The 57,671-nt window shown below is 60.2% G+C and carries 43 protein-coding genes, 1 tRNA gene, 4 pseudogenes and 2 riboswitches (2 of these 50 running past the window's edge); of the genes and pseudogenes, 26 read left to right on the forward strand and 22 right to left on the reverse strand.

Features of this window, described 5'->3' with window-relative positions; all coding sequences use genetic code 11:
- The 5 genes and pseudogenes from KZJ38_RS01705 to KZJ38_RS01725 all read left to right on the forward strand — a co-directional run.
- On the forward strand, window positions 1-10 hold the 3' portion of the coding sequence (locus KZJ38_RS01705) for a ribonuclease activity regulator RraA (protein ID WP_219798510.1). 719 nt of this gene lie to the left of the window's left edge; 10 of the gene's 729 nt are visible here — the last part of the coding sequence; the start codon falls outside the window, past its left edge; the stop codon is at window positions 8-10.
- Window positions 11-228: 218 nt separating this feature from the next.
- Window positions 229-1,503 carry an MFS transporter gene (locus KZJ38_RS01710; protein ID WP_219800063.1) on the forward strand — a complete coding sequence of 425 codons (1,275 nt, stop codon included), beginning with the start codon at window positions 229-231 and terminating at the stop codon, window positions 1,501-1,503.
- A gap of 239 nt (window positions 1,504-1,742) precedes the next feature.
- Window positions 1,743-2,432: a glycosyltransferase family protein gene (locus KZJ38_RS01715; RefSeq protein WP_219798511.1), complete on the forward strand. Its 690-nt coding sequence runs from the start codon at window positions 1,743-1,745 to the stop codon at window positions 2,430-2,432.
- A 509-nt stretch (window positions 2,433-2,941) separates the two neighbouring features.
- A complete protein-coding gene (locus KZJ38_RS01720; RefSeq protein WP_219798512.1) occupies window positions 2,942-3,184 on the forward strand; it encodes a SymE family type I addiction module toxin in 243 nt (80 codons plus the stop codon).
- Window positions 3,185-3,287: 103 nt separating this feature from the next.
- A pseudogene (locus KZJ38_RS01725) lies at window positions 3,288-3,473 on the forward strand (type II toxin-antitoxin system VapB family antitoxin); the annotation flags it as partial.
- 124 nt (window positions 3,474-3,597) lie between these two features.
- On the opposite strand, the gene KZJ38_RS01730 reads toward KZJ38_RS01725, so the two are convergent.
- The 4 genes from KZJ38_RS01730 to KZJ38_RS01745 all read right to left on the reverse strand — a co-directional run bounded on the left by KZJ38_RS01730 (window position 3,598) and on the right by KZJ38_RS01745 (window position 7,434).
- Window positions 3,598-4,929 carry an SH3 domain-containing protein gene (locus KZJ38_RS01730; RefSeq protein WP_219798514.1) on the reverse strand — a complete coding sequence of 444 codons (1,332 nt, stop codon included), beginning with the start codon at window positions 4,927-4,929 and terminating at the stop codon, window positions 3,598-3,600.
- 154 nt (window positions 4,930-5,083) lie between these two features.
- Window positions 5,084-5,566: a DUF4411 family protein gene (locus KZJ38_RS01735; protein ID WP_219798515.1), complete on the reverse strand. Its 483-nt coding sequence runs from the start codon at window positions 5,564-5,566 to the stop codon at window positions 5,084-5,086.
- A complete protein-coding gene (locus KZJ38_RS01740) occupies window positions 5,553-6,764 on the reverse strand; it encodes an ImmA/IrrE family metallo-endopeptidase (RefSeq protein ID WP_246641607.1) in 1,212 nt (403 codons plus the stop codon). The genes KZJ38_RS01735 and KZJ38_RS01740 overlap by 14 nt, the downstream gene beginning before the upstream one ends.
- A 7-nt stretch (window positions 6,765-6,771) precedes the next feature.
- On the reverse strand, window positions 6,772-7,434 hold the full coding sequence (locus tag KZJ38_RS01745) for a tyrosine-type recombinase/integrase (protein ID WP_219798516.1): 663 nt from the start codon (window positions 7,432-7,434) through the stop codon (window positions 6,772-6,774).
- A 275-nt stretch (window positions 7,435-7,709) separates the two neighbouring features.
- Here KZJ38_RS01745 and KZJ38_RS01750 point away from each other — a divergent pair, with 275 nt between their 5' ends.
- Entirely contained in the window at window positions 7,710-8,051 is a 342-nt protein-coding gene (locus KZJ38_RS01750; RefSeq protein WP_219798517.1) for a DUF1330 domain-containing protein, read from the forward strand.
- A gap of 190 nt (window positions 8,052-8,241) precedes the next feature.
- On the opposite strand, the gene KZJ38_RS01755 is transcribed toward KZJ38_RS01750, so the two are convergent.
- Window positions 8,242-9,138: a LysR family transcriptional regulator gene (locus KZJ38_RS01755; protein WP_246641608.1), complete on the reverse strand. Its 897-nt coding sequence runs from the start codon at window positions 9,136-9,138 to the stop codon at window positions 8,242-8,244.
- A gap of 155 nt (window positions 9,139-9,293) precedes the next feature.
- Here KZJ38_RS01755 and KZJ38_RS01760 point away from each other — a divergent pair, with 155 nt between their 5' ends.
- From KZJ38_RS01760 to KZJ38_RS36335, 3 genes are all read left to right on the forward strand, one after another.
- Complete coding sequence (locus KZJ38_RS01760; RefSeq protein ID WP_219798518.1) at window positions 9,294-10,115, forward strand: enoyl-CoA hydratase/isomerase family protein; 822 nt, start codon at window positions 9,294-9,296, stop codon at window positions 10,113-10,115.
- A gap of 809 nt (window positions 10,116-10,924) precedes the next feature.
- Window positions 10,925-11,587 carry a response regulator transcription factor gene (locus KZJ38_RS01765; RefSeq protein WP_219798519.1) on the forward strand — a complete coding sequence of 221 codons (663 nt, stop codon included), beginning with the start codon at window positions 10,925-10,927 and terminating at the stop codon, window positions 11,585-11,587.
- Between the two features lie 141 nt (window positions 11,588-11,728).
- Window positions 11,729-12,826, forward strand: a complete 1,098-nt coding sequence (locus KZJ38_RS36335; protein ID WP_246641826.1) for an acyl-CoA dehydrogenase family protein — start codon at window positions 11,729-11,731, stop codon at window positions 12,824-12,826.
- Window positions 12,827-12,874: 48 nt separating this feature from the next.
- Here the strand turns inward: KZJ38_RS36335 and KZJ38_RS36975 are convergent.
- Window positions 12,875-12,925 (reverse strand): annotated as a pseudogene (locus KZJ38_RS36975) (hypothetical protein); the annotation flags it as partial.
- A gap of 218 nt (window positions 12,926-13,143) precedes the next feature.
- Window positions 13,144-13,629, reverse strand: coding sequence for a lysozyme inhibitor LprI family protein (locus KZJ38_RS01775; RefSeq protein ID WP_219798520.1), 486 nt, complete (start codon window positions 13,627-13,629; stop codon window positions 13,144-13,146).
- Window positions 13,630-13,903: 274 nt separating this feature from the next.
- Between KZJ38_RS01775 and KZJ38_RS01780 the strand changes: the two genes are divergently transcribed.
- Window positions 13,904-14,146, forward strand: coding sequence for a SymE family type I addiction module toxin (locus KZJ38_RS01780; RefSeq protein ID WP_219798512.1), 243 nt, complete (start codon window positions 13,904-13,906; stop codon window positions 14,144-14,146).
- Window positions 14,147-14,224: 78 nt separating this feature from the next.
- Window positions 14,225-14,317, forward strand: a complete 93-nt coding sequence (locus tag KZJ38_RS36345) for a DUF3892 domain-containing protein (protein ID WP_246641609.1) — start codon at window positions 14,225-14,227, stop codon at window positions 14,315-14,317.
- Between the two features lie 242 nt (window positions 14,318-14,559).
- Here KZJ38_RS36345 and KZJ38_RS01790 read toward each other — a convergent pair whose 3' ends face one another.
- From KZJ38_RS01790 to KZJ38_RS01805, 4 genes are read right to left on the reverse strand one after another with little or no spacing between them, the layout of a single operon-like run.
- A complete protein-coding gene (locus KZJ38_RS01790; RefSeq protein ID WP_219798521.1) occupies window positions 14,560-15,903 on the reverse strand; it encodes a hypothetical protein in 1,344 nt (447 codons plus the stop codon).
- Window positions 15,900-22,199 (reverse strand): AAA domain-containing protein, encoded by a 6,300-nt coding sequence (locus tag KZJ38_RS01795; RefSeq protein ID WP_219800068.1) that lies wholly within the window; start codon window positions 22,197-22,199, stop codon window positions 15,900-15,902. Before KZJ38_RS01795 ends, KZJ38_RS01790 begins: the two co-directional genes overlap by 4 nt.
- Window positions 22,200-22,216: 17 nt before the next feature.
- Window positions 22,217-22,861 (reverse strand): 4Fe-4S single cluster domain-containing protein, encoded by a 645-nt coding sequence (locus KZJ38_RS01800; RefSeq protein ID WP_219798522.1) that lies wholly within the window; start codon window positions 22,859-22,861, stop codon window positions 22,217-22,219.
- A gap of 4 nt (window positions 22,862-22,865) precedes the next feature.
- On the reverse strand, window positions 22,866-24,689 hold the full coding sequence (locus KZJ38_RS01805) for an AAA family ATPase (protein WP_219800069.1): 1,824 nt from the start codon (window positions 24,687-24,689) through the stop codon (window positions 22,866-22,868).
- 202 nt (window positions 24,690-24,891) lie between these two features.
- Between KZJ38_RS01805 and KZJ38_RS37065 the strand changes: the two are divergent.
- A pseudogene (locus KZJ38_RS37065) lies at window positions 24,892-24,990 on the forward strand (DUF4236 domain-containing protein); the annotation flags it as partial.
- Between the two features lie 117 nt (window positions 24,991-25,107).
- A complete protein-coding gene (locus tag KZJ38_RS01810) occupies window positions 25,108-26,055 on the forward strand; it encodes a hypothetical protein (RefSeq protein ID WP_246641612.1) in 948 nt (315 codons plus the stop codon).
- Between the two features lie 404 nt (window positions 26,056-26,459).
- Here the strand turns inward: KZJ38_RS01810 and KZJ38_RS01815 are convergent.
- Window positions 26,460-26,535 (reverse strand) — tRNA-Arg (locus tag KZJ38_RS01815).
- Window positions 26,536-26,901: 366 nt separating this feature from the next.
- Here KZJ38_RS01815 and KZJ38_RS01820 point away from each other — a divergent pair.
- Window positions 26,902-27,819 carry a c-type cytochrome gene (locus KZJ38_RS01820; RefSeq protein WP_219798524.1) on the forward strand — a complete coding sequence of 306 codons (918 nt, stop codon included), beginning with the start codon at window positions 26,902-26,904 and terminating at the stop codon, window positions 27,817-27,819.
- Between the two features lie 128 nt (window positions 27,820-27,947).
- On the opposite strand, the gene KZJ38_RS01825 is transcribed toward KZJ38_RS01820, so the two are convergent.
- Both KZJ38_RS01825 and KZJ38_RS01830 read right to left on the reverse strand, forming a co-directional pair.
- Window positions 27,948-28,457: a hypothetical protein gene (locus KZJ38_RS01825; protein ID WP_219798525.1), complete on the reverse strand. Its 510-nt coding sequence runs from the start codon at window positions 28,455-28,457 to the stop codon at window positions 27,948-27,950.
- Between the two features lie 307 nt (window positions 28,458-28,764).
- On the reverse strand, window positions 28,765-30,858 hold the full coding sequence (locus tag KZJ38_RS01830; protein WP_219798526.1) for a UvrD-helicase domain-containing protein: 2,094 nt from the start codon (window positions 30,856-30,858) through the stop codon (window positions 28,765-28,767).
- 432 nt (window positions 30,859-31,290) lie between these two features.
- Between KZJ38_RS01830 and KZJ38_RS01835 the strand changes: the two genes are divergently transcribed.
- From KZJ38_RS01835 to gcvP, 7 genes are all read left to right on the forward strand, one after another.
- Entirely contained in the window at window positions 31,291-31,776 is a 486-nt protein-coding gene (locus KZJ38_RS01835) for a hypothetical protein (protein ID WP_219798527.1), read from the forward strand.
- Window positions 31,766-32,344, forward strand: coding sequence for a hypothetical protein (locus tag KZJ38_RS01840; RefSeq protein WP_219798528.1), 579 nt, complete (start codon window positions 31,766-31,768; stop codon window positions 32,342-32,344). Before KZJ38_RS01835 ends, KZJ38_RS01840 begins: the two co-directional genes overlap by 11 nt.
- Before the next feature lie 81 nt (window positions 32,345-32,425).
- Window positions 32,426-33,481, forward strand: coding sequence for an oxidoreductase (locus tag KZJ38_RS01845; RefSeq protein WP_219798529.1), 1,056 nt, complete (start codon window positions 32,426-32,428; stop codon window positions 33,479-33,481).
- 160 nt (window positions 33,482-33,641) lie between these two features.
- Window positions 33,642-33,992: a hypothetical protein gene (locus KZJ38_RS01850; RefSeq protein ID WP_219798530.1), complete on the forward strand. Its 351-nt coding sequence runs from the start codon at window positions 33,642-33,644 to the stop codon at window positions 33,990-33,992.
- A 252-nt stretch (window positions 33,993-34,244) separates the two neighbouring features.
- A riboswitch (glycine riboswitch) is annotated at window positions 34,245-34,349 on the forward strand.
- Window positions 34,350-34,403: 54 nt separating this feature from the next.
- Window positions 34,404-34,522, forward strand: a riboswitch (glycine riboswitch).
- An 88-nt stretch (window positions 34,523-34,610) separates the two neighbouring features.
- Window positions 34,611-35,729 carry a glycine cleavage system aminomethyltransferase GcvT gene (gene gcvT / locus KZJ38_RS01855; RefSeq protein WP_219798531.1) on the forward strand — a complete coding sequence of 373 codons (1,119 nt, stop codon included), beginning with the start codon at window positions 34,611-34,613 and terminating at the stop codon, window positions 35,727-35,729.
- A 104-nt stretch (window positions 35,730-35,833) separates the two neighbouring features.
- Window positions 35,834-36,214 (forward strand): glycine cleavage system protein GcvH, encoded by a 381-nt coding sequence (gene gcvH, locus KZJ38_RS01860; protein ID WP_219798532.1) that lies wholly within the window; start codon window positions 35,834-35,836, stop codon window positions 36,212-36,214.
- A 78-nt stretch (window positions 36,215-36,292) separates the two neighbouring features.
- Window positions 36,293-39,223, forward strand: coding sequence for an aminomethyl-transferring glycine dehydrogenase (gcvP, locus tag KZJ38_RS01865; protein WP_219798533.1), 2,931 nt, complete (start codon window positions 36,293-36,295; stop codon window positions 39,221-39,223).
- Between the two features lie 108 nt (window positions 39,224-39,331).
- Here the strand turns inward: gcvP and KZJ38_RS01870 are convergent, their stop codons facing one another.
- From KZJ38_RS01870 to KZJ38_RS01900, 7 genes are all read right to left on the reverse strand, one after another.
- Entirely contained in the window at window positions 39,332-41,377 is a 2,046-nt protein-coding gene (locus KZJ38_RS01870; protein WP_219798534.1) for a class I SAM-dependent methyltransferase, read from the reverse strand.
- A complete protein-coding gene (locus KZJ38_RS01875; protein WP_219798535.1) occupies window positions 41,374-42,663 on the reverse strand; it encodes a class I SAM-dependent methyltransferase in 1,290 nt (429 codons plus the stop codon). Before KZJ38_RS01875 ends, KZJ38_RS01870 begins: the two co-directional genes overlap by 4 nt.
- Window positions 42,660-43,712: a pseudaminic acid synthase gene (gene pseI, locus KZJ38_RS01880; protein ID WP_219798536.1), complete on the reverse strand. Its 1,053-nt coding sequence runs from the start codon at window positions 43,710-43,712 to the stop codon at window positions 42,660-42,662. Before pseI ends, KZJ38_RS01875 begins: the two co-directional genes overlap by 4 nt.
- 85 nt (window positions 43,713-43,797) lie before the next feature.
- Complete coding sequence (pseF, locus tag KZJ38_RS01885; protein WP_219798537.1) at window positions 43,798-44,499, reverse strand: pseudaminic acid cytidylyltransferase; 702 nt, start codon at window positions 44,497-44,499, stop codon at window positions 43,798-43,800.
- A complete protein-coding gene (gene pseC / locus KZJ38_RS01890) occupies window positions 44,496-45,662 on the reverse strand; it encodes a UDP-4-amino-4,6-dideoxy-N-acetyl-beta-L-altrosamine transaminase (protein ID WP_219798538.1) in 1,167 nt (388 codons plus the stop codon). The genes pseF and pseC overlap by 4 nt, the downstream gene beginning before the upstream one ends.
- Window positions 45,659-46,654, reverse strand: coding sequence for a UDP-N-acetylglucosamine 4,6-dehydratase (inverting) (gene pseB / locus KZJ38_RS01895; protein WP_219798539.1), 996 nt, complete (start codon window positions 46,652-46,654; stop codon window positions 45,659-45,661). The genes pseC and pseB overlap by 4 nt, the downstream gene beginning before the upstream one ends.
- A 75-nt stretch (window positions 46,655-46,729) precedes the next feature.
- Entirely contained in the window at window positions 46,730-47,350 is a 621-nt protein-coding gene (locus tag KZJ38_RS01900) for a formyl transferase (RefSeq protein ID WP_219798540.1), read from the reverse strand.
- A gap of 69 nt (window positions 47,351-47,419) precedes the next feature.
- Here KZJ38_RS01900 and KZJ38_RS01905 point away from each other — a divergent pair, with 69 nt between their 5' ends.
- From KZJ38_RS01905 to cysC, 5 genes and pseudogenes are all read left to right on the forward strand, one after another.
- Window positions 47,420-47,953 carry a YdcF family protein gene (locus KZJ38_RS01905; RefSeq protein WP_246641613.1) on the forward strand — a complete coding sequence of 178 codons (534 nt, stop codon included), beginning with the start codon at window positions 47,420-47,422 and terminating at the stop codon, window positions 47,951-47,953.
- Window positions 47,954-48,231: 278 nt separating this feature from the next.
- Window positions 48,232-49,374, forward strand: a complete 1,143-nt coding sequence (locus KZJ38_RS01910; protein WP_219798542.1) for an alginate lyase family protein — start codon at window positions 48,232-48,234, stop codon at window positions 49,372-49,374.
- A gap of 146 nt (window positions 49,375-49,520) precedes the next feature.
- Window positions 49,521-50,909: an L-serine ammonia-lyase gene (locus KZJ38_RS01915; protein WP_219798543.1), complete on the forward strand. Its 1,389-nt coding sequence runs from the start codon at window positions 49,521-49,523 to the stop codon at window positions 50,907-50,909.
- 56 nt (window positions 50,910-50,965) lie between these two features.
- Window positions 50,966-52,678, forward strand: a complete 1,713-nt coding sequence (locus KZJ38_RS01920) for a thiamine pyrophosphate-binding protein (RefSeq protein ID WP_219798544.1) — start codon at window positions 50,966-50,968, stop codon at window positions 52,676-52,678.
- 322 nt (window positions 52,679-53,000) lie between these two features.
- A pseudogene (cysC, locus tag KZJ38_RS36350) lies at window positions 53,001-53,564 on the forward strand (adenylyl-sulfate kinase); the annotation flags it as partial.
- Window positions 53,565-54,983: 1,419 nt separating this feature from the next.
- Here the strand turns inward: cysC and KZJ38_RS01930 are convergent.
- A protein-coding gene (locus KZJ38_RS01930; RefSeq protein WP_219798546.1) for an O-linked N-acetylglucosamine transferase family protein crosses the window boundary here: on the reverse strand, window positions 54,984-57,671 show its 3' portion. 324 nt of this gene lie beyond the right edge of the window; only the last 2,688 of its 3,012 coding nucleotides appear in the window; its start codon lies beyond the right edge, outside the window; the stop codon is at window positions 54,984-54,986.

The following is a 57,671-nucleotide window of genomic DNA, read 5'->3' on the forward strand; positions in this document are numbered from 1 at the left end:
CGGTGCTTAAGGAGGGTTATTAGCTTTAACGGCCAGTCGTTGCGCGAATTGCGACGACTGGCGGTATCGGAACACGGAACACATCTGAGCGCATTGCAAAAACCAAATACGAAGCAATGAGCGAAGCAATGCGCGGAGGGGACACACATGACACAGGAAGTACGCGAGAACGCGGACGACTTCGCGCGTCTGCGCGGGGAAGAACGGCGCCACGCAACCGCCGCCGATATGAAAACGAGCTCGCGACTGTGGGGCATTTTCAGCGGGTCGATTGGTAATCTGATCGAGTATTACGACTGGTTCGTTTATGTCGGGCTCGAGATTTACTTTTCTAAAGAGTTCTTTCCGTCCGGGGACGCGACGGTATCGCTGTTAAGAACCGCGGCGGTCTTTGCGATCGGTTTTCTGGTTCGGCCGATTGGCGGCTGGGTGCTCGGCATTTACGCCGACAAGCACGGTCGACGCGCAGCGCTGCTGTTATCGGTTTCGATGATGTGTTTCGGCTCGCTGATGATCGGGCTCACGCCCGGGTATCAGACGATCGGGATTGCGGCGCCGGTGATTCTGCTGGTCGCGCGGATTCTGCAGGGCTTGAGCATCGGCGGCGAAGGCGGCAGCGCGGCCGCGTATCTGAGTGAGACTGCGCCGAAAGGCAGCCGCGGTTTCTATTCGAGTTTCCTCTATACGACCATTTCGCTCGGGCAACTGCTCGCGATGGGCACGCTCGTGCTGATGCAGCAGTTCTTTTTGACGGCCGAGCAACTGCAGAGTTGGGGCTGGCGAATTCCGTTTCTGATTGGCGCGTTGATTTCCGTGGTCGGGATTCTGCTGCGGCGGAATATGCAGGAGACGGAGTCGTTCGAGAAGCACGCGAAGAAGGCGAAAAAGGTCAGCGCGATTCGCGAAGCGCTGCGGCATAAGAAGGCTTGCTGGATGGTGTTTGGGCTGACGCTGGGTGGGTCGGTCGGGAACTATGCATTTGCGGCTTATATGCAGAAGTTTCTGGTGAATAGCGCGGGGATGGCTAAGGGCACGGCGAGTTTGATTTCGGTGTTGTCGTTGATTGGCTTTACCGTGCTGCAGCCGGTTTATGGTGCGTTGTCGGATCGGATTGGGCGCAAGCCGTTGCTGCTCACGTTCGGCATTCTCGGGACGTTCGGCACGGTGCCGCTGTTCACGTTCCTCAAGGGGACGCAAAGTCCTTATGTCGCGTTTGTGGTGGTGATGGCGGCGCTGGCGACGGTGGCGATGTATTCGTCGGTGAGCACGATTACCAAGGCTGAGCTGTTTCCGGTTGAAGTGCGGACGTTCGGGCTTGCGGTGCCGTATGCGATCAGCGTTTCTGTGTTCAGCGGGACGGTTGAGTACATCGCGCTGTGGACGCGCAAGGAAGGGCACGAGAACTGGTTCTTCTGGTACGTGTCGGCTTGTATCTGCGCGTCGTTGATTACCTATCTGTTGATGCCGGAGACGAAGAAGACTTCGTTGATTGATCGGGATTAAGGTGGGCAGAGGGCATCCAATTCGGGCGAAATGCAGGGAAATTCGGCGCTTACTCATCGAATCGGTTGCGCCGGGGGCCGATAGACTGCATCTACCTGTTAGTACGGCCACTGCGCGTCCGCAGAATGACGCACAGTGGCCGTGCTTTTGCCACACCGGGTCGATCGGCGACTGGATTGCAGCTAGCGCATCAACGCGACGTTGCAGGAGCGCCCGACCCAGTCGCCCATTCTTTGCCCATGAAGCCCATCCGATTAGTGTGTGGAACGCGAAGCACCCGGCAGCAATTCTCGACCGAGACCGCGCTGGGCCGCTCGCTGAAGCTGTACAACCATGATGCGCAGCACGCGCAGTTGCATCTGTTCGACACCAACAGTCGTGGGCTGTCCACGATCTATAACGAAGCGATTCGTTACGCTGAGCAGCAACCGGCGATTCTGGTGTTTATTCACGACGATATCTGGTTGCAGGATTTTTTCTGGCTTGAGCGGATACATGAGGCGGTTGCAAGGTTTGATGTGGTTGGGCTGGCCGGGAATACGCGGCGTGTGCCGCGGCAGCCGGCTTGGGCGTTTGTGTCGGCTGATTTCAAGTGGGATGAGCGTCGGTTTTTGAGCGGCACGGTGGGGCACGGCAAGGGGTTTCCTTGTGAGAACGTGTCTTCGTTCGGGCCGGCGGGGCAGGAGTGCAAGCTGCTCGATGGGCTGATGTTGATTGCGGATAGCGCGAAACTGGTTGAGACCGGGCTGCGCTTTGACGATCAATTCAAGTTTCACTTCTACGACATGGATTTTTGTCGTCAGGCGGAACTGAAAGGGCTAAGGATGGGGACGTGGCCGCTTTCGGTGGTGCATGAGAGCGGTGGGGCGTTTGGGACGCCGAGCTGGCGGGAAGGGTATGAGCGGTATTTGCGGAAGTATGGGGAGTAGGGACGCCCTTTGCTGAGCTCCTCTCGCCCGCTGGTTTGAGCGGTAAGTAAGTGGCGCCTATAGGCGCCACGTTTCTTTGATTTTCTTCTTCTACGCAGATAAGCCCGCTGTGGCTTGTGATTAGCGCGTAGGACTCCACTCTCTTATTGCCTTAGGTTGCGCGCGACTGGTCGAGACAAACATCGACGGGTTGACCGTCTTTTCTTTGGCAATGTCTCTGCTTGACTAGGTTCTCCTCTGCGCGGCTCTCGCCTTGATCTGCGGACAAGAGTTGTCTTAGTTGTTCTCGCGTCTTAGCGAAATAATCGGACCTGTTGCATCTCCTGTAGCTAGTTTGCATTGTCCAAAATTATCCGGGAAAATTGGTTGGATCACTAAGTAACACGAACGTAGTCCCACACCGGACGAACTTCGCAAAAAGAGAGGACAGGAAGGAGAAGAAGCGCGAGCCGAATGGGCGGCAACCCAAACGACTCGCTAACCACAACCAACTCACTGGAGAGTTGAACATGGCTAAACGCAATCATAAAACAGAGGACGGCAATTCGGTTCGCTACCTGACCGTGTCGAAGCTACGCCAGCCGTTTTATCGGCCTAAGGGATGGCCGTTTTGGAAGAACACCCCGGCGGATTATCCGCCTGCGCCCTGGATTCGTCTGTCGGGGCGCTGGCTGGAGGACGCGGGGTTTGAGATTTCCGGCAAGGTTCGCGTGGAAGTGCAGAAGGGGAAGTTGGTGATTACGCCGGCTTGATTTGAGGGGTGACGGCCGGGGAGCTACGTTCTCCGGTCTTCGATGAGATCAGGTGTTGCGGCGCAAGGCGGGCCTCTACTTGGCGCGATTTTACGGAGCTTCCATGCGTACCACTATTGCGCTCGACGATGATTTGATCGCAAAGGCTCAAGCCTATACAGGCTTAGAAGAGAAAACGGCAATCGTGCGAGAAGCACTTAAAGCCTTGATCGAGCGTGAAGCCGCTAGCCGCCTCGCGAAGCTCGGTGGCAGTCAGCCAAGGATCAAGGGTGCGCCGCGTCGCCGGCAGGGCGACAGTGATCTCTCGCTGCAAGGTTCTGGAACTAGATCCTCAACGGCGGAGCCGCCGACCTGAGCAATGAAGGCTCTCCATGTCTTCTCCGCAGGAACGGGCTCAGGTTGGTGACCAACCGCTAGCAAATCTTGCTCACGTATCGCGTGAAGACCCAGCCTTGAAGATTTGAGTATTCAGCGTCGCTGCTCCACGCCACCAGAGACCAAGCCTTCCTTTTTTCCAACAAAACGACAATTTGTCCAAGATCGAGATTGCCGAGGGTTGGCGATCCGCTGGACGGATGTGTATGAACTTCCAATTCTTGGCGTGACACGAATCGATACGGCTTCAGGTCACTTCGATTGTCGACATACGATGGAACGCTTTTTCGGACGTTCTTCTTCACCTCACGCGGAGAGATAGAATTTGACCGATTTTCGAGATAATTTTTGACGTAGTAGTCCGCGATCGGATTGAGAACGGCGAATATCGCAGCAATCAAAAGCGGATAAATTAGGGTTAGAAAGATTTCTTTCAGGCGAGAGCTTTTGATCGACGCCACTTCATTTGCGATCGCGGTCACGAGGGGTGTGAGGCGCTCGGTTGACTGCTCTGTGGCTCGGGCAATAACTCGGTCAACTATGGCTTGCACGTCCGAGATGGTCACGGTCGCAGAATTCGCTGAAACGAAATCGTCCGTTCGGCAAGGTGTTTCGGCTGCTACGGTTCTGGATGCTGAACCTTCCGGCAGATCGGGAACAGCGCCCACCAATTCTCTCGAGGTCAAGGCCTCCATTACTTCCCCGATCTCATCGAGCGGGTTTGAGGTATGCCAAGCCTTTACGATTTCACGAATCCCATTCATCTGCAGCCCGCTCGACAACTGCATCAGCGCGGGCTCCAACTTAATGGATTCAAGCGCTTTAAGGGAGCGTGTCCAGATTGGGTCCAGCTTAATAGCCTCAAGCGCTTTGAGGGAGCGTGTCCAGGCCGGGTCCAGCTTAAACGCCTCAAGCGCGCTGAAGGAGCGTGTCAAGGTCGGGTCCAGCTTAATGGCCTCAAGCGCTTTGAAGGATCGTGTCCATACCGGGTCCAGCTTAATGGCCTCAAGCGCTTTGAGGGAGCGTGTCCGTACCGGATCCAGCTTAATGGCCTCGAGCGCTTTGAGGGAGCGTGTCCATGCCGGGTCCAGCTTAATGGCCTCGAGCGCTTTGAGGGAGCGTGTCCATGCCGGGTCCAGCTTAATGGCCTCGAGCGCTTTGAGGGAGCGTGCCCATGCCGGGTCCAACTTAATGGCCTCAAGCGCTTTCCATGCCGGATCCAGCTTAATAGCCTCAAGCGCCTTGAAGGAGCGTGTTAGCGCGGGATCCAGCTTCACGCCTTGGAGCACATTCGCGGCTCTCGTTATCGAAGAATCTAGTTGCGGTGTGCCAAACGGCGTTATGTTCGCGAACCCCGGTTCTTCTTCCATAACATCATTTCCATGAAATTTAGTTGCAGAACCGTTTAGATTGACCGCGTAACGCGCGAGTGACAGCACCCGACCCGTTTCGGTCCTTGGGCGGACTCTACGGCTTTACGGTCTGACGAACGATTCGACGACTGTCGTTCCTACGCTGCCATACTCAACCGTACACCGCTTGAGACCGCTTGATGTAGTCAAGAAAATCAAGGCATGGCCATTGAACACCATCCATACCGCAGACAGCCGGAATCTTACATTTCGCGATATCCAACGGTAGGGCCAGCTGACGAGCTTCGTTGCTGATAAGCTCGCGACCATTCACTTTCGCAGCTGCGATTATCAGCAAATCATTTTCGTCGACACCCTTAGGACTATACCGATCGTCGACAATACCCATCAAAGCCTTTATCCGCATTGCTTCTGCCAATACCCCGCCAGAAATTTCCAGTCTACAAGCCCCTTGGTCCTTTATCCAAGCCAGGCACTCAGGGGCTTTATGTCCAACCTCTTCCATCGCAACGACCGCCATCGCAAGGCGTTGGCTAGCGACCTCATTCGCCATCCAAGCCCAAAGACGAGGAAATTGATCAATCGGATAATTGTCCCACGCGTAAATCATTGAAGACGCATCAAATGCCTGCATAGAATCGCTCCAGCTTGTGCAGGTCGTTTATTTTTAAACCGTCTAGATAGCTACTTGCACGAGCTAGCGATATGTTTCGCGCACTCAACGAATCTAATACCGCACGGACGAAATACTCACCAAAGATATGCTTCGGTTCGCGATGGCGGTACAAGCGACTCCCGCCATCATCCTGTTCGACTCTCTGCGTTTTACTCCACTGCCTATACGCTTCGTACTGTCGACGCGGGAGACGACCGTCATCCAGTAGTCGACGCAGGATAACCTCGCCACTAACACCCCAGCTTCTTCTCCACGGCGCCAGCCACCTATCATATTCGCTTGCTTCGGCAGGTCGAATGCCGTCGTCAACCTGAGCCAACAGCCAATCAGGCACTAACAAATGGCCGGCGAAAGCATTCGCCTCTCTTTCCTGCCCTTGATACGAACTCATATCCTGCTCATCGTCGATCGAGCTGTCGCGGTGCAAGATAATGTGCCCGAGTTCGTGCATCAATGTGAACGACTGACGCGACTCCCAGTCCTGCTTTTTTACAACGATAACCGGGCAACTTTCGTCGTAAATGCTGAACCCAAGGATAGGACTATCCTTGGCGATCTGCCATTTACCTCCATAACCGTTGCTCTTAAAAACCAACACCCCCCGACTCTCAACAGCATGACGGTACGAGTCAAAAGTGTTGATGTCCCCCAGCTCTAGCCAGTCACGAACAATACGAGCCGCTAATTGGATATCATCCTTCGGGATATCCGGTGGCACGAACTCCGGTAATTGCGCACTATCGAGATCTTCGCGCAAACTCACGTAAACGTCGCGCTGCCGCTCAACGCGCTCTATCAACGCTTTCATTTTTCCCGATAGCTCGGGCTTCTGACCAGCAAGGGTCCGGAATGCAGGGCTATGAATCAGCTCATCATTGACTGGGCCGGGCTCTAGGAAAAATAAAACCCCTCGCCCAAAATACGTCGCGATTTTGCTTAGTTGGTTGAACGTCAGTCCACCTTGCCCGTTCAAGACGGCGTCTATCGTGGCTGCGCCGATTCCAACCTCGGTCGCGAGTTCGCCCGGTGTTATCCGCCTATCGGCGCAACACCAAGCGATGCGTTCCGGATTGATGAATTCGATGCGTTCCATAAGCAGATTATACCGATCGTCTCCCGAACTCCGCTGATAGCTGTCCGCTGCTGAATTACCCATGAAAACCCTACAACGACGAGACGCTGAACGGCGGCGCGCCTCGTTTCGCAGAGAGATGGGCGTACCGCTCTGCGACAGTAATTGACGAATGATCTAATAGGTCACGAACAATATAGAGAGAAACACCGTCCATCACCAGCCACGACGCGAACGTATGCCAGGTCGTGAATACGGAAATTTTCGATACCGCAACGAGCGCGCGCCGCTTTGAGGCCCTTTGCAGGGTTGTCACATGAGTACCGCTTTCGCTTGCGAAAACCCATGGCGACGATGGACTATGCTCATCCGCCTCTGCCTGTTGGTCGCGCAATGCTAGAAGCGCCAGTTTATTCAGCGGCACCAACCGTTGCCGCGCCGACCTTGTGTGCACGGCATCCAAACGAAAACACCTTCTATCGAAATCCACGCGCGACCAGTCGAGCTTTAGAAGCTCGCTCTTCCTGCAGCCTGTGTATAACGCTAGACGAAGGAAGTTCGCCAAGTGGAGACGGGTAGCGTGCACCGAAGCGGACGCAATCAATACGCGAGCCTGCACGCGGGATATCCAGCGCACTCGCGGCTCGCCGCTGGCTAACTCGAGTTGCTGCAGAGGGTTCACCAACTCAGGCTTGTCGTGCTCCAGCCGTACGAAATTTATAGCAGCAGAAAATAGCTTGAGTTTACGCTTCACCGTGGACTCCTGTACGCACGCCGTAGCCGAACAGCTCGACGTTCTTTGGGCAAAGCTTTCGGAATGGAGAAATGGCAAGTACAAGCCTGATGCGACGAACATCGCTCAGCTCACCGAGCTAGCAGGCCTGCCTGTGTTCGAGACGCTTTTGGCAATCGAAGATCGATCAATTGCGGCGCAGTAGCGCGTATTCGATTCAATTTTTCGGCCTCCTTGTTGTACCGATAACAATGCTCCAAAAGCCTGGCCCCCTCCGACTGCGAGCCAATGAAAAAATGAAGACATACCTGATCAATCATCTGCGTATTCCAGGCGACGTTCCCAATTCGGACGCGTTAGAGTACCTCGAACAGGTCGAAGCGACTGTTAGTCCATTTGGCGGCAAATGGCTTGCACAAGGGCCGGTCGACGTGCTGGAAGGAGGATGGCCCGGCGCAGCCGTTCTGATGGAATTTCCGAACCGCGACGCGGCATTGGCGTGGTACAACTCGGCGGCCTACCAGGCGATCCGTCCTCTTCGAGTGAAGAGCGCCATCTCCGACCTCGTGCTCATTGACGAACTGCCTGGTGATTTCACCCTGAAAAATTTTGTTGCCCAATTGCGCGCAGCCTGCTGACGACCAGCGCCGTTTTTAGTCATGACGGCGCTGCCTTGTGGCCTTGGATGTAGATTGCAGTGCGCATGTCCGAGACAGCGCTTCAGACGTGCCTTTTAACGATTCGAACAGGTTGTTGTTCCTGCTTAAGCAAAGCGACGGGCAACTTGGTCCAATCCCGAACTTCGATCAGTATTCCGGTCGAGACCGCTCAGCCTTCGAGTCGCTGCCTCAACCGCGGGCTCGCAAAATCAAGAAACGCCCTCAACTTGAGCGGCACTTGTTTTTGGCTCGGATAGATCAAACTGACGGGCGTCTTGGGCAATTCATACTCTTCAAGGAGTGTCACAAGCGACCCGGACTTCATCTGTTGATCGATCTGATACGACAACACGCGCGCGATGCCTGCACCCTGCTCTGCGGCGGCGACCGCTCCTTCAATTGAATTGACCATGAGCCGCCATGTCACGGAAACGGTTTGCAGGCCGTCACGGTTCCTGAATTCCCAGCTTGTGCCAGGCGTCACGTCTTCATATCCCACGCAGTCAAACAACGCCAGATCCGCGGGTTCGATTGGCGTGCTCCGGTTTGCCAGATAGCTGGGGCTCGCACAGAGCACCTGTCGGATCAGTCCGACTCTTATGGCAATCATGCCGCTGTCAGGCAGCTCTCCAGTACGAAGGGCCACGTCGACGTGCTCCTCGATGAGATTCACTTTCCTGTCGGTCAATTGCACCCGTACGCGAATGTCGGAATAAGCACGTATAAATTCGGCGATGACAGGTAGGCCGTGAATGCGCCCCATCACCAGGGGCACGCTAATCACCAGTTCGCCCCTAGGCGCGAGATATTCGCCCGCGGCTTTGCGCTCGACCTCCGCGACGTCTTCCATAATGCTACGGCATGAAGCGACATAAGACTGGCCAGCGTCTGTAAGCACGAGCCGACGGTTGCCGCGCAGAAGCAGCCGAATCCCCAGGTGTTTTTCTAGTTCCGATATCCGGCGGCTGACGGTCGCCAGTGGGATGCCGAGCTGGCGGCTCGCCGCGGACAGACTGCCCCGGTCGACGGCCGCCACCAAAATCGTCATTGCCTCGAACCGGTCCAAGCCTTTCTCCTGTGGAAGGACGCCTCTCAAATTTACAGTCTATTCGACAAATTTGTAGTGGACTAAATTCTGTTGCATGTGTGGCGCATCTGCCATCGAGCTGGGGCGGGAAGACATGCCTCCCCTAGGTTCATCCCCTTCTTGCCGAGGCATCCATGAATTTCGCCACCCTCGCGGTGCACCGCGAAGGCCCTGTCCTGTTCGCAAGCATCACGGCTCAGCCGATGAATCTTCTCGGTCCCGAACTGGTTCGGGACCTCGTTTCTTTCATTTCCCAGGCGGAGGCCGATGAATCGGTTCGCGTGATCGTGTTTCAGAGCGCAGACCCGGACTTCTTCATTGCCCACGTCGATGTTGGCCGCATCAAAGCGTATCGGGACGAGGCGGCGAAACTGACCGGAGAGGCCTCCATTGCGGTTCTGTTTCGCTACCTGAGTGCAAGCCGGCTAATCAGCATCGCGCAGGTCGAAGGCCGCGTGCGGGGGGCGGGCAGCGAATTCGTACTCGCATGCGACATGTGCTTCGCCGCAAAGGAGACGGCAATCTTCGCCCAGATGGAGCCGGCATTCGGCGTGGTACCGGGCGGTGGCGGTGCACAGCACCTCGTGCGCCTCATGGGGCGGGCGCGCGCGCTTGAGGTCATGCTGAGCGCCGACGACTACCCCGCTGAGCTTGCCGAACGCTACGGCTGGATCAATCGCGCTTTGCCCGCTGAAGAACTGGACGAATTCGTCAGATCAATTGCACATCGCATCAGCCGGTTTCCCAGCGCAGGCCATGTTGCCATCAAACACCGCGTTAATTCGATTGCGCTCGCGCCGATCGAGGACTTTCGCCGCGACTCGGATCTGTTTGGCGAAGGCGTACGCGAGCCCGCTGTACAGAAACGCATCCAGGCCGCGATAAAGGCTGGCTTTCAGACCCGCGACGCGGAACTCGATCTTTCCCTGCTGCTGGGCCAACTCATCGACGATTGAGGTCGCACCAAGCATTTTGCCGGCCCTATCGTTCACCTGGGTTATGCGTGTCCAAGCTTGACCCGGTTCGAAGACCTTCCACTGCTTGAGCCGCTTTTCCGGAGATGGCCGGCAGTAGTGAATGGAAGGATGAGCACGGCCACGGACTGTCGCGGGTTGACGGAGCGTTTGATCGTTTCGGCGCGTCTTCGCGCCGAGATGATTGGCGCTCGTACCAGAACCAACAAATATCGGCAAAACCGCGACGCATGTCGGGCATGCGCAATCTCACCGCACTGAGGTGGACATTAAGGATAAGTGCGCTGCACGTACTCGAAACGGGTGTATTTGATTAATACGTATACGTTTTTGTTCTCCACAACCAACCAGATTTGGCGAGACGCCTTGAACGGCTGACGGCTTGGCGTTGCCGTGCTCCACAAGCATCCAGGATAGAAAAAATTCGCTTTCCCGTCATGTGCACAACGACATCTCAAAGAAAGAAGTCTCCGGCCGGCGCAAGTTCCTGGCTCCCTGGCCTATGCATCGAAAACAACGATCGAATTCGATACTGTAAAGAGTGGGGCGAGCAGTCGGCACGTCCGGAGCTTTCCGGCGCGATCGTCATACGCTATTTCTCGATACTTTGCTTTGCTTAGGTGTCTGCCATTGACATGTCTTAAGGATAATTAAATTTTCCTAAAGAATTTTAGGTTTATTTTTTTATCCATGGTCCTGACTAAAGATCCGGGCGCTAAGCAGTCATTTGACGTTGATCAACAACGGGCATGCATGCGCAATCGCGAAGCGGTAGTTTTGGGAGAGAGCAAATGAAAGACGCGCGATTCAACGAGTATCCCGTCATCGACTTTGATGGGATTGTCTACGTGATCGATGACGACGTACGGATGCACGATGCAGTGACTGCGTTGCTGCACTCAGCTGGTTTGGACGTCCGAACCTTTTCCCGCGCTCACGATTTTTTCTCAGACAAGCGACCTGACGTCGCGGCGTGCGTGATCCTCGACGTCCGTCTGCAAGGGCAGAGTGGCTTCAGCGTGCGAGAGCAAATGATGGCCCAGTGCATTCATATACCGGTCATATTCATGACCGCCTATGCGGACGTCGCCATGTCGGTTCGCGCGATGAGATCGGGTGCGAGCCACTTCCTTGAAAAACCGTTTCGCGACCAGGACATGCTCGATGCTGTCGTCGAGGCACTCGCACAGGATAAGAAAAGACGTTGCAAGGAGCGATCCATCGCAAATGTTCAGCGTTGCTTCGAAACCTTGACACCGCGCGAACGACGGGTCATGGAACTTGTCGCGGCGGGCTTGTTGAACAAACAGATTGCCGCTGAGATGGCCCTCAGCGAGATGACCGTGAAGATTCATCGGAGCCGAGCGATGAAGAAGATGGAGTCACGCTCAGTGGCCGACTTTGTATTAAAAGCGAACGCTCTTCGACAGGCTTCCAACGGATCCCAGCGATAGTGGAAGCGGCCACGGCCCATTAAATCAAAGTACCAGATTGTATATGGCAGGCTGGTATTGACCGACAGCAGCCCTTCGTGCATTAGCCAGAGAGTGTTTCTGAACGCGGCACGCGTAACGCGGCTAACTTCATGCGAACCCATGACCGACAAAACAAGTAAGACCGAACCTGCCGCGCGGTATCGTTCAGAGTACGACGATGAAGGCACGCCATCGATAGAGCTGTCTGGAGACACGATGGATCTGCTCGACGCGGATTTATTCGACATGCTTCTTCCGGGAAAGCAGCGCGGCACACCGTTGTCGCTCGAGGCCTACAAGGAAAAGATGGTCGCACTCGGGCAGTGCAACGGCAATACAGCCTGGGCCGTCGGATGGTGCAATGCAGCTGCCTGGATAGCGCTGAAGTGTTTTCCCGACGCGATCGGCAGCGAGATCCCCGGCGAGGACCGATATGCCGTCGTATCGATGGCTCTGTATCCGGAGACTGCGCAGGCAATACAGCACACAGACGGCGTAGTGATAGAGGAAGGCGTGTGGAAGCCCGTCGTCTGGAATTGGCGTGCCCAATTGAGCATCTTGTTTTTACCCAGCGTCCGCGATGCAAAAGGCAAGGAAAAATCGCTTGTCGCGCTTATTCCCATTTCGGACCTCATGCTGGTCAGCGGGCAGGATACGTTCGGGTTTGAGAAATTCCCGGATCCGAAGATTGCTCTCCGGAATGTGTACGTTCCGAAAAACCGCGTTGTTTCGATCGAAGCGTTGATGCAAGACACGACGAAGATGGGGAAGTATGGCACTCACTGGCGCTATAGAATGTCCGCGTCGGCCTTGCTGACACTGCATGCTGTCTTTCCTCTTCACGGCATGGCTGCAGCGGCAAGAGCGTTCATTCAGGATCAGAAAACAGTGCCGCACGGATCGGATGCCATTCTGCGTGGGACATCGGACCAAATCGATATGGCCGCGGCCATACTTTCACGGTCGATCAAAAAAATCGAGTTACATGCGATCTGCAACGTGCCGCTGACTCCGGAGGAATGCTCCGGGATTCGTCGCAGTGCCGCTCTCGCTAACCAACTTTTCTTGACGGCTATCGAATCGCTGACTGGCATTTGCAACGGTATGTCGCAAGCCTGCTGCATTGCGATGCAGAGAAAATGGCGAGTTGCCCGAACGCTTGGCCTGAGAGCGGCAATTGCGATCAGGGAATCCGCCGCACTGTTCAAGATTCCGTGAACGCTCAGCGATACGGGTACAAGCCTCATGCCTCAGATCATGAAAATGCAAATTTTCTATTTCTGCGCGTTTGCATGCGCGGATGAACACCCGTTTCACTGTCTCGGCAGTAATAGGAAAGACGCGGCTATCGTCGTGTCGCGGCAGATTTTTCAGATTCGTACTGTTTCATCGGATCCTCCCTTTTTGAGCGGCGAGGTCTCTCTAGCGTAGCGATCCAGGAGATCGCCGAAGGTGTTGCGCTGAGCTTTGGTGCGATCGATGAAGGTTCCGCAACCGATTGGCGTCGATCAGGCATCACGCGTATGAGGGGGTTTTTAGTTCTTCAAAAGCTCTTGTACTTCCCTCACGCGATTTTTCGTAATGCTTGTCATGCATTCCCAAAAGAATATGTAGCGTTCGGCGGCCTCACCCATCATGTACGTTTCGGTATAACACTCACTGTCCCGATACTGCATCCAATCGTTTTGTGATTTCACAAAATACGGTAACGCTAAGGGCTCGCCTTCCGCCTTAAGCGACTTGTCGTTGCGCTCGATTTCCGATCTCGCCGCCTGCAAATTTCGGCTAAGTTCGTGGCGCACTTGCTCGAACTTCAGATGTGAACACTGAGCCAGATCTTCATTACTCGCGTGTTCGCCTGTCTCACACATGCGCGCTACTTCCGATGCGCTTCGGCCGGCAAAATACGCTTCCGCCGGCTTGAAAGAATGATAGTCGAACTCGCCAGAGTAAATAGTCTTCGCGGACGCGAAGATTGGTACAGCTGTGAGTGCAACTAGAAAGCTAGTGCGACGAATCATAGATCGCGGCCTCGAACATGGGTCTTCGATGGATGTTGTCTTAGCTATTCTCACGTCTTGCGGAGAACCTTAGGATCTTTTGTATCTTCGGTAGCTAGTTTGCATTGTCCAAAACTATCCGGGAAAATTGATTGGATCGGTAAGTAACTCGAACGTAGTCCCGCAACGGACGAACTTCGCAAAAGAGAGAGGGCAGGAAGGAGAAGAAGCGCGGGCCGCATGGGCGGCAACCCAAACGACCCGCTAACCACAACCAACTTATAGGGAGTTGACCATGGCTAAGCGCAATCATAAAACAGAGGACGGCAATTCGGTTCGCTACTTGACCGTGTCGAAGCTACGCCAGCCGTTTTATCGGCCTAAGGGATGGCCGTTTTGGAAGAACACCCCGGCGGATTATCCGCCTGCGCCCTGGATTCGTCTGTCGGGGCGCTGGCTGGAGGACGCGGGGTTTGAGATTTCCGGCAAGGTTCGCGTGGAAGTGCAGAAGGGGAAGTTGGTGATTACGCCGGCTTGATCTATCAACGTCGAGGACCGCTCTGGTCCTCGACGCAACTGGACTTGTCGCTGCGTAGCGCTCCAGCTATGGGCTTGGGTGCACGTCCATAGCAACGGGCGCATCAAGTACCTGCAGACGGTCGCGGACAACCGCAAGACCGACAACCTGTTGTCGTTGCCTCTGAAATGATTCCGGGCAGAGTTGTCCGCAAAAACGCCGATGCCACTACTTGTCATCGGCGTTTTTTCGATCGCCGTCGAAGAACCGATAGACTCTGTTGCCAGATTCGAGCCGCTTCAAACGCCACCGGCCGCGAGCTTTTCGTCTCATTGCCAGGCCTGTCTCGGGGCAAAGCGAGTTCGCGGCCCTGAGGAAAGCGGGCTAGGACAGTGCTGCGCCCATCGTGTTACTGCGGAGGCGCCGGCGTGTCATCATAGCGACCGGTGTTTGTGAGTTGATACGGACTCAGTTTGCGTATCGTCGACGACCTTGAAGGGCACCTCGCCGACACGCAATGCGCGCTCAATAAACAAGCTATCGCCTTCTGCTACGAGCAGTTCCTGAAGCTTACCGAAATCGCCGCACCATAGTGTTTCGACGTCTTTGTCGCGCGTGACATCGCGATTGCCGGTTAGGGCTACTGCTCGGACCTGGAGCCGACTGGTTTGAGCTTGTCCACCGACCTCGACGCCGTAACCTGGCACTGCTGGGTTTTTAACGACGACGCGACCATCGCGGGCCCATGCTGTTTCCATTCCATCGTTGACTTCGTAACCGAGGCGGGCTAGACCCTGCAGGATTGCGTCGCGTCGTGCTTGCGCGGCTTTGCGCTGCTGCTCCTGCATGATGAAGTTCCTGCATTCATCCGTAAGCCGAGCAATCTCCTGCAACGTCGTTGCAGGACCGCATTGCTGGCTTCGGTCAAGTAGGGCCTTGGCCTCGGTCGACGCGTCTGCGTTGATCTCCGCCGCGAGCTCTTGCAGTTCGTCGATTGCCGAGCGGTGTATGCGGGACGCTTGCACCGCACTCGCGAGGTCAAGTAACAAACTGTCGAGCAAGAGGTTACGGCTGTGTTCGTTCGCCCCCGTTTCAATTGCGCGTAGTCTGGCCGCAAACGTGGCGACGTCGGACTCTTCGAGGAACACCTGTGCTTCGGCAACCTGGCGGTCGACCCGGTCGAAAAGGAGTTCGTTCGCACGCGATGTGTTAATAGCCTTCCACTCGCCAAAATCTTGAGGCGTATCGCTACCCAACAACCGGTTCGCCAGATTTTTCTGGGCCTCGCTGATTGCCCGCGACGTACCAGGTACGAGAAGGCTGAATCCGCGAGCGAGTAGAGCATCCGCATCGGCGACCTCCACGCCTGACGCGATAAGATCGAGCTTTGACGCTAGGTCTTGTGGCGGCACAATGCTTTTTGACTTGAGCGCGTTCAATAGTGTCGCGGCGCTGTCGCGTCCCTGCCTCCGACGCTTCACCACTTGTTCCGCCTTCTCGACCGCAACGTCTTGTCGGCGGATCGCGTCCGCCTTCAGGAAAGCAATCTCGTCTGGAACCTTCTTCTGCAGTTCCATGAACGCGTCCTTTGCAATTAAGGCCGCAAGTGCTCTTCGACGCTCGTGAGTAGCAGCGATCTCCTCAGCGGAAAGCTCTCTGACTCGCTGCCCCGATGCTGTCCAGGCGGCAATCGCTTGGTCGAGCCGTTGGAGATGCGCTTCGCAGATTGCGAGCACCTCTTCGCGTGTGACGATGCGAACAACCTTTGGCCCGCTCATGCCGCTACCTCTATTTTCAGGGCGGCGTCAATCGCCGCCTTCAGACGAGCCTTTTCCGCCTCAGGGTCGTGATACCAAGCTTGTGATGAAACCCGATGCAGGGTCGAAATGGCTCGTCGCAGGACGGACGGTCGCCAGATTTCGCGTGCTCGTGCCCGTTGCAGCAAATGGTGGCGCGGGGCGTCACACTCGATGCCTATGGCGTACAAGCCGGTTTCCGGGGCAGCGATGGCAAAGTCAATTCCGAACGCATCGCCTTCCTGAGCATTGACAGGCGACAGGCCAAGGCCACGAAGAAACTCGAGGACATCCGTTGAAAAGCCGTCTACCTCGCCGACTTCATGTAGTTTCGCATGAGCGCGTTCGCTGCTCATCCGACCAAGAAGTGCCCGGCCACCAAGAAATTCTCCATTCGACATAGCGCGCGCGTATTCCAGATACCCCTGGAGGTAGTCGCGCGGGATAGCCGGTTTGCGCTTGGTGTTCAGCATGTCCGAGACATCGCGAATGGGCATCGATGTAACCAGTACGACCTTCTGTCTGGCACGCGTTACGGCGACGTTCAAACGTCGCTCGCCCCCCTTTTGGCCGAGCACCCCGAAGAAACGCTTGAACGCCCCTTGGCTATTGCGGCCGAACGTGGTCGAAAAGACGATGATGTCGCGCTCATCGCCCTGGACGTTTTCTACGTTCTTGACGAAAACGCCCATGTCTTCGCCGCCGTCGCAGCGATCACTTTCTTCGCGATACGCGTTGCGGAATTCTTCGTCCTCTTCGGCACGTAGCTCCAGTCGTTCCTCGATGAGGTTGGCCTGTTTGAGATTGAACGTAACGACGCCGACGGACGGGCGTTGGTCATAAGGCTGCTTCCAAAGTTCCGCGAGGTACTCGACTACGCGGTCTGCTTCATCGGAATTCGTCTGGCGTTCATAGATACCATTCACCGGAATTAGGTCAAGTGGCTTGACTCCGCGAATCGTTGCCTCAGGATGTCGCACCGGCACGCTGAGTTCGTTGTCGTAGAACGCGGCGTTCGAGTAGCCAATCAGTTCGCGGTACGCGGAGCGATAGTGGATCTGTAGCGTGGTGACGGGCAGCGATGTGCGTGCCAACTGGAGGAGGTCGGGACAATCCTTGATCTCCCTACGGTTCCAAGTATCCTCAAAGAGTTCTCGGTCTTCCTCGGTAGCATCTTCGTCAGGCTGCTCGCCGTCGTAGATTTCGGTTTCGTCGCTGTCCATGCGCCCTGAAAAGAAGTTGGCGGGCGGCATCTGCTTTTCATCACCGCTTACGACAGAAACACAGCCACGGAAGAGCGTTGGGATGGCGTACTCAACCGGCATCTGCGACGCCTCATCGTAGACCACTGAGTCGAACAGATTCGACTTAAGCGGCAACACCCGGCTTGCAACGTCTGGGTTCATCATCCAGACTGGACGCAGCGACATCAATCCAAGGCCTGCTCCAAGTTCAATAAACTCGCGCAATCGCCGGGAGCGACGACCGCTCAGGCGTGTCACATCTTCCCATTCGCGCACGGAGCCAAGCTTGCTACGGTCGATCCCATTGCGTAGCACTTCGCGATTGAGGCGGCGCATTTCCTCGTCGGCGCTTGCCAACGCTTCGACCTTTGCAGCGGTCTCAGTCTGATCGAGGAGGAGTTCCGGGCTGTCATGCTCGAAGCGACGCTTCCAGCCTAGTCGGGCCTCGCGATTAATAAGGCGGCGCACCTCCCAATCGAGGTCTTCGGGTGGAATATTTGCGATCGCTGCCTCGTGGGTTCGCATGACAGCGAAGACTTCAAGGGCGTGTGTATTGACGTGTTTCGACCGCGTCCGGAACTGCTGATATGCGGCGAGCGTCGGCAGTGCATCGTTGATGCGGTTTAACGGTGCTTGGTAGCTGAGGTTCTCCACAATGGCGCAGCGACACGCATCAGCAAGTTCAGGCGAAACCCATTCTTCAAGTCGGCTCAATGCATGGAGACTGTGCTGACGAGCGTTGTAACGAATAAACGCTGTCTCAAACCCATCGAGCAGTTGTTTCACCGGCGCCCGGTCCCCCGTCATCACTGCGGAGTCGAATTCATCTCCACGCGGCGCGACTGCAAGATGCTGCGCGAGCTCGCGTATTTCTTCCAGTCGACGCAGGCGGGTCAGGCATTCCTCCCCGAGAGTCGGCCCGCACGCCGGTTCCACGGTATCCAGATGCAACGATCGGCTAGTGGCGTTCAACGCCTCTCGCTTCGGCCGCCATTGCTGTTCGAGGCGCGCCGCTGCCAGCAACGCTCGCATTGAATCGTTCGTCGTCGGCGCACCGCAGCTTGCAAGATACTTGTTCAACCCGCTGCGTCTGATATAAGTCGAGGGATTGAGGCGATTGAGGAACGTCGGCTCTCTGGTTGCCAGCGCTGCGCGCGTTTTGATGTCGTTGAGATCCGATGCGGCCAGCAAGGCCAGCGCTTGCGATAGTGTCTCGTCGTAAGCACCGCCGTCGATGGCAAGCAAGTCGTGATGAAGCTGTTTGAGCGCGATGTAATGCTGATGGCCCGGTGCGTCGGTTTTGTCGGCAGGTCGGAACAGCGGCAGCCATTGGGCAAGACGCTTGCGCTGCATCTCGTCGAGGCTTACCAGGCGCCCCGCGTTAGCATCTAGCCAAGCCCGATACGGCGCTGGGTCATCGACATCGAACCGGGCAGGATGGGCTGCGAGGGTATCGACACGCAACTGCTCTGCCTCACGGAAGCTCGCGAAGACGTCAGTGAATTCTTCGATTGTCGCGGGATCGGTTGCGAACGATTTAAGGTGGGCCAGTGCGCTGCCTTCGAATCTGGCCGGAAGCCAGTAGCGCGCGAGCGGGGCGCACTGCTCCTCGAGTGTCGTCAACGCGGAAATGTCCAGTCCGGCTAGCTTTGCCCGGAGTTGCGGAACGCTAACAGGTACAGAGCCAGCCTCAAGCTGGATCAATTCGCCGAGCAGGGCTCGATAGCTCAGGCCCGTTGACTCGTCCACGCGGTGAAGCGCTTGATGTTGACGGTCGAGCTCGCCCTCCAGTGTTTCAATCCTCGCGGCCATGCGCTCGCGTTGGCGAGTCCAGTTATTGTCAAACGACGAACCCCGAACGATGGCATCAAGCTGTTCGCGAATTGCCCTGATTGTCGGTTCGCGGTCCTTGTTCACATCATTGACCATGACGATGCGGTCGCCGAGCCCTTCCGCGACAAGGCGTTTGTGGACCACCTCCAGTGCCGCATGCTTCTGGCAGACGATCAGCAGGGTTTTGCCGCGCCCAATGGCGTCCGCGACCATGTTAACGATGGTCTGGCTTTTGCCGGTTCCGGGCGGCCCTTCGATGAGAAGGCCCGGACCTTGTCGGGCCTGCCAGACAGCAGATTCCTGCGACGGGTCACTGGAGACAGTCAGGAAACGTTCGATTTCGGTTGCGGATTCTTCGGGAGTCTCATATGCAGATTTGTCCTTGAGTCGGAGCATCGATTCAAGTGCGGTTCCCGACGGTGACAAAACCTTCAATTGGCGCAGATCTTCACCGATGGCCTGGCCAGCGAAGTCCACGTGGAAGAAGACGCCCGAGCACGCAAGGCGAAGCTCGCCAACTGGCACATCGGCCGACGGAGAAGGCAGGGCGCTGAGCTGGCGGCGATCGCCGTTTGCCAGTAACCCAAAAGCATCGATCACGTCGGCTATCTTGAGAGCGGAGCGTCCGAGCACGTCGTCCGCCGCCGCTCGCCATGCCTTGACCGAGTCTCGCCCGAGCAGACCTTCCAGCGCTGGATTCAAGCGGACTTCCTCGCGTTCCCCGTCGAATGCCAGTGCAACCTGACCACGAGCCCCAAGCTCCATAAGCAGCTTGACCGGCCAGAGTAGAACGGGCGCAATGCGCGGGCGAGAGCTGCTTCGACCGTCCTTGTAATGTAGGAATGGGAAGCCGAGATACAGACCGTCAATGCCGGTATCCCGTTTGTGCAGAGACGTTTGACGATAGAGCGAATTCAGCCGGTTCTCCAGCGTCACGTTCGCCCCGAAAACAGCCGGATCTACTGAGACCGATTGGGCGTTGCGTTGAAGCAAATGCTCAAGCAACGCGGAACTCGAGTAACGCTCGCCATTCAGCTCATGAACATCAACCCGGCCGGTTGTCTTGCCGATAGTCATTCGCACCAGAGGCCCGCGTAACACGGTCGTGGCCACCTTCTTTTCGAAGAACTCTAGAATTTGCGCGACGTACTGCTGCTTCTGTGGCTCTAGCCACTGCTCAGCCGGCACCGAGAGCAGAACAAGCACCTCGTGCAACGGCAGGCGGCGCTCTAGGCGGAAATGCTCGGCCCAATCGTCAATCGAATTATTGCCGGTTCTGGCGAAGCCCGCGATGCGGTCATCAACCTTGCGGAAGAGCTCGGAGCGTGCAAGCGTGAGCTCGGCTCGAGCGGCTTCCCGGTCAAAAGCGAAGATCTGTTCGCGCTCGGCAACGTCGGTGGCCTGATTGAGAATCTCGTCGACAGAGCGGAACTGCGAAATCTTTGCGCTCAGGAGAACAATAAGGTCTTCTTCGCTGACAACCCGGCGTCCTGCGAGCGAGAGCAAGCCCGAATGAGTCGAGTCGGGCAAAAGGAGACGTCGCTCTTCCCATTGCGCCGCGAGTTGTGCTCGTGAAGTGGAGAGCACTGCAACGCGTACCATGTCTTCATCAAGCTCGATGGCGTGATTGTGTGCACGCGTTCTGACTTCCTCGGCGCGGCGTTGAAGGCGCGAAAGCCACGTCTCTGTCTGCAACCGCTCAAGAAACCAGGGCACCGCACCCATTACGAGGTCATAGCCCTCAAGGGGGTTTCGAAGCAGCCAGCCCGGCGTGACGATTTCGCCACGCAGGATAAGTGGCATCTCCGGATTCAACAGTTTCAGTGCAATCATCAGGCGGCAGTCCTCATCGACGCCATCAAGTCGCACCGCTTGGCGCAGGCCGGCGAGTTGCTTCGCCGGAACGTCAGCTTGTTCAGCCCAGGTAACCATCACGCCGCGATTGAGGTGGTCGCGGGCCTCATCCCAATTCTCACGTTCTGCTGCCGCGAGAGCAAACACGGTGGGCTTGTGATATTGCCGCGAGCCGAGTGAGATGCTTGCGCCTTCCGCTGCATCAGTCTCGGAGGTCACAGCAGATGGCGCATCGACGTGTTTGCCATCGAGCCACGCCTTGACCTGTGCCCATTGCCAGCGCTGATGTCGGTCGCGCGCCAGCAGGCCACGCAGAAGAAGGTGAAGCGACGAGTCAAGGTCGTCCGGTATCGTGACGCCGTTTGCCAGTACGTGAATCAGAAAAGCGCGTGGATTGATTCCCTCGAAGCATTTGCCCTCGGTAAGCTGCTCGAGCAAAATCATGCCGAGGCTCCACCAATCGGACGCGGCTGCAACGCCACCGGCGATTGCTTCAGGTGCCATGTACCGCGTCGTTTCAAGCGGTGAGACGATGTCGAGGTCGAATTCGGACAATCGTGCCGACCCGAAGCCGCTAATCACAAGATCGAGAGGCTCTCGGCTGCGCACTAGCAACGTACCTGGCCGCAGGTCGCGATGCCGCAAACCGGCTTCGGAGAGGGAATTGATTGCCTGCCCAAGTTCGTCAACGACGTGACGAATGGCCGCAAGGTCCCGCACGGCGATGCCCACATCGGCAAGTGTTCCACCGCTGAGCTCTTCTGCAACTTCATACGCGCGCGTGTTCCAGCGACCTGTCGCGATGATCTCAGGGACATGTTCGCGCGGAAGACGGCGGACAACATCGTAGACGGAAGTGTCTGGCTCGGCTCCGTCGCGATAGAGCGTCAATATCGCCTGTCTGTTGGTGTCGCAATGCTGCGCAACGTAGCGTTCTCGTACGCCGTCAGTGCTGGAGATTTGCCGCACAAGGCGCCAGCCGTCGATTTGAGTTTCAGTCGTTTCAGGCAACGTTGTCGTGTCGCCACCGGCCCCGTCCGAACTGCTGCTGTGGCCTTGCGCATTTGCCGAAGTGGTAGGATCGGCCCCGCACTCGAGGCATATCAGATCGCCGTCATTCATCGGGTGCCCGTTTGTGCACTGAAGTTGAGGGCGGACCTGAGCCGGGCGCTCGGCATCGTCGTTGTTCAGTCTTTCTGTGGTGACGATTTCCTGGGGTCGCCACCCGGCCGCCCGAATTGGCAGGCTGGACAAATCCCAGCCGCATTTGGCGTTGACGACGGTTCCTGCACAGAACCATTCCTCTACAGACCGCTCGGTCTTGCAGTTCGGGCAAAAACGCATCATTGCTGACATTTCCTGTCTTATCGGTTTCGCGCTTTATCAGCGCTGATCTGGACTCGATGGCCCTGATCCGTCAATAGGTCTCTTAAACGCTGAAAGTCGTTCCGGTTCGGTATTCCCGCGAACCAGATGCTGCCGTCCTCATCAAACATGACGTCCAGCGACTTGTCGCTCTCGTTCAGGTCGCGCTCATATTGCGAATAAATCGCCCGGCCGCGATCGGTGAGCAAATGCAGCCGCTGGTTATCGCTACCGCGAAGCGGGCGGTTATGTGACGTGTCGATTTCAAACGGGTCGGTAATGAGCGCATCAATCGCGCCATTTACTTTTGCGAGGGTGCCTGCAAGTGCCTCGATCGGGTGGCCGCTGTAAGCGAGAATATCCCCGGTGGACATCTCGTGCAGCGCGCGAACAAGCGCGACGAGAACATCTGGCTGGTCGAATGGCTCGCCACCCGAAATGGTGAAACCGTCTGCGTGCGGCAGCCATGTGCGAACTTGCTCCAGCACCCGCTCCAGCGTTGATTCTCCTCCGGTCGTGGCCCACGTATCGGCCGAAATGCACCCAGGGCAACGAATGCTGCAGCCCTGAAACCATATGCCGATACGTTTCCCCGGTCCCAAGGACGTGACTGGGAAGTGCAAGCGCGACAGGCGGATATACATGACCTTAGCGCTTGCGCAATTGCAGCTCGCCGCTTGCAATGTCAGTAACCAAGAAGCGGTCACCACTCTTTGCGTCTTGGTCGAACATACCGCGAGCGAGCGGATTGATCAAATGCGCTTCAAGCTGGTTCCGGATTCCCCGGCCCCCATTCGAGAGATCACTCAGGCACCGTTGCTGAAGCGCAGCCCTCGATGGCTCGTCGAGTTCGACGGACATTCCTTGCGAGGCAATGTCATCGAGTACGACGCGGACCATCTGGTCAAAAATCTCCTCCGCGACGTCGTTCCGGATGAAATCAAAAACGATAATGTTCTCTCCAATCCGGTTGAGAATCTCGGGCCGGTTAAGCACCAGCTTGAAATGCCTCTGAATCTCGTCAAGCACCTTTTCCCCCATATTCTCGAAGGAATCGCTGGGCAGCACGTTGGGCACACGTTGTCCAAGTTCATCCTCGCGGAAGATTCCCAGGTTGGAGGTGAAAACGATCAACGCCTCGGAGAAGTACACCCTGTCACCGCGACCGGAGGTCAGCACGCCGTCGTCGAGAATCTGGAGGAATTTGTCGAGAATCCGCGGGTGCGCTTTCTCGATTTCGTCGAAGAGCACAACGCTAAATGGCCGCTCCCGAATCGCATTCGTCAACTCGCCACCGACGTCATAACCAACGTAGCCAGGTGGCGCGCCGATGAGCCGCTGGTCGGAATGCTCAGAACTGAATTCGGACATGTCGAATCGAATATAGGCACTCTCGTCGCCGAAAAGGAGGCTGGTGAGGGTTTTCGCGAGTTCGGTTTTCCCCACGCCAGTCGGTCCAGCGAGAAATGCGACGCCGCGCGGTCGGTTGCCCTTGCGTTGTGATCCGACGCCTGTCATTGCGCGCTTGACCAGGTCAAGCATGTGCGTCACCGCATGAGTTTGTCCTTTTACTCGTTTGTGGATAGTGGGCTCTGCGTTGCGGATCTTCTCGCGGTCAATACGAAGCCATGGGTCTTCCGTCACGCCGACCTTGTAACGCCTCACGGCGTCGGAGATTTTTTCGATGGGAACGTTTTCGACGCGGGCGAGGGTAGCGATCGCATTCATATCAGCAAGCAGGAGGCCTTCGCTTCCGTCGACGAATGCAGACTCGGCCTCATCCAGGGTAGCTGCCGAAGCTTCCTGCGAACCTGGCACGCCACGCAAAAGAGCTCGTGAAAGCGCGCGCCTGGAAGCGCTGTCAGGCTTGGATACTGGCACATGCCTGATTCGTGGATTGCCGATCAGCAGCCAGTCGGGCAGGTCGCCTTCCTTGTCGACAATCCAGATCACAGTGTTGAAGAAAGGCCGTCGTTGTTCGCCTGCCGGGCGAGGACTGGCCATATGTGCGAGCACTAGCGCTCGTGTAAAGAGATTGTGTTCTGCTGTGCTCAGAGACTCCGACCGAACAGCAAGTCGTGAGGCAAAATCCACGACGAGCGCTATCGGCGGTCCGGCTAGCGCGGTCAGGCGTTCAAGACAAACTGTCAGTGCATCGATCCCACCAGGTGCTGCATTCCCAACCGGCGTCAGGCCTAGACGTTGTAACGTCTCGTCGCCCCGCTCGACAGGGGCCACGCGGCTTTCTGGAACGGTAAAGCCAGATACGGGATTCCAGACTACCAATTCGGCATAGCCAGCTTCCCCCAGGCTATCGGCGAGCGTGCTCACGAGCGACTGCGCTGTGATAACCCGCGGCGCGACCTCGCAGGCCTGCAAGTCATGGACATTTCCGGACAGGACAAACTGGCTTTTCAAAGGCAGAAAGCGCAGCAAGTCCTTCAACCAGCGAGGCTTCTCATAATCAAGCATGGCTTCGTTGAAAGCTTGGAAAGAATTCAAAACGCTACAATAAGCGCTACCCACAAATATGCCAATCTCATAATCAGCCATTTTAAAGTTGGTAGTTGAGCGGTCGACTGTAAATGCACTTTAAATTCGCTGCAAGGAAGGTATTATCGCCCTCCAGCATGAGATACTCTGCCAAAAAATCGATCAACCATAGAGCAATATAATGGGGCTGTCATTCAGGAAGTCGGTCAAAGCGGGCCCTTTCCGCTTCAATCTCTCAAGTTCTGGCGTCGGGGTTTCCGTAGGTGCGCCGGGGTTCAGGATTGGCACTGGGCCGCGCGGCAACTACATATCAATGTCTGGCGGTGGCTTCACCTACCGCACATCACTCAGCGCGCGAAATCCTCGCTCAGCGTCGATTCCTCGTCCAACTCCACGGATGTCCGAAGACGCGGAGCCTCGTCAGGGCCAGCGATTCATCCCGAGCGGAAGTACTACAGTCGCGCCACTCGAAGTCATTCAGTCCGCAGACATCCGGCGGCTCTCAGATACTGACTCAGCCGATCTAGTTGAGGAAATCAATAGCAAGCGGCGCAAATTCGCTGTTTGGTATTGGCCCCTCTTACTTCTTGCTGCACTTTGGCTGAAAGTGCTACAAGCTGACGGCGGCCCCAATCCCGTGTTGGTAGGCGTGTTGGCAGTTATGTCGGTGGTCGGCGCTATCGCCTGCTTCTGGCTGTACATGTGGGACGAGGCACGCCGAAGCACTGTGCTCTTCTACGATTTTGACGATAGAGCAGTTCAGACTTATGAACAGGTTCTGAGTGCCTTCGAAGAATTGCGCACCTGCCGTGCTTCGTGGCGAATTTTGGCAAGTGGGCGAGTTCTGGACGGTCGATATAACGCTGGTGCAGCGGAAACACTGAGGCGCAAGACTGCATCGCTAGGTACTGGCGGAGTCAAACACGTCAAATGCAACATCGATGTACCGTGGTTGGCGGCCGGCTCCAATTCTTTTTACTTTTATCCTGATCGCATCTTTGTCGCCAGCGGGAACCGGGTGGCCGTTTGTACATACGAGTCTTTGGACGTCGCGGCGAGACTGACAAGATTCATCGAGTCGGATAGTGTCCCTGGTGATTCTCATGTCGTCGGCCACACGTGGCGTTTCGTCAACAAGAACGGCACGCCGGATCGTCGGTTCAAAAGCAATCGCCAGATTCCGATTGCGCAATATGAAGAGCTGCAACTTTCATCGGCACAAGGCATTCAAGAGCTCTATCAGTTTTCGAAAGTCGGGACCGCAAAGGGCTTCGCGAGCGCGTTGTCACAGCTGGGTCGATACGGTCGAAGTCCCATGCGTGAGCGCACTACCGCCCGAAATTGATCGTTTTCGCCCCAGCTTTGGTGACACTCATCCCGATTCTGGTGTCGTTGTATCTTGGTACCAACCTGTACGGCAGCAATGCGCTTCTGCGTAGCGGCTGTGCGTTGCATGTTCAGAGTTGTGATGCAGGAGGCCGGCGCAGGTACATGATCTGAGATTGCTACGCGCTCCAAATGCGATGCACGAAGAAAACCCGTCGACGAATGGTTGATCTCCGATGTGTTCAACTTGCATCTGCTGCAAGGAAACATTCAATCTGTCGTTGCATAGCAGCGAACATCCGTACAAATCAGATGACCGCGCGTTGAAGTAGCGTGGCGATAGTGAAGCGAGACAGTGGCGCACCCGACGCCTTATTTGACCGGGCTTTTCAGAATTTCGGAGGAATTTAGAGGGAAGCCAAGTGGCGCGCCCGGCTGGGATCGAACCAGCAACCCCTGCCTTCGGAGGGCAGTACTCTATCCATTGAGCTACGGGCGCGTATCGGGAGGGAAACTGCAAACTGCGCAAGCGCTGGCGTTAACACAAACAACAAAAACCGCAAAAACTAAACAAAACCAGCGCCAGGCAAGTCCGAAAGCATACCTTGTTTCGCATGACCCGTCCACCGCGGCGGCCGCGCGGCGCCTATTCCTGCTGCATCGAACTCACCGCCAACCCACCCCAAATCCGCCCATCAACCGAGCAAAAACCAACCCGAACTGCGGGTAAACGCCTGCTGAACACCCCCGCCCCACGCTCGCCCGCGCCGAAACCTTCCGCTTATAATCGACCGTGGTCTGATTAACAATAACAGTCGTTGCCGTCGCGCTGTACCGCTCACAATTCACGGGAGACGAGACAAGCATGAGCGAAGCACCACACGGAGCCCCGATTAAAACCCCCGGGCAGCTGATTGCCGCAATCATCGCCAGCTTTGCCATCCCCATTGTCGTCATCGTCCTGCTCGCTCATTACGTCGACAGTTCGACCCGCACCGGCGCCGGTACCGACGGCCTGTCCGACGCGGAAGTGGCCAAGCGCATCGCCCCCCTCGCGCAAGTCGATATCCGCGACGCGAACGCGCCCCGCACCTACAAGTCCGGCGAAGAGGTCTACAAGGCCGTCTGCTCGGCCTGTCACGCGTCCGGCGCCGCCGGCGCCCCCAAATTCACCAATACCGCCGACTGGGCCCCGCGTATCTCTCAAGGCTTCGATACGCTCTGGCACACCGCGCTGACCGGCAAGGGCGCCATGCCCCCGCGCGGCGGCACCAGCCCCGACGACTACAGCGACTACGAAATCGGCCTCGCCGTCGCCTATATGGCCAACAACGCCGGCGCTCACTTCGAAGATCCGCCGAAGCCCGCGCCCGGTGCGCCGGCCGCCGCCGCAGCGGGTGCCGCAGCCTCCGGTGCACCAGCCGCAGCGGCCGGTGCTGCGGATCAAGGCGCCGCACAGGCCGCCGCTGCAGTCGCCGCCCTCGCGAGCGTCCCGCAAAGCGCCGCGCCCGGCGCGGGCGGTGCACAGCAAAGCGCGGATGCATCGCAGGCGGGCAAGGCGCTGTATCAGCAAGTCTGCCAGGCGTGCCACGCCGCCGGCGTGCTGAACGCGCCGAAGTTCGGCGATAAGGCCGCATGGGCGACGCGCCTGAAAGACCCGATCGACCAGATCTACAACTACGCATTGCACGGCAAAGGCGCGATGCCGCCGAAGGGCGGCTCGAATGCCTCCGACGCGGATGTCAAAGCGGCCGTCGACTACATGCTCAACGCGGCTAAGTAAGCGCCATCAAACCGGCAGCACGCCTCACAGGCGAGCAACATCACTGCGTTTTGAAAACAAAAATCCCTGCGAAGGTGCATCCAGGCCTTGCAGGGATTATTTGTTGGACCGCGCGCCGCCCGCGCGCATCAGTATGGCTTGGTCCTCACCCCCTCTACAGGGTAGTAGCGATCGAATGTTGTCCCTCTGGCCGCCCACTGCTGTCTGCTCATCCCCCGGTAGTCGGTCTGGACTTGCGACAAATCGACCCCGAGCGATCGTAGTTTTTGAAGCACCTGTGCGGTGTGGTCTGTCGAAGGCGCATAGTGACCGCTTTGATCCGTCAGATAGTTGAGTTGCCCTGACGCAACCCGGATCGCCCCCGCCGCGGCAACAGGCGCTCCAGACAAAAAGGACGAATGGTGTTGCAGATCCATGTCATCACCGGCATAGAGTGTTCCCCTGCCGTCCATGACGTACATGTAGGTTTGGCCTTGTGTATCCATGGGCTGTAACGCACCCGATCCGTCTTTCTGACACAGCATCCCTTGCGATACGAATACTTCGTACTGGGCGCGTGCCGCTGCATCCAGATACGGTACGGGAATGGGACCCGCGGCTGCGATCTGATCGGCGTCGTATCCGCCTATCTTCAACATGCCAAGCGTCCGATACGTGTCGCCTTCGCGTAGGGAAGTGCTGCTGGGCGGGCGCGAAGGCGCGCGCACGGGGGATGACGGGCTCGTCAGATCTTCCAGTTCCCGCGCCTGTTCAACGGTGGCTCTCGACTGTACGCATCCCATGTCCGCTCCTCTATCTGGCAAGAAGACTACGCGCGCGATTCGCGCGTAGACGTGCTTCAGCATTGACGGTAGCGTAATGGCCACTGCGCTTGCGTACAGCATATTTGCGAACAGTTGGACCGGATAGCGATATGTGTCGGGTAGATCGACCTCGCCCCCGCGCTCACCCCTTCTGCAACAACGCCTTCAAACTCGCCAATCTATCCTTCGGCGTCATCGGCGCTTCGTCTTCAGTCGGCGGCGGTGCTTCGTCGAGTCCCATCTCCGGAATAAACCGCGACGGCTCGCACACAATCGTCTCCCGCGCCCGCTTGCGCTTCTTGCACCAGTTCAGATGCAAACTGCGTTGCGCGCGCGTAATCGCGACGTACATCAGCCGGCGTTCTTCCTCGATGCGCGAATCGTCGACGGGCGTATCGTCGTCGCTGCCGCCGCGGTGCGGCATGATCCCTTCCTCGACACCGACGAGAAACACGTGCGGATACTCGAGCCCCTTCGACGCATGCACCGTCGACAACCGGACCGCGTCCGGGTCTTCTTCCTTGCCTTCGAGCATCGACATCAGCGCGACCGTCTGAATCAGGCCGAGCAGGTTCTTGCCGGTATCCGCGAGACCGTCGGCGTTGTCGAAGCCGGTGGCGTCGCCGTCGTCGGTCACTTCAGGCTCGGGTTTCGTGCCCTTGCGCTTTAACCACTCGAGAAACTCGAGCACGTTCTGCCATTTCGACTGCGCTTGCCGTTCGTCGAACGCGTCGTACAGATACGCCTCGTAGTGGATCGCCTCCATCATGTCATCGAGTACGGTGGTGGCGGGATCCTTGTCCGCGCGCTCGGTCAGGCGCTGGATGAAATCGCAGAACATGCGCAGCGGCTCGACTTGCCGTGCTGACAGCCGCGCCTCGATGCCGCCCATATACACCGCTTCGAACAGCGACACCTTCGCCTGCCCCGCAAACGAGCCAAGCGCCTCGAGCGTCGTGTTGCCGACCCCGCGCCGCGGCGTGGTGATCGCGCGGATGAACGCGGGATCGTCGTCGGCATTCGCGATCAGCCGCAAGTACGCGCAAATATCCTTGATCTCGGCGCGATCGAAAAACGATTGCCCGCCCGACAGAACATACGGAATCCGCTCGCGCCGAAGCACCTGTTCAAAAATGCGCGCCTGAAAATTGCCGCGATACAGGATCGCGTAGTCGCGAAACTGGGCGCGGCGCTCGAACTTGTGCGCGGACAGCCGGAACACGACGGACTCGGCCTCGTGCTCCTCGTCGTTGCACGGCGTGACGGTGATCGAATCGCCCATGCCGTGTTCGGACCACAGCTTCTTTTCGAACAGCTTCGGGTTGTTCGCGATCACATTGTTCGCGGCGGTCAGAATGCGCACCGTCGAACGGTAGTTTTGCTCGAGCTTGACCAGATGCAGCTTCGGGAAATCCTTGCCGAGTTGGGCGAGATTTTCGAGCGTCGCGCCGCGCCAGCCGTAGATCGCCTGATCGTCGTCACCGACCGCGGTGAACGCGGCGCGCGGGCCGGCCAGCAGCTTCAGCAATTCGTACTGGCACGCGTTGGTGTCCTGGTACTCGTCGATCAGCAGATAGCGCAGCTTGTTCTGCCAGCGATCGCGCACCGGTTCGTTCTGCGCGAAGAGTTCGGCGGGCAGACGGATCAGATCGTCGAAGTCGACAGCCTGATACGCGTGCAGCGTCGCGACGTAGTTGCGGTAGACGATCGCCGCCTGATGCTCGTCCTCGTTCGCGGCGATCGCCATCGCCTGCTCGGGCATGATCAGCCCGTTTTTCCACAGCGAAATGATCGACTGGATCTTGCGGATAAAGCCCTTGTCGGTCGAGCCGACCTGCTCCTGGATCATCGCGAAGCAGTCGTCCGCATCCATGATCGAGAACTGCGGCTTGAGGCCGACGTGCTCCGCCTCCTGACGCAGGATCTGCACGCCGAGCGAGTGGAACGTGCAGACGGTCAACTGATTGACCGGCACCTTGCGGCCTTCCTTGCCGGGTGTGGTCAGCGTCTTGCCTTCAAGCAGCTTGCCGACGCGCTCGCGCATTTCCGCGGCGGCCTTGTTCGTGAAGGTGACGGCCGCGATATGGCGCGGCTCGAAGCCCTTCGCTTCGATCAGGTGCGCGATTTTTTGCGTGATGACGCGCGTCTTGCCGCTGCCCGCGCCGGCGAGCACGAGACAGGGACCGTCGAGATAGCGCACCGCTTCGCTTTGCGCGGAGTTAAGGCCTGCGGACATCGTCAGTGGGTGGATTTTGCTAAGGCGAGGCCGGCGACTGGCTGGCCGGCCTGGGTACTGGCTGCTGCGAGTGGCGGCGTGGCGTGTGATGCGTTTTTTGCCGATGTTGCCGCTCGCATGGGAGCCCGGATGTTAACACGGATGCGTGTCTCGGCGTGGCGACGGCGGCGGGGAAATTTTGCGACGTGTTGAGGGGGAGGTTCGCTGAATCGATAAGCGCGTTTGCTGCTTTATCAGGCTTGGTTGCGGTCGTTAATTGGCGCGCTGAAATCGGTAATTTTGCGATGGGTTCGGTGATAGGCTGGTGCCTCAATGTAAATGAAAAGGATGGCGAATTAACGCATTCCTATTGCAGCGGCTTGAGCAACAGATAAGTCGCATGGTGATCGTAGTGTCGCCTTGCGTGAATCAAGACAATACAGAGGACAAGCTATGAGCGAACTGAAAACTGAGCGAATCATCCTGACGCCTGAAGCATATGTGCAATGCGTTAGGAGCCTTCTCGACGAAGTGGGCGGATGGTGTGCGGCCCGTAGTCTCACTACTCAAGAAGGCGTTGTGAGGCTTAGAGAAGAGGATGTACCTGAATATGAGGCCCCGAGTCTCTTTATATCGAAGGACGGAGTGCCGAAGGCGAAAATTGTGCCTATCGGGTTGAATATCCTGGGCGCGCAAGGCAGAGTGGATCTGTCCGGCCGGGTCACACGGCAGCCGCTGCTTTACCGCATTGGGAAAGGCGCGGCGTCTTCCACGCAGAGCGACACCAAGGGAAAGACAGGAACGTCTTCACCTCGCTGGCTTTCTGACGTCGAACGAGACGGCTGGTACTGGATCGAGGGCAATATTCTTAGACCCAAGCTTGTGGACGAAAGTCTGTTTGTCGATCTTCTGACCTATGTTCTCAACCATGAAATTTGATAATCCGCTGGAGCCAGTCTACAGGGCTTTTTTGGTGGCGAGCGATTGCTTCAGCCTTGCCGAACGCACGATGCAAATCCAGCATGAGGAGCTCATTCAAAGCACCCGGTTTCATGGCGTGGCTACCAGCGAAATATACATTGCGCTCGAAGGCGCGGAGAAACAGGTGGCTGACCTGGCCATTCTGGCGCTGTTCGCCACCTTCGAGCGATTCGTCATCGAGCATCTGCAGACGGCGAACCAGTTGCTGGCCACCGGGTATCCGTATCGTTACTCAACCAGGCTGGCGCAGAAATTTCGAAGCGAGGTCGAGTACTGGAAATTCGATGAGGTTCTTAATCTCTTCAAAGGAGAAGTTGACGCTAACCTTATCGGGCAGGTGAAGCAAATCAAGCAATACCGTGACTGGATCGCTCATCAGAATCCGGACAAGGCAAACCCGCGTCGCGTAACACCTGAAAGGGTCTTCGAGGTGCTAACGAGCGTGATAGAGCAAATTCGGCTGACCCACACGCCGCCCACGCTGGAGCAGCCGGTCGACACTGACACCACCGCTGCGCTCGTCTGACCTCACCCGAAGCTCATGCCACAATGACCTTGTTGTGCGCCGCCCCCGCCGCGCGCCGTTTTTGCAGGAGCAGGAAGCAGCATGACTTCGCAGTTGAAAATTGGATTGATGGGTTATGGCTATGCCGGCGCGACGTTCCACGCGCCGGTCGTCGAACACTGCGGTCACGCGCAGCTTGCAGCGATCGCAACGGGTCAACCTGACAAAGCGCGTGCCGATTATCCGCAGGCCACGATCGTGCCCGACCTCGACGCACTGCTTGCGCGTGCCGACGTCGAATGCGTCGTGATCGCAACGCCGAACGACACGCACTTCGCGCTTGCAAAGCGCGTACTCGAAGCGGACAAACACGTCGTAGTCGACAAACCCGTCACCTTGACCGCCGTCGAAGCGCGCACGCTCGCGGACCTCGCGGCTAGCCGCAAGCGTGTCTTCGCACCGTTCCACAACCGCCGCTGGGACGGCGACTTCATGACCGTTCGTGCGCTGCTCGAAAGCGGCGAGCTCGGCCGCGTCACCGTCTTCGAATCGCACTTCGACCGTTTTCGCCCAGCCATCCGTCAACGTTGGCGCGAAGACGCGACGCGTGGCGGCGGCCTGCTGTTCGATCTCGGCCCGCATCTGATCGATCAGGCGCTGGCGCTGTTCGGCGCGCCGCAGACGGTCTACGCATCGGTGAAAGCGCACCGCGATCAGGCGACCGCGCCCGATTACGTGCATCTGCAACTCGGCTATGCATCGCATGAAGTGCTGCTGCACGCGAGCGCGCTGACGGCAGTCGTTGCGCCGCGCTTCACGATTCACGGCACACGCGGCAGCTACATAAAGTACGGCCTTGATACGCAGGAAGACCAGCTCAAAGCGGGCCTGCGTCCAGGCAACGCGGGTTTCGCCGGCGGCAACGAGGCAGGCACACTGCGCGTGCTCGAACAAGGCGGCGATCAGGAAGTCGAACGCGCGCTGCCGACTCGCGATGGCGCCTACGTCCACTTCTATCGCGCATTGGCCGCAGCGATTCACGACGGCGTGCCTTTCCCGGTCAGCGCCCAGGATGCAGTCGACGTGATGACGGTGATCGAACTCGCGCAACGCAGCAACGACGAAGGCGTGCGCTTGCCGTTCAAGCGCGGCAGCTAAGCTGACAGTCCGGTTTCAGCGATTTCAGCTTCATTACCCGCGCGCCACCCGCAACCAACAGTTACACAAACGTGACACGGTCGCGTCATCGCGAGCGGCCCGTCAGCCGTTGCTTCCCCTTATCGATCAAAACAACCAACCCAAATAAGGAGAGCCCTCCATGCAACGCCTCATTCGCGCACTCGGTTGCTGCGCGCTGGTTTCGTCACTGGCTGCTTGTGTCGTCGAGCCGCCGCAGGCCGCGCGTCCTGTCCCCAACCCGCATGAAGTCGCGGTGCAGCGCTTCGACCAGGTCGATGGGCGGATCAACAACATGAGCCGCCATATCGATGTGCGCGTGAATCAGGGCTACTACCCGCCGCCGGTCGGTGGCGAATTGCACCGGCGTCTCGACGCGATCCGCCATCAGGCGCATGAGATGGCCGTGCATCGTGACGGCGGCATCTCCGGCGACGAACAGCGCACGCTCAACGACGAACTCGATTCGACAGCGATCGCAATCAACCGCTGATCCCGCTGACTTCCAATCGATAACCGGGCGCGCGAAGCGCAAGTACAAACCGCGAACACGAACTGCGAAGACGAACCGCGAGCACGACCCGCGGGCAGAACTCGCAGGCATAAACCGCAGCGCACAATCCGCACGCGCCACGCGCGGCCCTCGCATACCGCGCGCCCGTCCCGCCGCCGGCCGGCGTGCAAACGCACGGCCCAAAACCTTCAATTGACAAGCCAAAAACCGTCGCGTACATTCGCCGCACGCGTCGGGAGAGCGCGCTGGCCGCATTGCAGCATGGGGCAACCCAAGCCATGCAAGGCCGCGCCGCCGAAGGGGCACACCCGCAAACTCTCAGGCAAAAGGACCGACCGCGTCGAAGAATCCGTCTGATCGTTGGCTGATCCAGCCTTATCAATCACCGGTTCTTCGCACTCTGGAGAGCGGCAGTAGCGTGCAAGGCACGCAAGCTGCCCACCGAAGGGGCGCGCGCTACGTCATAACGTCAGCGCAATCTCTCAGGTACCGAGGACAGAGGGGGCATGCAGGCATCACTCGTCGGCCAATGGCAATGGGCTGCGAGTCTGTACAGCATGGCTCCGAATCCGTCGAATACCCTGAGGCCGCGCCCCGATGACCGAACTCAAACGCACCCCGCTCAACGCCACGCACCGCGCGCTCAACGCCCGCATGGTCGATTTCGGCGGCTGGGACATGCCCGTTAACTACGGCTCGCAGATCGAAGAACACAAGGCCGTGCGCACCGACGCCGGCATGTTCGACGTGTCGCATATGTGCGCCGTCGATCTGAGCGGCCCGCGCACCCGTGAATTCCTCGCCTACGCGCTTGCCAACAACGTCGGCAAGCTGCAAACGGCAGGCCGCGCGCTGTACTCCTGTCTGCTGAACCCCGAAGGCGGCGTGATCGACGACCTGATCGTCTATTTCTTCGACGAAACCAGTTTCCGCATTGTCGTCAACGCGGCGACCGCCGAAAAAGACATCGCGTGGTTCAACAAGCTCAACGCGGACCGCGGCTTCGGCGTGACGATCACGCCGCGTCGCGATCTCGCGATCGTCGCGGTGCAAGGCCCGCAAGCACGCGAAAAAGTCTGGCAAACGGTGCCGGCCGCGCGCGCCGCGACCGAAGCGCTGAAGCCGTTCAACGCGGCGCGCGTAGATGGCACGCCGTTCGGCGATCTGACCGTCGCACGCACCGGCTACACGGGCGAAGACGGCTTCGAAATCATTGGGCCGGCCGCGCATGTCGAGGCGCTGTGGAAGGCACTCCAGGCGCAAGGCGTGCGCCCGGCCGGGCTCGGCGCGCGCGACACGCTGCGTCTCGAAGCCGGCATGAACCTGTACGGCCAGGATATGGACGACGCCGTCTCGCCGCTCGACGCCGGCCTCGCCTGGACCGTCGACCTGACCGCACCGCGCGACTTCGTCGGCCGCGCGCCGCTCGAAGCAAAAGGCGCGCAGCAGGCGTTCATCGGCCTGATCCTGCAGAAGGAAAACGGCAAGGCCGCCGGCGTGCTGCGCGCGCATCAGAAAGTCGATACGCCGCACGGCGCAGGCGAGATTACCAGCGGCACGTTCTCACCCACGATGCAGGAGTCGATCGCCTTCGCGCGCGTGCCGAAAGGCGTGCAGCCGGGCGATGTCGTGCATGTGCACATCCGCGACAGAGCGTTTCCCGCAAGCGTGGTAAAACTGCCGTTCGTACGCAACGGCAAGGTGCTCGTCAGTTGAGCGGCGGTCCGGCCATTCACGACGCGTAGTCGAACCCGTCGCGTGCGTTCCCCCGTTCACACGTAACCGCATCAATTGCGCAATCAACCGCACAGGAGCAACCGATGAGCATCCCGGCCGATCTGAAATACACCGAATCGCACGAATGGGTCCGCACCGAAGCGGACGGCACGCTGACCGTCGGTATCACCGACCATGCGCAGGAAGCGCTCGGCGACATCGTCTTCTTCGAAGTGCAGCAACTGGGCAAGACCGTCGCTGCCGGCGACACGGTCGCCGTCATTGAATCGGTCAAGGCCGCTTCCGATATCTATGCGCCGGTTTCGGGCGAGATCATTGCGATGAATCAGGACGTGGTCGATACGCCCGATTCGGTGAACGGCGCGCCGTATGAAAACTGGCTCTTCAAGGTCAAGCCGACCGCCGGCGCCGCACAAGACCGGCTGATGGACGCTGCCGCTTACGGCAAGTCGATCGGCGAGTAACTTTCAACAACCGGCGCGGCGGGCCGCAGCACACACACATTGCCCACGCCGTACACGCCGCGCCAGCAGGAATTTTCAATGAAGCTCGAACACCCGGACCGCCTGATGAACCGCACCCCTCTCTCGCTCGCTGCGCTCGAAGTGCACGATGCCTTCGCCGAACGGCACATCGGCCCCGATGCTGCCGATCAGCAGGCGATGCTCGACGCGCTAGGCTTCGCCTCGCGCGCCGCGCTGATCGATGCGGTGATTCCGAAGGCGATCCGGCGTGCCGACGCGCTGCCGCTCGGCCCGTTCGCGGAGCCGAAAAGCGAAGCGGAAGCGCTCGCCGCGCTGCGCGAGCTCGCGGACAAGAACCAGGTGTTCCGCTCGTATATCGGGCAGGGCTATTACAACGCGCACACGCCGGCGGTGATCCTGCGCAACGTGATGGAAAACCCGGCGTGGTACACCGCGTACACGCCATATCAGCCGGAAATCTCGCAAGGCCGTCTCGAAGCGCTGCTCAACTATCAGCAGATGATCGTCGACCTGACGGGCCTCGCGATGTCGAACGCGTCGCTGCTCGACGAAGCAACGGCTGCGGCCGAAGCGATGACGCTGCTGCAGCGCGTCGGCAAATCGCAGTCGAACGTGTTCTATGTCGCCGACGACGTACTGCCGCAAACCATCGAAGTGGTGAAGACGCGCGCGACGCCCGTCGGCATCGAAGTGAAGGTGGGCCCGGCTGCGGATGCAGCCAAGGCGAACGCATTCGGCGTGCTGCTGCAGTATCCGGGCGCGAACGGCGACGTGCTGGACTACCGCGCGCTAGCGGAAGCGGTGCATGCAGCCGGCGGCCACGTGATCGCCGCCGCCGATCTGCTCGCGCTGACCGTGCTGACGCCGCCCGCCGAATGGGGCGCGGACGTCGCGGTCGGCAACTCGCAGCGCTTTGGCGTGCCGATCGGTTTCGGCGGCCCGCATGCCGCGTATGTCGCGGTACGCGACGAATTCAAGCGGCAGATGCCGGGCCGCCTCGTCGGCGTGACCGTCGATGCGCAGGGCAATCCGGCGCTGCGTCTCGCGCTGCAAACGCGCGAGCAACATATCCGCCGCGAAAAGGCGACCTCGAATGTGTGTACCGCGCAGGCGCTGCTCGCGATCATGGCGAGCATGTACGCGGTCTATCACGGCCCGCAGGGCCTGAAGACGATCGCGCTGCGCGTGAACCGTATGGCCGCGCTGCTTGCCGCCGGCGCGAAACACCTCGGCTACACGCTCGTCAACGAGACGTTCTTCGACACGCTGACCTTCGAAACCGGCGCGCGCACGCAAGCGCTGCACGATGCGGCGACGGGCAAGCGCATCAACTTGCGCCACGTCAGCGACACGCGCGTCGGCCTTTCGCTCGACGAAACGACGACGCGCGCCGATCTCACCGATCTGCTTGCGGCCTTCGCGCAGGCCGCGTTCGCCGATAACGTGCCGACCGTCGACGAACTCGATGCGCAACTGGGCGCTTCGAACACGTTCCCGGCGTCGCTCGAACGGACGAGCGCGTACCTCACGCATCACGTGTTCAACCGCCACCATTCGGAAACGGAAATGCTGCGCTATCTGCGCAGCCTGTCGGACAAGGACCTCGCGCTCGACCGTTCGATGATCCCGCTCGGCTCGTGCACGATGAAGCTGAACGCGACGTCGGAGATGCTGCCGGTCACGTGGCCCGAGTTCGGCCAGATTCACCCGTTCGCGCCGGCCGAACAGACGGTCGGCTACCGTGAAATGATCGATCAGCTCGAGCAGATGCTCGTCGCCGCGACCGGCTATGCGGCCGTCTCGCTGCAGCCGAACGCGGGCTCGCAAGGCGAGTACGCGGGCCTGTTGATCATCCACGCGTACCACGCGTCGCGCGGCGAAGGGCATCGCAACGTGTGTCTGATTCCGGCGTCCGCGCACGGCACGAACCCGGCTTCGGCGCAGATGGCGGGCATGCAGGTGGTGGTCGTTGCATGCGATACGCAGGGTAACGTCGATATCGAAGACCTGAGGAAGAAGGCCGCGCAGCACGCTGACAAGCTCGCCGCGATCATGATCACGTATCCGTCGACGCACGGCGTGTTCGAGCAGAACGTGCGCGAGATCTGCGAGATCGTGCACGCGCACGGCGGCCAGGTGTATGTGGACGGCGCGAACATGAACGCGATGGTGGGCCTCTCCGCGCCCGGCCAGTTCGGCGGCGACGTTTCGCACCTGAATCTGCACAAGACGTTCTGCATTCCCCACGGCGGCGGCGGCCCGGGCGTCGGTCCGGTTGCGGTCGGCGCGCACCTCGCACAGTTCCTGCCGAACCAGACGTCGACGGGCTATGAGCGCGACGCACACGGCATCGGCGCGGTGTCGGCGGCACCATATGGCTCGGCATCGATTCTGCCGATCTCGTGGATGTATATCGCGATGATGGGCGCGGCGAATCTGACCGCCGCCAGCGAGACCGCGATCCTGAACGCGAACTACGTCGCGAACAGGCTCGCGCCGCACTATCCGGTGCTGTATGCGGGCCCGGGCGGACTCGTCGCGCACGAGTGCATTCTCGACCTGCGGCCGATCAAGGACACGAGCGGCATCTCGGTCGACGACGTCGCGAAGCGTCTGATGGACTACGGCTTCCACGCGCCGACGATGAGCTTCCCGGTGCCGGGTACGCTGATGGTCGAGCCGACCGAGTCGGAGTCGAAGGAAGAGCTCGACCGCTTTGTCGAAGCGATGATCGCGATCCGCAATGAAATCCGCGCCGTCGAAGAAGGCCGCGCCGATCGCGAGGACAATCCGCTCAAGCACGCGCCGCACACGGCGGCGGCCGTGGTGGCGGACGACTGGAAGCACGCGTATTCGCGTGAAACGGCTGCTTACCCGCTGCCGGGGCTGATCGCGCGGAAGTACTGGCCGCCGGTGGGTCGCGCGGATAACGCGTATGGCGATCGCAATCTGTTCTGCTCGTGCGTGCCGGTGGCGGATTACGAGTGACGGAATTCGGCCGGCCGCTCGGCCGGCCATGCTTGAAGCAGAAAGCGCAAAGCCCAGTGACGATTGAATCGTCGCTGGGCTTTTTCGTTTGTATGAGGAGCGCGCGCGTCAGCCGTGTAGCGGATCTTTCTCCAGCAGCAGAAGGAACTGGATGGTACACAGCTCGAGCAGTTCGCCGCGCGTCACGTCTTTGAGCTTGATCCGCTCCATGTTAACTTCGATCGGCGTCGTATGCGACTGGTACTGGTTCCAGATTCCCTGCAACCTGCCGTCGATCGCGTGCTCGGTGCGCACGATCCTGTATCCCGTTTCATTGCAGAACTTGACGATCTCGTTTAGCGTGAAGAAGCGGATATGCGTGATATCGAGCAGACCGGAAGAAGCATAGGTCCATTTGCCCTTGCTCAGATCGTCCATCAACATCAGGTTGCGCACGTTGGGAATGCTCAACACCAGCTGCCCCGTCGGCGACATGTACGGACGCAGCTTCACCATCACATCCCACGGGTTGTACATGTGCTCGAGCACGTCGGCGAGCAGCACACCGTCGAGCGTTCCCTTCGCGATGCCTTCGCGCTCGAGGTCGAAGTCCTCGAACTTGCCGACCAGCACCCGGTCGATCTTGCTGCTCGCCACTTGAGCGGCAGCGCGGTTCATCTCGATGCCCCAAACCCGGCTCGACGGAAAACGCTGCTTGATCAGCGCCGCCGTGCTGCCGGCCGCGCAGCCGATGTCGATCACGGTCGAAGGATTGTTCGAATACATGGCAACCAGATTCGGCCGGCCCGGCGTGTGATAGCCCTCGGCGATCTCGCCCGATTCGACGTCCAGATACTGTTGCCATACATAGCGCTGGCTGCGCGGCGCAAGTCCCATGGCCGTGCCGGCGAGCACCTGCGCGACGCGCACCGATGCCATGCCGTCGCCGTCGTTATGGTTGTAGTACGCGGTGCGCTTCTGGCCGAGTTGCACGAGGCTGGTGCGCAACTCCCGACTGGTCAGTATCTGATGAAGCGCCGACGCGAGTTCATGCGCCTCGACTTCCACCACGCCCGTTTCCGCCTCGAAACACGGGCCCATCAGCATGCCCGACGTGTTCATCAGATTGACGACAGGCGTGTGCGCGAGCATGCCTTCAACCAGATAGTTCGAATCGACGGCAACCAGCACGTCGGCGCCCGCCGCGAACAGTTCGGTGTCGTCGCTTGCGTAGAAATAGCCCTCGGCGGGCACGCCCAGCTCCGCCAGAATTTCTGCGCAACGGGTGGCGCCGAATTGGGCATTCGACGGACGGTCCTTGATCACGGCATTGACCTTCACGCCCGCTTCCTTGAGCTTCTGGCACGCGACAATGAACGCGGCCACCGACGCGTCGAAAATGTCCTCGATGCAATGAGCGCTCAGATTGGCGGCCCATGTCGTGCCGAACACCACGAGCGGCAACTCTGCTTTCAGCCCGTATTTCGTGTTCAGTTGCTGACGGCACGCCGGCTTTTGCTTGCGCAGCGTCGCGTAGCAATCCCACGCCGGATTGCCCGCTGCGACCAGCCGGTCCTCGGCAACGCCCAGATCGCGATAGCCTTCCATGCCGCGCTGACCGTACACGACGAGCTTGTCGGCGATCAATTCGTTGTGCACGGTGTACGGATCGATAAGCGCAATCGAGTGCGCAAGATGCACGCTCGGAATGCCCTGCGCGCGCGCCCATGCCGTCGCCGTCTTGCCGACGCGCATCATGTCCTCGTTGGTCGCCAGCAGTGCGATGTCGTACTGTTCGGCGGCGCGCTTCAGGCACTCGAGCAGCTGGACGGTGGCGGGCAGATCGTCCCTCACGCTTTCGAACACGATGGGCCGCAATTTGTCGGCCGCTTCGGCAGCGAAGCCGCAAAGGTCCGGCTGCTGCTGGATGTGGCGCTCGAAGGTGCCCAGCACGCGTTGCGTCTCGTCGTTCACCGTCTGCAGCGCGCCGGCTTCCTGCAGGAAGCCGTCCAGTGAAACGAGCGTGCAGCCGGTCTGCGCGATCGCGGCCTGCATCTGCGGTGAAAGCGTAGGCAGCGACGCAATCACCGCCATCGGTTCGTGCATCTGCAGGAACTGCTCGAGGGCACCAAAGTGCTTGCCCCACAGCAGGGTAATAATGGCCTTCTGTTTCATCGCTGGCCCTCGCTAAAAACGCCAAAGTATCGGGAGAGCAGCGCCCGCACCAGGTTGTATTCGGCACCGACGGTCACGTCAGTGCCTTCCTTGAATTTGTCCGCAACGCCCGCCGACCAGCTGCGCGCGATCGCCGTCGATTTCTGATCGAGCGCGTGGCTGAGAAGCCACGTCGATAGTTCGCGCAACATCTCGCCCGGCACGGCGCCGCGAAATTCGACGTGAGGAAAGCGTGTGAGCAGGGCCTGGAACAGCAGGAAGAAAAAGTGACGGCTGCGCAGCGGCTTGAGCAGCTTGTCGAGTTCCGCGCTGATCGCCTCCGGCGCCAGCGGCAGCCATGCCGCGAGATTGGCGACATCGAGTGAATCGAGCGCCGCGTTGCGCGCGGCCATGTCGGCTGCGAACCGCGCGTTGGCCGCGGGATCAGCATGGTTGTCGAGCACGACGAACATACGGCCGGCGATCTTCGGCGCGAGATGCGCGACGATCGACTCTTCGAGGAACAACCCGAGATCGACCAGTCCCTGGTCACGCGCAAACCATGACAGCGTGCGTTTCCAGCTCGCTTTCTGCTCGAGCGACGAATAGAGCAGCCAGTTCGTATTGCCGCCGCCAAGAAACGCGCCATACGGCACGACAGTCTGGATCGCGAAACCCTGCGCGTTGGCGAACTCGACGAGCTCGGCAATGCTCGCGCGCGACATATACAGTCCGAACGTACCTGCTTCATCGGTGGCGCGCAGTGCGTCGGGCCATTGCGATTTGTCCGCGCCATAGGCGGTTTCGGCGTGATCCCGCGTGTGAATGTCGAAAATGATCCGGCCGCCCGGGCGCACGACGCGCTTCCATTCGAGCAGCGCTTCGCGCCAGTTCGGGAAATGCACCAGTACGTTCAGGGACACGGCGCAGTCGAACGAAGCGTCGTCGCACGGCAGGCGCTCCACGTCGCCCACCTGCAAGCGGATCGGCGCGCCGTTCGCGAGGCGGCGAGTCTCGTCGAGCATCGCCTGCGAGCTGTCGACGCCCATCACGTCGTAGCCATCGGCGACCAGCGGCAGCGCGGCGCGGCCCGTGCCGACACCAATGTCGATGATCTGAGGCCCGCGTGCGTAACGCCGGATCGTGTTGACTTCGATCGCGTTCTTCAGCAGGTTGGTCGTCTCGTTCTGGGCCATCCGGCTCGAATACCAGTTCACCATGCCGGGATCTTTCCAGGCATCGGTTTTCCACCGGATCAGGTCCTTGCGGCCTTGCGATCCGGCGAGTTTGTCGGGTTGTGCGCTCATTTCAGAATGTCCCAGTTAAGAGGCGTACCGCGTTTGATCGGCGCGCGCGCCGTCATGCCGATGACCGTGTCCAGATGCTTCGGCGCCATGCCGAGCCCGGGCCGGATCGCGCGGACGTTTTCGCGCGTCAGCGCTTCGCCCGCGCCGATGTCCTTGACTACGTACAGCGAGCGCCGGAAGACGATCGATTTGCGCTCCTGCTCGTTGGTCCCATAGGTCGGCCGGCCGAGCGCCTGCCATGCGCGCTCGGTTTCGATCACCAGCGAGTGCATTTCTTCAGGCTCCAGCGAGAACGCGGAGTCCACGCCACCATCCGCGCGGCGCAGCGTGAAATGCTTTTCGATGACGGTCGCGCCGAGCGCGATCGCGGCGACGGCGGCCCCCACGCCCATCGTGTGATCCGACAGGCCGACCTGGCAGTCGAACAGATCGCGCATGTGTGGAATTGTGCAAATGTTGCTGTGCTCGGGCGTCGCCGGATACGAGCTCGTGCATTTGAGCAGGATCAGATCTTCGCAACCGGCGCCGCGCGCGGCGCGCACGGCTTCATCGAGTTCCGCGACGGACGCCATGCCCGTCGAGATGATCATCGGCTTTCCCGTCGCCGCGACGCGCCGGATCAGCGGCAAATCGGTGTTTTCGAAGCTGGCGATCTTGTAGGCGGGCACGTCGAGCGTTTCGAGAAAATCGACCGCCGTTTCGTCGAACGGGGTCGAGAACGCGAGCATGCCAAGTTGCTTCGCACGGTCGAACAGGGGCTTGTGCCATTCCCACGGCGTATAAGCCTCGCGATACAGGGCGTAGAGCGATTTGCCCGCCCACAAGCTGTTCTCGTCGCCAATATGGAACTCGCCCTCGTCGAGATCAAGCGTCATCGTGTCGGGCGTATAGGTCTGCAGCTTCAGCGCATGCGCGCCGCTACGCGCCGCCGCTTCGACAATCTCGAGCGCACGTTCCAGCGACTGGTTGTGGTTGCCGGACATTTCCGCGATCACGAACGGCTGACTGCCTGGACCCACGGTCCGATTCGCGATTCTGATTTCTTTCATCGGTGGTTTCCTCACGCCATTCACCCGCTCTCCGTTATCGGGGCTCGCGAGTCCTTTGTATTGATTGCTGCTGCGGGTCGATTCGTCAGCCGTTCGATTGCGCGAGCATGCGCAGCGCTGCGAACATCAGTTCTGCGCGCCGCCAGTCTTCGGGCGTGTCGATGTCCTGCACCAGATAACGCGGCAGCACGACGGGCATCGACAACGGCGAAAAGAGCGTATCGCCCCGCAGCCACGCTTCGGCGCGTCCCCAGTAGAACTGGCCTGCGTCATGCCAGGTTTCCGGCAAATCTTGCGAACGCGTCAGACGATGCTCCGGATAGACGGCATCGAGTCCTCCATCCGCAGTCAGCCGCAACGCGCGCTGAACCGGAAACGCGAAGGTCGTCACCGAAAACGCGTACGACTTCTCGCGATGCTGCTCGAGCATCGCAATGCCTTCATGCAGATAGCGAACGTCGATGAACGGCGCGGTAGCGTAGATGCAGCACGCGTATTCGTACGGTTCGCCGAGCGCGCCCAGTGCGTGCTGCACGACTTCGAGCGTGCCCGCGTGATCGTTCGAGAGGTCGGCGGGACGCATGAATGGCGTCTGCGCGCCGTATTCGCGCGCGACCGCCGCGATGTCCTCGTTGTCGGTGCTGACCACGACGCGATCGAAGAGCGTGCTGTCCAGCGCGGTGCGAATCGAATGCGCAATGATGGGCACGCCGTCGAACAGGCGAATGTTCTTGTGGGGGATGCGCTTGCTACCGCCCCGCGCCGGAATGATGGCGACGCGGCTCATCCGAGCACCCGCTTCAGCTGCGTGATCACGCGATCCTGTTCGGCGTCGGTGAGCGTTGCGTAGAGCGGCAGGCTGATCGCCTCGCGGTAGTACTGTTCCGCATGCGGAAAATCGCCGGGCTTGAAGCCGAGCTGGCGATAGTACGGTTGTAGATGCACAGGGATGTAGTGCACGTTGACACCGATTTCCGCGCTGCGCATCGCGTCGAACACCGTGCGGCGATTCACGTGCGCGCGGTCGCCGGGCACGCGGACGACGTAGAGATGCCAGGCTGAGTCGTCGAGCGCGTCGAGTTGCGGCAATTGCAGCGGCAAGTCTTTCAACAGCATGTCGTAACGTTTCACGAGCGCACGTCGTCGCGCGAGAAATTCATCCAGTCGCTTGAGTTGCGACAGCCCGAGCACCGCCTGAATGTCGGTGATGCGGTAGTTGAAGCCCAGTTCCTGCATCTCATAGAACCACGCGCCTTCGTTGGGCTCATCCATTCGCGCGGTGTCGCGCGTGGTACCGTGGCTGCGCAAACGGTGCAAGCGCTCAGCCCATGCCGCGTCGTTGGTCAACACTGCGCCGCCTTCGCCCGTCGTCACTATTTTCACGGGGTGGAAGCTGAACACGGTCATATGCGCATAGTCGCCACAGCCAACGGGCCGCCCCGCATACGATGCGCCGACCGCATGCGACGCGTCTTCGATCACCGTGAAGCCGTACTCGTCCGAGAGTCGCTTCACACGTCGCATATCGCAACTGCGGCCTGCGAACGCGACGGGAATCACGACCTTCGGCAACGTGTTTGTGCTGCGCGCCGACGACAGCTTCGCTTCCAGTGCATCGGCATCGAGGCAATAACTGAGCGGATCGATATCGACGAAATCCACTTCAGCACCGCAATAGCGTCCGCAATTGGCCGACGCGACAAACGTGTTCGGCACGGTCCACAGACGATCGCCCGGACCGAGCCCTGCGGTGACGCATGCGATATGCAGCGCCGCTGTCGCGTTGCACACGGCGATCGCGTGGCGCGCGCTTGCGCGCCGCGCGAGCTCCTGCTCGAACGCGGCAATCGCCGGGCCTTGCGTGAGCCAGTCGGAACGCAGCACCGCCTCAACGGCGGCGATGTCTGCTTCGTCGATTGACTGCCGGCCGTAAGGGATAAACGCAGTCATGAGTGCTGTTTGTCGAGCGCGGCCAGTTCGTCCACGCTGAGAAACCAGCCGTTATTGTCGGACGTGTATTTGAAGCCCTCCGTCACGCGCTCGCCCGTCTCGCCCATACCGTTCTTCTCGTACTCGCTCTGCACGACAAAGCGGATGGCGGGCGTGATGACGTAGTGATCGCTGTATTCGAACGTGTGCGGGCTATCGTCGCGCGCAATCATCATTTCGTGCAGTTTCTCGCCGGGACGAATGCCGATCACGTGCTGATCCAGTTCGGGCGCCATCGCTTGTGCCAGATCGACGATCTTCACCGACGGAATCTTCGGCACGAAAATCTCGCCGCCCTGCATGCGCTGAAAATTCTTCAGCACGAAGTCCACGCCATGATCGAGCGTGATCCAGAAGCGCGTCATGCGCTGGTCTGTGATCGGCAGGCTCTTTGCGCCGTCCGAGATCAGCTTGCGGAAGAACGGCACAACGGATCCGCGCGAACCGACCACATTGCCGTAGCGCACGACGGCAAAACGGGTGCGATGCTTGCCAACCAGATTGTTCGCCGCCACGAAGAGCTTATCGGACAGCAGCTTGGTCGCGCCATACAGGTTGATGGGGCTGGCGGCCTTGTCGGTGGATAGTGCGATCACTTTCTCAACGCCGTTTTCGATCGCCGCATTGATCACGTTCTCCGCGCCCGTCACGTTCGTGCGAATACACTCCGTCGGGTTGTACTCAGCGGCGGGCACCTGCTTGAGCGCGGCGGCATGCACCACGTAGTCGATGCCGCGCATCGCCTGGCGCAGGCGTTCGGCGTCGCGCACGTCGCCGAGGAAGTACCGCATGCACGGCGCGTCGAACCGTTGCTGCATTTCGTATTGCTTGAGCTCGTCGCGCGAAAACACGACGACGCGCGATGGCTTGTATTGCGCCAGCACGGCCGAAATGAATTTGTGGCCGAAGGAACCCGTGCCACCCGTAATCAAAATTGACTTGTCGTCCAACATTGTTCGCTTCCTTGATACGGAGCTGTACTTTTCATGGGGCTCAGCCTGTGCGCCCCTGCCGCGTGTCATGAACTGTTATGCCGGCCCGCCGCCGCGCGCCGCGCCCGCGGACAACGAGCGGTAGCGCTGCCTCAAAACGGGGATCGGCACCTCCCATCCTTCGTCGCCCAGCAGCGCATGCCTGAGCGCCGCAAATTCGCTCGCGCGATGGAATGTGCCGGCGCCGCTTTGCGCGCGCGGCGCAATTCGACCGTCGCGCAGCGAAGACCAGTTCTCGATGAACAGATCGTTGATCGCCTGCTGCAACTTCGCGTAGCTGCTGCCAAGCGTTTCGCTGTCCTCCTCGAACCTGACTTCGCGCTGCAGCAGCAGCGCGCCCGTATCGATACCCTCGTCGATCAGATGAATCGACACACCCTTCGGCGTCGCATCAAGAAACGACCACAGATTCGGATCGGCGCCTCGGTTGTAGGGCAACAGCGAAATATGCAGGTTGATGAAACGGTCGGGTGCTGCTGCGAGCGCGTCGCGCTTCAGAATGTGCCGGTACGAGTGACTTACAATCAGGTCCGGCGCAAGCGCTGCGATCTCCTGCGCGCTCACGGGCGTCTCCCGCAGGATCAGCGTTTCTCGTTCGCCGATCCAGTCGGCCAGTCGCCGCGCCTGCTCGCCACTCGTCAAAAGCAGTACTTTCATTTCCCTATGCCGAACCCCGAAGATTTCACTGACACTTGTTACGACGCTGTCATCGTCCTCGCGAACCTGATGGACGCAGACGGGAATCTGAACGACGAAACCCGTGCACGCGTCGACGCCGCCATCGAAGTCATCGAGACAGGCCAGGCGCCGCTGTTGGTGACGTGCGGCTGGGCCTATCGCGACGATTCCGACATCCGCATCGCGGATGCGATGCGCCGCTACGCGGTCGAACGTCGCCACGTCGATGCGTCGCGCGTCGTCGCGGAGACGACGTCGCGCGATACGGTCGGCGATGCCGTCTTCACACGGCGCAACCTCTCAGCGACGTTCGGCGGCCCACGCATTCTCGTGGCGACGAGCCGCTATCACGCGGCACGTACACTCGAAATCTTCACCTTTGTCTACGGTTCTTCCTTCCACATCGACGTCGTCGGCGCCGGCGATCCCGCGACAGCCGCGCAACTGGCCAGCGAGGCGCGTTCGCTCGACGCATTCCGTGCCACTTTTTCGGGCGTGACGCGTGGCGATACAGACGCGATCTTCGAGCGGTTGCGCGAACGTCATCCGTTCTACAACGGCGACGTCTATCCCAAGGTCTGAAGCCGCGCCGCCTTCAGTCGTCCGCCGCCTCGCGGCGAAATCCTGTAATCCGTTGTGAGTATCCGTGACATCAGGTAGAAACGAGGCGTGGAAATGCGGGCGAAAATCACGCCAATTCGCGCGATGAGCGCGCCCACACGCGGCGCGGCGCGGAAGGCCCTGGACGTGACCTTGTGGCGTGCCCGTCCATCGACTACCCTGTCACGCCATCCGTCGGGTTGTCGCTTTGCAGGTCGGACGGCTAACATCTCACCTTGATCGAACCACAGGAGCGATGCATGAAGCGAAACGGTCGGGCCCCGATGCGCTGTAGCGCGCGCGCACCATCGACGCGTCCGTTTCTTCCGTTGACCGCTGCCGCGTGGCTTGCCGCGGCAACATTGGCGCTGGCGCCCGACGTCGTCCACGCCGCCATGAACTTCTGCGCCGCGCCGGCGCTGCAATCGAGCGAGCGGACCAACTCCGATCCGGGCGTGAAAGCGCTTGTCGCGAATGTGCAGGCGCATCTGAACGACTCGCCGCGCGCACTGCCGAAGTTGCACACCGAAGGCACCTTGCCGCACGAAGGCATCTACGATCAGAGCAAGGCGGCCGAGCAGGATCTCGAACTGCTGCGCGACGCCGCGCTCGCCTGGCGCGCGACCGGCGACGAGCGCTATCTGAAGTATGTCGACCGCGTGCTCTACGCATGGGTGACGACCTATCAGCCAAGCTACAACCCAATCGACGAATCGCCGTTCGAAGGGCTGATTCTGGCCTACGACATGACTGCGAGCGCGCTGCCGGTCAAAACGCGCAATGCGGCCATGGCGTTTCTGACCAAGCTCGCGAATGGTTATATCGCGCAGATCGATGCACAGCCGCGGCCGCTCACCGGCACTTTTCGTAACAATTGGCAGAGCCATCGCGTGAAGCTGATTTCGATGGCAGCTTTTACGCTCGATAATCGCAAGATGATCGATGCGGCGCAGCGTCTCTTTATCGAGCATATCAACGACAACATTGCGCCGGACGGCTCGACCGTCGATTTCGCCGAGCGCGACGCGCTGCACTATGTGACATACGACCTGCAGCCGCTCGTGATCGCGGCGCTCGCCGCACGCCGGCACAATCGCAACTGGCTGCCGCAGCGCGCGCCGAGCGGCGCGACGCTGGCCGCGGCGCTGGCGTGGCTCACGCCGTACGCGACCGGCGCGAAAACACACGACGAATTCGTGCGCTCGCAGGTGCCGTTCGATGCGAAACGCCGCGAAGCAGGCATTCCCGGCTTTACGGGGCCGTGGAACCCGAAGGACGCGGCGGAACTGTTTCACCTCGCTGCGCGGCTCGACGGCAAATACACGCCGATCGCGCTGAAACTGGCGCCGACGCCGCCCGCGTGGCTGGCGGTGTGCCTGCCGTTGCCGGCGCGCGCACAATAACGCGTGCGGGAACAAAAAGCGGTGTAAAAGTAGTTCAGGCAGTTGAAGCAGTTGAAGGCCGCCACCCGCGGCCACTGCGGCGGGACGCTCACAAGGCGGATCGCCACGGCATTCCGCGTCACTTATCGCATCGCGCAGGAGCAGACATGGCAGTCAGCGTATTCGACCTCTTCAAAATCGGGATCGGTCCGTCCAGTTCGCATACGGTCGGCCCGATGCGGGCGGCGCTGATGTTTGCCCAAGGGCTGGAGCGCGACGGCCTGCTTCAAGCCACCGCATCGGTGAAGGTCGATCTGTACGGCTCGCTCGGCGCGACCGGCAAGGGCCACGGCACCGACCGCGGTGTCATGCTCGGCCTGCTCGGCGACGCGCCCGACACCGTCGACCCGCAAACCGTCGGCGCCCGCCTCGAGGCGATCCGCACGTCGCGCACGCTTGCGCTGCTCGGCAAGCACGACGTGCCGTTCGCGCCGAAAGATCAGATTTCGTTTTACCGTCAGGCGCTGCCCGAGCATCCGAACGGGCTCAAGCTCCGCGCCTTCGATGCGCAAGGCGGCACGCTGCGCGAATCGACGTATCTGTCGGTCGGCGGCGGGTTCGTCGTGACCGCGGGCGCGCCGAATACCAAGGTGCTGGCCGCCGTCGACGAGCGCAAGCATCCGTTCCGTACCGGAACCGAGCTGCTCGAGATGTGCAAATCGACGGGCATGTCGATCGCGCAATTGATGGGGGAAAACGAGCGCGCATGGCATACCGACGACGAAACGCGCGCCGGCCTGCTGAAGATCTGGGACGTGATGCAATCGTGCGTCGCGCGCGGCTGCGGCATTGGCAACCCCGATGCGGATGGCACATTGCCTGGTCCGTTTCAGGTGAAGCGCCGCGCGCCGCAGCTTTATCGCGCGCTCGCCAATAACCCGGAGCGGGCGCTGCAGGACCCGCTGTCGATGGTCGACTGGATCAATCTGTACGCCATCGCGGTCAACGAAGAGAACGCGGCCGGCGGCCGCGTCGTCACGGCGCCGACCAACGGCGCGGCCGGCATTATCCCGGCCGTGCTCCATTACTACACGCGTTTTATGCCGGGCTCGAACCAGCAGGGCGTGATCGACTTTCTGATGACCGCTGCGGCGATCGGCATTCTGTACAAGCTCAATGCGTCGATATCGGGCGCGGAAGTGGGATGCCAGGGCGAGGTCGGCGTCGCGTGCTCGATGGCGGCCGGCGCGTTGGCCGCGGTGATGGGCGGCACCCCGTCGCAAGTCGAAAATGCGGCCGAGATCGGCATGGAGCACAACCTCGGGCTCACTTGCGATCCAGTGGGTGGCATGGTGCAGATTCCGTGCATCGAACGCAATGCGATGGCCTCGGTGAAGGCGGTCAACGCGGCGCGCATGGCGCTGCGCGGCGACGGCAGCCATTACGTGTCGCTCGACTCCGTCATCAAGACGATGCGCGAAACCGGCGCCGATATGAAAACGAAATACAAGGAGACGTCGCGCGGCGGACTGGCGGTGAACATCATCGAGTGCTGAACTGATGGCCGCACGGTGGCGTCATACGCGACAACAACATTCGGAGACTCATCGCCATGCCTCAGTCGAATCCTTCCGTTGATTCCTCCGCTACGACCACCGGCGCGCGGCTCGTTGTCGATGCGCTGTTGATGCATGGCGTCGAGCGTGTCTTTTGCGTGCCGGGCGAGAGCTTTCTGGCCGTGCTCGATTCGCTGCACGACGAGACCGAACGCATACAGACGATCGTATGCCGGCATGAAGCCGCGGCCGCGAATATGGCCGAAGCGGTCGGCAAGTTGACGGGGCGGCCGGGCGTGGCGATCGTCACGCGCGGACCGGGCGCGACGCACGCGTCGATCGGCGTGCATACGGCGTTTCAGGATTCGACGCCGATGATTCTGCTGATCGGCCAATGCGCGCGCGAGCATCTCGACCGTGAGGCTTTCCAGGAAATCGACTACCGGCGCATGTTCGGTCAGATGGCGAAATGGGTCGCGCAGATCGACGACGCGCGGCGCATTCCCGAATACCTGAGCCATGCGTTTCACGCAGCGACGTCGGGCCGGCCAGGGCCGGTCGTGCTTGCGTTGCCCGAAGACGTGTTGAGCGATGCATGCGCCATGGTGGCGGGCGCGCCGGCCTATCAGCGCGTCGCGGCGGCGCCGTCGCCGGGGCAGATCGAGCGGCTGAAGTCGCTGCTCGACGGCGCGCAGCGGCCGATGGTCATCGCGGGCGGCAGCGGCTGGACGCCCGACGCGTGCGCGGACCTGCGCCGCTTTATCGAGAACTGGCAGCTGCCGATCGGTCTTGCGTGGCGCTTCCAGGATACCTTCGACAACGAGCACGCGAATTACGCCGGCGATGTCGGCCTCGGCATCAATCCGGCGCTCGCGCAACGTATTCGCGACGCTGACCTGCTGATCGTATTGGGCCCGCGTCTCGGCGAATCGACGACCGGCGGCTACACGCTGCTCGACATTCCGAAGACGAAGCAGACGCTCGTGCACGTGCATCAGGGCGCCGATGAGCTGGGGCGTGTGTATGCGGCGGACTTGCCGATCGTGTCAGGCATGCCGGAGATCGCCTCCGCGCTCGCCGCGATGCGTCCGGCTACTGCGCAGCCGGCATGGCGCGGCGCCGCTGAAGATGCTCACCATGCGTATCTCGAATGGCGCAAGCCGCGCGCGATTCCGGGCGACGTGCAGCTTGGCGAGATCGTGCAACAGCTGCGTGCGCGCTTGCCCGAAGACGCGATCGTCACGAACGGCGCCGGCAACTATGCGATCTGGGTGCATCGGCACTTCGCGTACCGGCATTTCCGCTCGCAACTGGCGCCGACGAGTGGCGCGATGGGTTACGGCGTGCCGGCGGCGGTCGCGGCGAAATCGATGTATCCGCAACGAATGGTCGTTGCGTTTGCGGGCGACGGCTGTTTCATGATGTCGAGCCATGAACTCGCGACGGCGATGCAATATGCGTTGCCGGTGATTTTTATCGTTGTGAACAACGGCCACTACGGCACGATACGCATGCATCAGGAGCGGCATTATCCGAACCGCGTGCACGGCACGGGGCTGACGAATCCCGATTTCGCGGCGTTTGCGAAGTCGTTCGGCGCACATGGCGAGACGGTTTCACGCACCGACGAATTCATGCCTGCGTTCGAGCGCGCCGTGGCGGCGCAGCGCCCTGCGCTGATCGAAATTCGGATGCCGAAGGACGCGAGCACGCCCGGCGCGACGCTGGAACAGGTCCGGGAGCAGGGCCGGAAGCTGCGCGGCGAGTGACCGGCTGCGGGTAGCGCCACGGCGGAAACAGCCGGGGAAACTGCGTGCACCAGGGGACCGGAGTTAAACTTCATCGCGAATCAGGTGCCGGTCTCTGCCGTCGCCGACTGTCATGAAACTGAGATGACTTTCAGGTGCTATTCCAGCGATTCGGCGCAACGGGCGTCACCGATAATCGTGAGATTCAGTCTGCCATTCCGGGCATGTGCCTTAGCCAATCGCGCACCTCGCAGGCTGAACAGAACGGAGGGTAGTTTCGATGGTTCAAGGGTCGAACGACGACATCCCGCGCGTCGGCGGGTCGAAGGCGCTCAACGATGTCGACGTCCGCTGGCAGCAACTCGAAGTGACGGGCGCCGCCCGCGCGGCGCTGCTCGGCAACGCGCCGTGCGTGCTGTGGTTCACGGGCTTGTCCGGAGCGGGCAAGTCCACCATCGCGAATCTCGTTGAAAAGCAGTTGCATGCGCTCGGCAAGCCGACCTATCTGCTCGATGGCGATAACGTCCGGCACGGGCTGAACCGCGATCTCGGCTTTACCGATGCCGATCGCGTGGAGAACGTGCGCCGCGTGGCCGAAGTCGCGCGGCTGATGGCCGATGCCGGTCTGATCGTACTTGTGTCGCTGATTTCGCCGTTTCGCGCGGAACGGCGCATGGCGCGCGAACTAATGAAGCCCGGCGAATTCATCGAGATCTTTGTCGATACGCCGCTCGATGTGGCTGAAGCGCGCGATCCCAAGGGCTTGTACAAGAAAGCGCGGCGTGGCGAGCTGAAGAATTTCACCGCGATCGATTCGCCGTACGAGGTGCCCGAGAAGCCTGAAATTCGTGTCGAGACGGCGCACTGCGATCCGGCGACGTCGGCGTCGCAGGTGCTGGCGGCGTTGCAGCAGGCGTGGGGCAACGATTCCGCGCAGGCAACGCGAGCGGTGGAGAAGGGTGGTGTGCCGGGCGAGTACGCCGGTTCGCCGATCGTTGCAGCGGCAATGGCGGCGAAGCAGGCTGCAGCCTCCCCGGCGGTGGGCAATCCGGCGACGGGCGAAGCCACGGCTAGCGCCGTCACGGGAATCAACGCGGCAGCGGGCAACGTCGGTGCACTCATCGTTGCAGCAGCGGCCGAGGCCGCGGCAAAGACTGCCGCATCGGAATATGCCGATTCGCCGATCGTCGCCGCAGCGATGGCAGCGAAGAAGGCAGCGGCGAGCAACAACGCAGCGAGTAACACCAACAACCCGCAGCCAGCCGCGCTCAAACTGCCCACCCGCACGATCTTCTCTTTCGTCGTCGACGCCGAGCCGAGATTCGCGCACGAGGGCTATCACCTCGCGCGCTCGCTGATCCAGCACAGCTGCAATCAGCCCGCCGACATCAACGTGCAGTTCACGCGCGAAGTCGACGTGCCTACGCGCGACCTGTTCCGCGAACTCGGCTGCACGCTGCACGACATTGAACGCTTCGGCGATGGCCGTTCCTGCAACAAGATCGCGCAACTGGCCAATCTGCATCGCTTCGACTTCGACCATGTCGTGCTGCTCGATACCGACATGATCGCCGTTGCGGACATTCGTCCGTTCCTCGGTGAACAGGCGCTCGTGGCGAAAGTCGTCGATATCGCGGAGCCGCCACTGCCGGTGCTCCAGGACGTCGCGCGCGCGGCCGGCATGCGCAACCTCCCGCCGGTCGGCACCGCCGATATCGAGTATGTCGCAACGTTCTCCGGGCATTGCAACGCCGGTTTCCTCGGCATTCCGAAAGCAATCGCGGAAATCGTCGACGGCTCGTGGCGCCGTTGGGCGCAGTGGCTCATCGAGCACAACGAGTCGCTCGAGCGCAGCGGCACGCTGCACCGCATCGACCAGGTGTCGATGTGGCTTGCGATCGTAATGGACCGCATTCCCTATCGCGCTGCGCCGTCGAACGTGAACTACTACGTGCATACGGACAGCGAACATCGGTATGTCGACGCCAACGCGGGCATCGCGCTGATCCGTTACGACGAAGCGAAGCTGGACGCGCTCGGCAAGCTCGAACCGCAAGCGCAGCACAATGCGCTCGAACGCCGTGCGATCGAAGCGGCGAACCAGCAGATCGGCGAGGGCGTCGACCACGCCGCGTTCAGGAATCTGCGCGTCGCGCAGTCGTGAACACACGCGCTAGCGGTAGTGCTAGCGCGCAAAAGCATCAAAGAAAAGCGTCAAAGAAAACGCCGTCTGCGATCGATATCGCAGACGGCGTTTCTACTTCTCGTAGTTCAAGCGCGGCAACGCGCCGACAACCAACCGGCAACCCGCAGCCTGACGAGCCGCCTATCGCGCAGCAATCGTCCCCGGCGCTTCCTGATCTTGCGCGCCTGGCGTCGTGGCCGCGCGCGCGATCTCCGACATATCGAGCATCTCCGCCGGCTTGCCTTCGCACCATCTGCGCCACATCACGCGCAGCGCCTGCGTGAAGGCGGTCGCGATCAGATCCGGCTTGAACATCGGCGACGCTTCGCAGCGCGCCCGCATGCCCGCGCGCAGTTCAGCGAGCGCCTGCACGTCGCTCGCGTGTGCGACGGCCTTCTTCACGTAATCGTCGACCCCATCGGCAACGAACGATTCGAGCCCGACATGCGACAGCGCGACCACGCCGCTGCGGCTCGGTACCGTGCGGCCTGGCAGCGTCAGCGTCGGCACACCCATCCACAAGGCCTGCAGCGTCGTCGTGAGGCCGGTGAACGGGAATGTGTCGAGCAGAATGTCGACGTGATAGTGCTGCTGCAGATAAACCGCCACCGACGAGCGCGGCTTGAAGTCGAGCCGTTCGCGTCCGATACCCGCATCCGCGAACCAGCCGATCAGTTCGTCGGGCACGCTGTCTTTGGGCATCGAGGCGACCATCATGCGCGATCCCGGCACGGCATGCAGCACCTTCGCCCACAACTCGATCACGTCGCGCCGCAGTTTTTCGATGCGGTTGAAGCTGCCGAACGTCACATGGCCGTTGCGTAGCGCGGGCAGGCCGTTCACAGGCGGGCAGAGCGTTTCGTGCTTGAATGGCGCCACCGCCGGCAGGTAGACGATCTTCTCGACGAAGCGGCTGCGGAACTCTTCGGTCGGCACCCAGAACCGGTCGGCCAGAAAGTAGTCGACGGCGGTCAGGCCGGTTGTGCCCGGATAGCCGATCCAGCTGGCCTGCACCGGCGCGGGCTTATACGCCATCACGAGCAGCCGGTTGTTGGCGGTGTGGCCCGCGAGGTCGATCAGGATGTCGATGCCGTCGGCGCGAATCTGGTCGGCCGCGACGTCGCTGTGCGTGCCGAAGATGTGATGCCAGTGCGCGAAGTGCTGCCGCAGCCGGTCGGTCACCTGGTCTTCGCCCGGCGTATTCGTGTAAGCGTGCAGAACGAGGCTGCGGTCTTCCGCGAGCCGCTCGAGCACCGGCTCGAGAAAGTTGGCGACCGCGTGGCCGCGGAAGTCGCCCGAAATAAAGCCGACGTGCAGCGGCCGGTCCGGATTCTTGCGGTTGCGATGCGGTTTCCAGTGCTTTTTTAGCGGCGTTTCGAAGTGTTCGCCGTAACGGACGTGTTCGGCGAACAGATCGTCCGGTTCCACGTTTTCGACGTGGCTCAGACAGAAGTTCAGATTCTCGAAGGCCGTGGTGTGCGTCGGGTCCAGCTCCAACGCGCGCCGGAATACCTTCGCGGCTTCCGCGTGCCGCCCTTGCTGCAGCAGGATTGCGCCGAGCGTGACCTGGGTGCCGGAGCCATCGGGAGACGTCGCGGCCGAGTTGCGCGCAAGTTGCTCCGCTTCCTTCAGACGGCCCTGCGTCAACAGCACGATGCCCATGATGCGTTGGCCTTCCGGGTTCTCGGGCTCGATGTCGAGCATCGCCTGACAGCGCGCTTCCGCGTCCTGATGCATGTTCTTCGCCATCAGAAGGCTGACGAGCGCCTGCAGGACTTCGACGTCGAGCGGCGCCAGTTTGCTTGCCGTCTGCAGCGCGCCGAACGCGTCGTCGTATTTCGCGAGCCGGTAGCTGCCGCAGCCGAGCACCTTCCAGCCGAGCGGCAGCGACGGGAAACGCTCCGTCAGCGAGCGGCCGGCGGCGACGGCTTCGTCGAGCCGTCCTTTGTTGAAGTGCGCGACCGCCGTGTCGCATTCGCGTTGCGACGGCATCGGTTCGCCGGCGGCGCCGGGGCGCGACGGGCGTGCGGTTTTTGCCGTCGCCGGTGCGGGTGCCGGTGCGGTTGCATCGCTCGGCGCGGGCGCGGGTGCGCTAGCGTCGGCCGGCGGTGCCGTGATCGGCGCAGGCTTGATCTCGAGGTTCTGCGCGCTGATCGTCGTCATCAGGTTGATGACCGCGTCCACGGCGGCGCCGGTCATGCCGCGTTGCTGGCCCATTTCGAGCGCCGCCCAGGCGGCCTTCGTCTGCCCCGACTGCAGCAACGCATCGACGTAGTTCATCCAGTACTGCGGCTGATTCGGATTAAGGCCGATCGCGTGCTCGAGCAGCGGCACGGCCGCGTCGGGCTGACGCAGGCGAATCAGCACGACAGCGAGCTTGTGCAGCGCGTCCGGATACTGCGGATAGCAGCCGACGACGATCCGGTAAAGCCGCTCGGCTTCCTCGTACTGTCCGGCCTGGTCTAATGCGCGCGCATTGCGCATCGCGATCGCGGCGTTCAGATGGTTGCGCAGCGGCTCGTCTTGCGGCATCAGTCGCACCGCATGCTGGAGCGGGACCAGCGCGCCGTCGAGGTCGCTGCGCCGCAATGCCGCGTGTGCGAGCGTTTTCCAGCCGAAGCCGTGTTCGGGCAGCAGGCGCGCCATCTGTTGCGCGAGCGCTTCGGCGCTCGCGTGATCGCCTTTTGCGGTCAGCAAGGCAATCGTTTCGACGAATTGGACCGCGAGGACGTCGATCTCGGCGGATGCCGCGGCGGCGTTCGTCGGCATTGCGCTTGCGGCATTGGGTGCCGCTGCGTTGGTCGCTGCGTTCGCGTGGATCCCGGTGAC

The organism is Paraburkholderia edwinii (genome assembly GCF_019428685.1).
GTDB classification, from domain to species: domain Bacteria; phylum Pseudomonadota; class Gammaproteobacteria; order Burkholderiales; family Burkholderiaceae; genus Paraburkholderia; species Paraburkholderia edwinii.

What these genes read in the sequence shown, in the direction of transcription:
- pseC (WP_219798538.1), bottom strand. Translation starts at nt 45,662, where the DNA reads ATGACTGCGTTTATCCCTTACGGCCGGCAGTCAATCGACGAAGCAGAC.
- KZJ38_RS36335 (WP_246641826.1), top strand. Translation starts at nt 11,729, where the DNA reads ATGACCGACAAAACAAGTAAGACCGAACCTGCCGCGCGGTATCGTTCA.
- KZJ38_RS01720 (WP_219798512.1), top strand. Translation starts at nt 2,942, where the DNA reads ATGGCTAAACGCAATCATAAAACAGAGGACGGCAATTCGGTTCGCTAC.
- KZJ38_RS01795 (WP_219800068.1), bottom strand. Translation starts at nt 22,199, where the DNA reads ATGATGCGTTTTTGCCCGAACTGCAAGACCGAGCGGTCTGTAGAGGAA.
- gcvH (WP_219798532.1), top strand. Translation starts at nt 35,834, where the DNA reads ATGAGCATCCCGGCCGATCTGAAATACACCGAATCGCACGAATGGGTC.
- gcvT (WP_219798531.1), top strand. Translation starts at nt 34,611, where the DNA reads ATGACCGAACTCAAACGCACCCCGCTCAACGCCACGCACCGCGCGCTC.
- KZJ38_RS01835 (WP_219798527.1), top strand. Translation starts at nt 31,291, where the DNA reads ATGAGCGAACTGAAAACTGAGCGAATCATCCTGACGCCTGAAGCATAT.
- pseI (WP_219798536.1), bottom strand. Translation starts at nt 43,712, where the DNA reads ATGAAAGAAATCAGAATCGCGAATCGGACCGTGGGTCCAGGCAGTCAG.
- gcvP (WP_219798533.1), top strand. Translation starts at nt 36,293, where the DNA reads ATGAAGCTCGAACACCCGGACCGCCTGATGAACCGCACCCCTCTCTCG.
- KZJ38_RS01830 (WP_219798526.1), bottom strand. Translation starts at nt 30,858, where the DNA reads ATGTCCGCAGGCCTTAACTCCGCGCAAAGCGAAGCGGTGCGCTATCTC.
- KZJ38_RS01775 (WP_219798520.1), bottom strand. Translation starts at nt 13,629, where the DNA reads ATGATTCGTCGCACTAGCTTTCTAGTTGCACTCACAGCTGTACCAATC.
- KZJ38_RS01740 (WP_246641607.1), bottom strand. Translation starts at nt 6,764, where the DNA reads ATGGGTAATTCAGCAGCGGACAGCTATCAGCGGAGTTCGGGAGACGAT.
- KZJ38_RS01765 (WP_219798519.1), top strand. Translation starts at nt 10,925, where the DNA reads ATGAAAGACGCGCGATTCAACGAGTATCCCGTCATCGACTTTGATGGG.
- KZJ38_RS01760 (WP_219798518.1), top strand. Translation starts at nt 9,294, where the DNA reads ATGAATTTCGCCACCCTCGCGGTGCACCGCGAAGGCCCTGTCCTGTTC.
- KZJ38_RS01715 (WP_219798511.1), top strand. Translation starts at nt 1,743, where the DNA reads ATGAAGCCCATCCGATTAGTGTGTGGAACGCGAAGCACCCGGCAGCAA.
- KZJ38_RS01850 (WP_219798530.1), top strand. Translation starts at nt 33,642, where the DNA reads ATGCAACGCCTCATTCGCGCACTCGGTTGCTGCGCGCTGGTTTCGTCA.
- KZJ38_RS01710 (WP_219800063.1), top strand. Translation starts at nt 229, where the DNA reads ATGAAAACGAGCTCGCGACTGTGGGGCATTTTCAGCGGGTCGATTGGT.
- KZJ38_RS01920 (WP_219798544.1), top strand. Translation starts at nt 50,966, where the DNA reads ATGCCTCAGTCGAATCCTTCCGTTGATTCCTCCGCTACGACCACCGGC.
- KZJ38_RS01875 (WP_219798535.1), bottom strand. Translation starts at nt 42,663, where the DNA reads ATGAGCGCACAACCCGACAAACTCGCCGGATCGCAAGGCCGCAAGGAC.
- KZJ38_RS01810 (WP_246641612.1), top strand. Translation starts at nt 25,108, where the DNA reads ATGTCCGAAGACGCGGAGCCTCGTCAGGGCCAGCGATTCATCCCGAGC.
- KZJ38_RS01790 (WP_219798521.1), bottom strand. Translation starts at nt 15,903, where the DNA reads ATGAGCGGGCCAAAGGTTGTTCGCATCGTCACACGCGAAGAGGTGCTC.
- pseF (WP_219798537.1), bottom strand. Translation starts at nt 44,499, where the DNA reads ATGAGCCGCGTCGCCATCATTCCGGCGCGGGGCGGTAGCAAGCGCATC.
- KZJ38_RS01910 (WP_219798542.1), top strand. Translation starts at nt 48,232, where the DNA reads ATGAAGCGAAACGGTCGGGCCCCGATGCGCTGTAGCGCGCGCGCACCA.
- KZJ38_RS01870 (WP_219798534.1), bottom strand. Translation starts at nt 41,377, where the DNA reads ATGAAACAGAAGGCCATTATTACCCTGCTGTGGGGCAAGCACTTTGGT.
- KZJ38_RS01915 (WP_219798543.1), top strand. Translation starts at nt 49,521, where the DNA reads ATGGCAGTCAGCGTATTCGACCTCTTCAAAATCGGGATCGGTCCGTCC.
- KZJ38_RS01750 (WP_219798517.1), top strand. Translation starts at nt 7,710, where the DNA reads ATGAAGACATACCTGATCAATCATCTGCGTATTCCAGGCGACGTTCCC.
- pseB (WP_219798539.1), bottom strand. Translation starts at nt 46,654, where the DNA reads ATGTTGGACGACAAGTCAATTTTGATTACGGGTGGCACGGGTTCCTTC.
- KZJ38_RS01805 (WP_219800069.1), bottom strand. Translation starts at nt 24,689, where the DNA reads ATGCTTGATTATGAGAAGCCTCGCTGGTTGAAGGACTTGCTGCGCTTT.
- KZJ38_RS01845 (WP_219798529.1), top strand. Translation starts at nt 32,426, where the DNA reads ATGACTTCGCAGTTGAAAATTGGATTGATGGGTTATGGCTATGCCGGC.
- KZJ38_RS01825 (WP_219798525.1), bottom strand. Translation starts at nt 28,457, where the DNA reads ATGTTGAAGATAGGCGGATACGACGCCGATCAGATCGCAGCCGCGGGT.
- KZJ38_RS01800 (WP_219798522.1), bottom strand. Translation starts at nt 22,861, where the DNA reads ATGTATATCCGCCTGTCGCGCTTGCACTTCCCAGTCACGTCCTTGGGA.
- KZJ38_RS01900 (WP_219798540.1), bottom strand. Translation starts at nt 47,350, where the DNA reads ATGAAAGTACTGCTTTTGACGAGTGGCGAGCAGGCGCGGCGACTGGCC.
- KZJ38_RS01840 (WP_219798528.1), top strand. Translation starts at nt 31,766, where the DNA reads ATGAAATTTGATAATCCGCTGGAGCCAGTCTACAGGGCTTTTTTGGTG.
- KZJ38_RS01730 (WP_219798514.1), bottom strand. Translation starts at nt 4,929, where the DNA reads ATGGAAGAAGAACCGGGGTTCGCGAACATAACGCCGTTTGGCACACCG.
- KZJ38_RS01735 (WP_219798515.1), bottom strand. Translation starts at nt 5,566, where the DNA reads ATGCAGGCATTTGATGCGTCTTCAATGATTTACGCGTGGGACAATTAT.
- KZJ38_RS01780 (WP_219798512.1), top strand. Translation starts at nt 13,904, where the DNA reads ATGGCTAAGCGCAATCATAAAACAGAGGACGGCAATTCGGTTCGCTAC.
- KZJ38_RS01820 (WP_219798524.1), top strand. Translation starts at nt 26,902, where the DNA reads ATGAGCGAAGCACCACACGGAGCCCCGATTAAAACCCCCGGGCAGCTG.
- KZJ38_RS01905 (WP_246641613.1), top strand. Translation starts at nt 47,420, where the DNA reads ATGGACGCAGACGGGAATCTGAACGACGAAACCCGTGCACGCGTCGAC.